This window comes from Micromonospora deserti (genome assembly GCF_003236335.1).
In the GTDB taxonomy this organism is placed as follows: domain Bacteria; phylum Actinomycetota; class Actinomycetes; order Mycobacteriales; family Micromonosporaceae; genus Micromonospora; species Micromonospora deserti.
Window position 1 is genome coordinate 1 of the sequence record NZ_POUB01000018.1, and the last position, 50,760, is coordinate 50,760.

41 protein-coding genes and 1 pseudogene are annotated in these 50,760 nt (G+C 70.3%); 22 read left to right on the top strand and 20 right to left on the bottom strand.

Annotation, left to right across the window (positions count from 1 at the left end; all coding sequences use genetic code 11):
• The 7 genes and pseudogenes from C1I99_RS33755 to C1I99_RS34510 form a co-directional block, all read right to left on the bottom strand.
• Positions 1 to 313 (bottom strand): annotated as a pseudogene (locus C1I99_RS33755) (hypothetical protein); the annotation flags it as partial.
• 134 nt (positions 314 to 447) lie between these two features.
• Positions 448 to 1,848 carry a family 43 glycosylhydrolase gene (locus C1I99_RS05000; protein WP_199561964.1) on the bottom strand — a complete coding sequence of 467 codons (1,401 nt, stop codon included), beginning with the start codon at positions 1,846 to 1,848 and terminating at the stop codon, positions 448 to 450.
• Positions 1,849 to 2,834: 986 nt separating this feature from the next.
• Positions 2,835 to 4,355 (bottom strand): aKG-HExxH-type peptide beta-hydroxylase, encoded by a 1,521-nt coding sequence (locus C1I99_RS05005; RefSeq protein ID WP_146603894.1) that lies wholly within the window; start codon positions 4,353 to 4,355, stop codon positions 2,835 to 2,837.
• Between the two features lie 71 nt (positions 4,356 to 4,426).
• Positions 4,427 to 4,567 (bottom strand): hypothetical protein, encoded by a 141-nt coding sequence (locus tag C1I99_RS32600; protein ID WP_158553972.1) that lies wholly within the window; start codon positions 4,565 to 4,567, stop codon positions 4,427 to 4,429.
• A 65-nt stretch (positions 4,568 to 4,632) separates the two neighbouring features.
• Entirely contained in the window at positions 4,633 to 7,617 is a 2,985-nt protein-coding gene (locus C1I99_RS05015; protein WP_158553973.1) for an AfsR/SARP family transcriptional regulator, read from the bottom strand.
• 84 nt (positions 7,618 to 7,701) lie between these two features.
• Entirely contained in the window at positions 7,702 to 8,103 is a 402-nt protein-coding gene (locus C1I99_RS34960; RefSeq protein ID WP_369122439.1) for a transposase, read from the bottom strand.
• Between the two features lie 25 nt (positions 8,104 to 8,128).
• Positions 8,129 to 8,263, bottom strand: a complete 135-nt coding sequence (locus C1I99_RS34510) for a transposase (RefSeq protein WP_267897472.1) — start codon at positions 8,261 to 8,263, stop codon at positions 8,129 to 8,131.
• Positions 8,264 to 8,538: 275 nt separating this feature from the next.
• On the opposite strand from C1I99_RS34510, the gene C1I99_RS05025 reads away from it, so the two are divergent.
• From C1I99_RS05025 to C1I99_RS05055, 7 genes are all read left to right on the top strand, one after another.
• Entirely contained in the window at positions 8,539 to 9,015 is a 477-nt protein-coding gene (locus C1I99_RS05025; protein WP_199561965.1) for a formate dehydrogenase subunit gamma, read from the top strand.
• Positions 9,012 to 10,553 (top strand): formate dehydrogenase beta subunit, encoded by a 1,542-nt coding sequence (locus tag C1I99_RS05030; protein ID WP_111132966.1) that lies wholly within the window; start codon positions 9,012 to 9,014, stop codon positions 10,551 to 10,553. The genes C1I99_RS05025 and C1I99_RS05030 overlap by 4 nt, the downstream gene beginning before the upstream one ends.
• A gap of 13 nt (positions 10,554 to 10,566) precedes the next feature.
• Positions 10,567 to 13,380 carry a formate dehydrogenase subunit alpha gene (gene fdhF / locus C1I99_RS05035; RefSeq protein ID WP_111132967.1) on the top strand — a complete coding sequence of 938 codons (2,814 nt, stop codon included), beginning with the start codon at positions 10,567 to 10,569 and terminating at the stop codon, positions 13,378 to 13,380.
• A gap of 1 nt (position 13,381) precedes the next feature.
• On the top strand, positions 13,382 to 13,585 hold the full coding sequence (locus C1I99_RS05040) for a formate dehydrogenase subunit delta (protein WP_111132968.1): 204 nt from the start codon (positions 13,382 to 13,384) through the stop codon (positions 13,583 to 13,585).
• A 180-nt stretch (positions 13,586 to 13,765) separates the two neighbouring features.
• A complete protein-coding gene (locus C1I99_RS05045) occupies positions 13,766 to 14,596 on the top strand; it encodes a hydroxypyruvate isomerase family protein (RefSeq protein ID WP_111132969.1) in 831 nt (276 codons plus the stop codon).
• Positions 14,597 to 14,617: 21 nt separating this feature from the next.
• A complete protein-coding gene (locus C1I99_RS05050; protein ID WP_111132993.1) occupies positions 14,618 to 15,502 on the top strand; it encodes a 2-hydroxy-3-oxopropionate reductase in 885 nt (294 codons plus the stop codon).
• Between the two features lie 21 nt (positions 15,503 to 15,523).
• A complete protein-coding gene (locus C1I99_RS05055; RefSeq protein WP_111132970.1) occupies positions 15,524 to 16,681 on the top strand; it encodes a glycerate kinase in 1,158 nt (385 codons plus the stop codon).
• Between the two features lie 121 nt (positions 16,682 to 16,802).
• On the opposite strand, the gene C1I99_RS05060 is transcribed toward C1I99_RS05055, so the two are convergent.
• Positions 16,803 to 18,065, bottom strand: a complete 1,263-nt coding sequence (locus C1I99_RS05060) for a molybdopterin molybdotransferase MoeA (protein WP_199561966.1) — start codon at positions 18,063 to 18,065, stop codon at positions 16,803 to 16,805.
• Positions 18,062 to 18,310, bottom strand: coding sequence for a DUF6457 domain-containing protein (locus C1I99_RS05065; protein ID WP_111132994.1), 249 nt, complete (start codon positions 18,308 to 18,310; stop codon positions 18,062 to 18,064). Before C1I99_RS05065 ends, C1I99_RS05060 begins: the two co-directional genes overlap by 4 nt.
• 215 nt (positions 18,311 to 18,525) lie before the next feature.
• Between C1I99_RS05065 and C1I99_RS05070 the strand changes: the two genes are divergently transcribed.
• Both C1I99_RS05070 and fdhD read left to right on the top strand, forming a co-directional pair.
• A complete protein-coding gene (locus C1I99_RS05070; RefSeq protein ID WP_111132971.1) occupies positions 18,526 to 19,899 on the top strand; it encodes an OFA family MFS transporter in 1,374 nt (457 codons plus the stop codon).
• A 56-nt stretch (positions 19,900 to 19,955) separates the two neighbouring features.
• Entirely contained in the window at positions 19,956 to 20,804 is an 849-nt protein-coding gene (gene fdhD / locus C1I99_RS05075; protein WP_111132972.1) for a formate dehydrogenase accessory sulfurtransferase FdhD, read from the top strand.
• Between the two features lie 205 nt (positions 20,805 to 21,009).
• On the opposite strand, the gene sucD is transcribed toward fdhD, so the two are convergent.
• Positions 21,010 to 21,885, bottom strand: coding sequence for a succinate--CoA ligase subunit alpha (sucD, locus tag C1I99_RS05080; protein WP_111132973.1), 876 nt, complete (start codon positions 21,883 to 21,885; stop codon positions 21,010 to 21,012).
• Positions 21,886 to 21,890: 5 nt separating this feature from the next.
• Positions 21,891 to 23,069: an ADP-forming succinate--CoA ligase subunit beta gene (gene sucC, locus C1I99_RS05085; RefSeq protein WP_111132974.1), complete on the bottom strand. Its 1,179-nt coding sequence runs from the start codon at positions 23,067 to 23,069 to the stop codon at positions 21,891 to 21,893.
• 384 nt (positions 23,070 to 23,453) lie between these two features.
• Here sucC and frc point away from each other — a divergent pair, with 384 nt between their 5' ends.
• From frc to C1I99_RS05110, 5 genes are all read left to right on the top strand, one after another.
• Complete coding sequence (gene frc / locus C1I99_RS05090) at positions 23,454 to 24,683, top strand: formyl-CoA transferase (protein ID WP_111132975.1); 1,230 nt, start codon at positions 23,454 to 23,456, stop codon at positions 24,681 to 24,683.
• An 88-nt stretch (positions 24,684 to 24,771) separates the two neighbouring features.
• A complete protein-coding gene (locus tag C1I99_RS05095; RefSeq protein ID WP_111132976.1) occupies positions 24,772 to 26,937 on the top strand; it encodes an acetate--CoA ligase family protein in 2,166 nt (721 codons plus the stop codon).
• A 152-nt stretch (positions 26,938 to 27,089) separates the two neighbouring features.
• Complete coding sequence (locus tag C1I99_RS05100) at positions 27,090 to 28,649, top strand: Nramp family divalent metal transporter (protein ID WP_199561967.1); 1,560 nt, start codon at positions 27,090 to 27,092, stop codon at positions 28,647 to 28,649.
• Between the two features lie 16 nt (positions 28,650 to 28,665).
• Positions 28,666 to 29,229: a hypothetical protein gene (locus tag C1I99_RS05105; protein WP_199561968.1), complete on the top strand. Its 564-nt coding sequence runs from the start codon at positions 28,666 to 28,668 to the stop codon at positions 29,227 to 29,229.
• Positions 29,226 to 30,242, top strand: a complete 1,017-nt coding sequence (locus C1I99_RS05110; protein ID WP_111132978.1) for a TerC family protein — start codon at positions 29,226 to 29,228, stop codon at positions 30,240 to 30,242. The genes C1I99_RS05105 and C1I99_RS05110 overlap by 4 nt, the downstream gene beginning before the upstream one ends.
• Before the next feature lie 109 nt (positions 30,243 to 30,351).
• Here C1I99_RS05110 and C1I99_RS05115 read toward each other — a convergent pair whose 3' ends face one another.
• Entirely contained in the window at positions 30,352 to 30,561 is a 210-nt protein-coding gene (locus C1I99_RS05115) for a hypothetical protein (protein ID WP_111132979.1), read from the bottom strand.
• An 873-nt stretch (positions 30,562 to 31,434) separates the two neighbouring features.
• Between C1I99_RS05115 and C1I99_RS05120 the strand changes: the two genes are divergently transcribed.
• Positions 31,435 to 33,162: a thiamine pyrophosphate-binding protein gene (locus tag C1I99_RS05120; protein WP_199561969.1), complete on the top strand. Its 1,728-nt coding sequence runs from the start codon at positions 31,435 to 31,437 to the stop codon at positions 33,160 to 33,162.
• Between the two features lie 279 nt (positions 33,163 to 33,441).
• Here C1I99_RS05120 and C1I99_RS05125 read toward each other — a convergent pair whose 3' ends face one another.
• The 5 genes from C1I99_RS05125 to C1I99_RS05150 all read right to left on the bottom strand — a co-directional run bounded on the left by C1I99_RS05125 (position 33,442) and on the right by C1I99_RS05150 (position 40,209).
• Complete coding sequence (locus C1I99_RS05125) at positions 33,442 to 34,200, bottom strand: GntR family transcriptional regulator (RefSeq protein WP_111132980.1); 759 nt, start codon at positions 34,198 to 34,200, stop codon at positions 33,442 to 33,444.
• 251 nt (positions 34,201 to 34,451) lie between these two features.
• Positions 34,452 to 36,176, bottom strand: coding sequence for a glyoxylate carboligase (gene gcl, locus C1I99_RS05130; RefSeq protein ID WP_111132981.1), 1,725 nt, complete (start codon positions 36,174 to 36,176; stop codon positions 34,452 to 34,454).
• A 3-nt stretch (positions 36,177 to 36,179) separates the two neighbouring features.
• Positions 36,180 to 37,721, bottom strand: a complete 1,542-nt coding sequence (locus C1I99_RS05135) for an aldehyde dehydrogenase family protein (RefSeq protein ID WP_111132982.1) — start codon at positions 37,719 to 37,721, stop codon at positions 36,180 to 36,182.
• 139 nt (positions 37,722 to 37,860) lie between these two features.
• Positions 37,861 to 38,856, bottom strand: a complete 996-nt coding sequence (locus tag C1I99_RS05140) for a 2-dehydropantoate 2-reductase (RefSeq protein ID WP_111132983.1) — start codon at positions 38,854 to 38,856, stop codon at positions 37,861 to 37,863.
• 972 nt (positions 38,857 to 39,828) lie between these two features.
• Entirely contained in the window at positions 39,829 to 40,209 is a 381-nt protein-coding gene (locus C1I99_RS05150; RefSeq protein ID WP_111132984.1) for a VOC family protein, read from the bottom strand.
• 75 nt (positions 40,210 to 40,284) lie between these two features.
• Here C1I99_RS05150 and C1I99_RS32605 point away from each other — a divergent pair, with 75 nt between their 5' ends.
• Positions 40,285 to 40,443: a hypothetical protein gene (locus tag C1I99_RS32605; RefSeq protein WP_158553974.1), complete on the top strand. Its 159-nt coding sequence runs from the start codon at positions 40,285 to 40,287 to the stop codon at positions 40,441 to 40,443.
• A 361-nt stretch (positions 40,444 to 40,804) separates the two neighbouring features.
• Here C1I99_RS32605 and C1I99_RS05160 read toward each other — a convergent pair whose 3' ends face one another.
• Positions 40,805 to 41,632, bottom strand: a complete 828-nt coding sequence (locus C1I99_RS05160) for a DJ-1/PfpI family protein (protein ID WP_233512335.1) — start codon at positions 41,630 to 41,632, stop codon at positions 40,805 to 40,807.
• Positions 41,633 to 42,022: 390 nt separating this feature from the next.
• Here C1I99_RS05160 and C1I99_RS05165 point away from each other — a divergent pair, with 390 nt between their 5' ends.
• The 6 genes from C1I99_RS05165 (at position 42,023) to C1I99_RS05185 (ending at position 48,648) form a co-directional block, all read left to right on the top strand.
• On the top strand, positions 42,023 to 43,354 hold the full coding sequence (locus C1I99_RS05165; protein ID WP_111132986.1) for a PepSY-associated TM helix domain-containing protein: 1,332 nt from the start codon (positions 42,023 to 42,025) through the stop codon (positions 43,352 to 43,354).
• A 211-nt stretch (positions 43,355 to 43,565) separates the two neighbouring features.
• A complete protein-coding gene (locus C1I99_RS05170; protein ID WP_146603895.1) occupies positions 43,566 to 44,234 on the top strand; it encodes a hypothetical protein in 669 nt (222 codons plus the stop codon).
• Entirely contained in the window at positions 44,231 to 44,353 is a 123-nt protein-coding gene (locus C1I99_RS34515) for a hypothetical protein (protein ID WP_267897473.1), read from the top strand. Before C1I99_RS05170 ends, C1I99_RS34515 begins: the two co-directional genes overlap by 4 nt.
• 463 nt (positions 44,354 to 44,816) lie before the next feature.
• Complete coding sequence (locus tag C1I99_RS05175; protein WP_111132988.1) at positions 44,817 to 46,478, top strand: radical SAM protein; 1,662 nt, start codon at positions 44,817 to 44,819, stop codon at positions 46,476 to 46,478.
• Complete coding sequence (locus C1I99_RS05180) at positions 46,475 to 47,281, top strand: SAM-dependent methyltransferase (RefSeq protein ID WP_111132989.1); 807 nt, start codon at positions 46,475 to 46,477, stop codon at positions 47,279 to 47,281. The genes C1I99_RS05175 and C1I99_RS05180 overlap by 4 nt, the downstream gene beginning before the upstream one ends.
• Positions 47,278 to 48,648, top strand: coding sequence for a dihydrolipoyl dehydrogenase family protein (locus tag C1I99_RS05185; protein ID WP_199561970.1), 1,371 nt, complete (start codon positions 47,278 to 47,280; stop codon positions 48,646 to 48,648). Before C1I99_RS05180 ends, C1I99_RS05185 begins: the two co-directional genes overlap by 4 nt.
• 37 nt (positions 48,649 to 48,685) lie before the next feature.
• Here C1I99_RS05185 and C1I99_RS05190 read toward each other — a convergent pair whose 3' ends face one another.
• Positions 48,686 to 50,263 (bottom strand): phytoene desaturase family protein, encoded by a 1,578-nt coding sequence (locus C1I99_RS05190; RefSeq protein ID WP_158553975.1) that lies wholly within the window; start codon positions 50,261 to 50,263, stop codon positions 48,686 to 48,688.
• Positions 50,260 to 50,760 (bottom strand): vitamin K epoxide reductase family protein (locus C1I99_RS05195; protein WP_111132991.1); only part of this gene is annotated, 501 nt, incomplete at its 5' end. The genes C1I99_RS05190 and C1I99_RS05195, both read right to left, overlap by 4 nt.

Sequence of the window (50,760 nt, forward strand, 5' to 3'; positions counted from 1 at the left end):
GGGCGGGCTGCTCGGGGCGGTGCCGGTCGCGGTCGACGAGGCTGGGGTAGGCTCCCACACCACCAGGGATTTGCTTCCCCGGTTGGCGGCGTCGCTCCACGACGTACCGCTGGCGATGTGCAGGTCCGTCGCGATGATCCAGTAGGTCACCGGCGGGCGAGCGCACGAGCGCCGGGTCACGGACTCCACGCGTGCCCACGGTCGAGACGAGGACAGGCGCCCCGTTGTTCAGATCGGTCCAATGCAGACCATCGCGGCTGTGGGCCAGGTAGATCTGCTCGCCGTTGGACGATTCCCCGGTGAAGTGGGCCATCAGATATCCGGCGAACGGGTCAAGCGCGGCCGCTTCCCCGGCGACACCACCGACCAGGACGCCAACAGCAGGCAGGCGGCGGTGAGGGAAGCACCGGCCCGAGTCAGAGCTCTCGACACGAGACTCCCCCCTCTTCAGAGCGTCGGCACGATCGGGCGGATGGTCCCGTCGGCGTTGAACTCCATGCGGTCGATGGTGGTTTCACGGTTGGTACCGTTGCCGGCCGGGACGGCGAAGCGGTGGTAGGCGACATACCAGGTGTCGGTGCCCGGCGCGCGCACCACCGAGTGGTGGCCGGTGCCTTTGATGCCGAGCTCGAGGCGCTTTTGCAGCACGATGCCCCGCTTGGTCCACGGCCCGTACGACGACGAACCGGTCGCGTAGGCGACGCGGTAGTCCTCGCTGCGCGTGTCGCCTTCGGACCACATGAAGTAGTAGACGCCGTTACGTTTGAACACGAACGGCGCCTCGTTGTACCCGGTTGGGGTGATGACCCGCACCTGAGCCGGATCGAACGAAACCATGTCGCTGTTGAGCCGCACGACCCGGGCAGCGCCCTGCCCCCAGTACAGGTAGGACTGTCCATCATCGTCGGTGAACACCATCGGGTCGATGGCCTGGCCGGAGTATTGCCCGCTGCGGATCAGCGGCCGCCCGAGTGCGTCGCGGAACGGACCGGTGGGTGAGTCGGACACCGCCACACCGAGTTGCTTGGCTGTGTTCCCGCTGGCGAGGCCGCCGCTGAAGTACAGGTAGTACTTGCCGTTCTTCGCCGTCACGGCGGGCGCCCAGGCGGAGTTGTCGGCCCACGACACATCCGGACCGTGGTCGAGAATCACCCCGTGGTCGGTCCAGTTAATCAGATCGCTGGAGGAGAAGGCCTTGTAGTACGTGCCGCTCCAGCCGGCGTATCCGTCGGTGGTGGGGTACAGGTAGTAGCGTCCGTTGAACGTAGTGATGTGCGGATCCGCGAACAGCCCGGGGATCACGGGACCCTTCGTCGTCTTCGGCGCCCACGGGGTGGTGAGGCGGAAGGAACTGTCCGCGCGGAAGAGCGCGGTGTCCTGGTACGTGTCGAGCCAGAGAGCGAAGTCGCGGTGCCGGATGCGACGGGACGGATAGTTGTACGACACGAACGACACTGAGCCCGCGGTGACCGAGCCGTCTACGGCGCAAAACGTGGCGTCGGCGCGGAACGTCGCGTCACCGGTGTTGGCGTCGACGCTAAGCCGATAATTGCTGTGCCGCAGGAACAGTCCGCTCTTGGTCTGCAGGGAGTAGCACGCGGGCGACGCCAGCCCGTTCACGACCGTAAAGGTCGCATCCTGTTTGGTCTGTGCCGTGCTGCTCGACGTGACGGTTTCGAGCTGGCCGAGCGAGTTGACGTGGCGGACGTACCGGCCGGGGAAGTTCACCGACTCCAGCGAGTGCGCCCCCGTCGGCAGTGTGGCGGCGGACATGGCCGCGGAAGGGCCGACGAGCGTCAGCCCTGTAGCGACCGCCAAAAGGATGAAGGCATTGAACAGGCGTCTCATGTCATCCCTCTCCTGACCCGCGTGGGGGCATGCGGAATTCGGCCACCCATCGATCAATGCGCCGATCATGGCGGCGTGTTCAGTACTGGCGCGGGTTTTTGGATGGCCAGCCCGCCCGTCGTGCTGAACGGACCGACGTGATGGTGGTTGCCCCGGCGAGCCCACCGCTCGTGGCCCGGTCCCAGGTGTAGCCCGTAGGTCCGCGATGACTGTGACGCTGCGTCGCGCACCTGTCCCGACATCGGCCTCCGCGCGCCGACCTGCCCTGAGCCGGCGCGCAGACAAACGAATGTGTCTGACAGTTTGCACCGAGGGCATCCAAGTGTCAATCGATCGCCTCAGATGTGTGCGAGCGACGCGTTCCATCGCTGGCCAGCGCACATCATTACGGTCAGCACCGCCTTGTCACCCGACCCGCGCCGGAGTCAGGCCGGGTCGCCTCAACGGCTCGCGGTGATTCAGCACGCAGCATGCTGCGCTGCAACGTCCAACGCTTGCGTGGGGTCGCGAATGGGGCGCGCCGTGTTGCCCCTGCTGCCAGACGCGTGGAACAAGCTGACGCGGATCGAGTGACAGTCACACGTCCTTAGGGCGCGCTATCTGTTATATGTGGTCTCGGGAGCCGAACAACGACCGCATAGTCTGCTGAGAGACCGACTTCCCTCGCTCCGGGCGCTTGGGATGTAATGGACACCTGCCGCCGCTTAACCTCGGGTCCGTGGCCACACCCAACACCCTCAATTCGGCTTTCGTCGTGGTCGCTACGTACCGGAGGCCAGGTAGGCGGCGAGGATGTGACGTGGCGGCTGGTTAGGGCGGCCAGCAGCGGAGCACCGGTGCGCTGATAGACCAGCACGGACAGGGCGAGCATGGTGTCTCGGCGCTCACTAGCAGTGCGTTTTCGGTGAACAGGATGCGGAAGCCAGCTACCGCGTACACGCCGCGGTAGCTGGCGTTCGAGCGAGGTGGCGCGGTCCGCGTGCCGGTCACCGACCGGCCGCGCCGTCAGCCTGGACCAGGCCGGCTTCGACCAGTTGGCGCAGCCCGGACTGGAATTGCCGGCCGGCCTCCTCGGGGCCGACCGCACCGGCCACCGCCTCGGTGTATCCGGCACGCAGCGTGGCGTAGTCCCGCCCGTCGCACAGCGCGAAGATCAGCCACGAGCTGAGGTTGAGCCAATGTACCCGCGGCGGCGACGCCGTACCCAGGACGAGCCGCCGCTGGTCCGCCAGGCTGAGCGCCCCGGTCGGTTCGACCGCGCGGTAACGCCCGGCGTCCGCCATGGCACCGGTAGCTGCTCTCGGCGCCGAGGAAGCGGACTCGTCAGCGGCCGACCACGCGGCGCGTACGCCGGGTGCTATCCGTTCCAGCGCGTCCACTAGCCACATGGTGAACTGCCGGCCATACGGGGTGAGCAGGTGCGCGAACCGCCGCTCCAGCTGCTCGCCCAGGTAACTCGCGCGGGCCAGCGGCGTCGCGTACCGCTGGGCCCCCTCCAGCCCGCGGGTGGGGATACTGACCGCGGCCCCGGGTGGCGGCTCGCCGTACTGGTCGCGTATCCATGGTTCAGCATTCCGGCTTGCGGCCTGGAACAGGACAGTATGGACGTAGACATGCAGGGCGAACAGCACCCGCATGACCGACCACCGGGCCACTCGCCAGGGTATCGGCACGACGTCGGCCTCGGGGTCGGTCCGTTCGAAGACGAGCGCGCCGCACCGGATGATCTCGAACAGGACAAGGTGCAGGCCCTCGTGCAGGATCGTGCCGGCCGCGTCCCACGGGTTGCGAAGTTGCTGTGGCGCGATGAATATCGTCGCCGGAAACCCGTCACCGCCGGCCTTGGAATACAGCGGTCCGTCCAGGGAGTCGTCACTGGCCAGGACCACCAGCCCAATCCGGGCCAGTACCTGGGACGCCACCTGTGGCATCAGGGCAGAAAGCAGTTCCGCCCCCTGCCGGAGTCCGGCCAGCGACTCCGGCGTCGGTGCGATCGGCGCGACCGCGGTCGGGCTGGGAAACGATCGGGCCAGCAGTTCCCACAGCCGGGCCCGGAATGGGTCGCTGTCGTTGGCGATGTCAGTCCACACCCAGGCCGGGCCGAGGCCAGGCCAGGCGTGCTGGACCGGGCCGGCGTGGCGCTGGCTGGGGCCGGTGCCGGCCGGGTGGGGATCGTCGGCCGGTGCGGGGTCGTCGGTGGGCAGGAACCGGGTCAGGTCCGGACCGGGGCCCAGAACCGCCCGGCACCCGTCCTCCTGCAGGGCGGCCTCAAAGGCGTTGCGGACCACCGGATCGCGCAACAGCGGCCGGAGGATGGCATTATCGGCGGCGGCCATCGCCGCCGCAGCCGGGGCCAGGTCGGGCCGGCATGCGCCGAGCGCCGTGAGACCGACCCTCAGCCGGGCCAGGTTGCGCCGCTCGATCGCGGCGCCGTCACCGAACTCGGGGTGCCTGGTCAGCAGCCGGTCGATCTCGGCCGGGGTATCGGATTCGTCGATCACAGTCATGATCACCTTACTCCTGGGCCAGCGTGCCGGGAACGGGGTACGGGGCCGTCTCGGCCCCGTACCCCCGTTGATCAACGGGCGGTGGGGGCCGGCCCGTTGTTCGGCGGCTGCCAGCCCCGCTCGGCCGCGTTGTCGTGGCTCACGGCCGGCGGCTCGATCTCGGCAAGCTGGCTAACCAGGTCGGTCGGAACTGGTACAGCGGAGGTCGGCATGTGGCGCTCCTTCCGTCGGGGCACGGACCGGTCGTCCGGCCGAACGCCACCATCGTGCGCGATGATCATCTGAACGAGATCTGATCCAGATCTGCGGGGTCCGGCGGGCCGTCCTCCTCTTGATCACCGTCGATCGGGGCCAGCAGCCGCTGGATCTCAGCCAGCTTCGGGTGGCGGCCCAGCCGCTGGTACAGCCGACGGGAGGCGGACAGCAGCCGCTTCGCCTCGTCGAGGTGCCCGACGTCGATCGCGAGCTCACCGAGGCTGAACAGGGCCAGCGCCTCCCCGCGTCGATCGCCGTTGGTGCGGAAGAATCGATGGGCGGCGCGCAGGTCGGTCTCCGCCAGGGTGAAGTCGCCCAGTGTGCGGTATACCCGACCCTGCTCGCAGCGCACCAACGCCAACCCACGCCCATCGGCGGTGGCGGCGAAGTCGTCGTGCGCCCGCCGGAGTTGCTCGGTCGCCAGGTGCAGGTCACCGGCGTCGCGGTGGACCTGTGCCAGCCAGTAGCGCGAGTAGGCCCCCCCGCGCTTGTCACCGGCCAGCTCAAAGCCGGCCAGCGAGTGAAGCAGTTCCGCCGCCGCCTCGCCGCTGCGCCCCTGCCGGAAACGCTGGATGCCGAGGTCGTGCTGGACATGCGCGGCCCCGCGTACGTCCCCGGTGGCGGTGAACAGCTCCAGCGCGTGGGCGAGGGACGACTCAGCCGCTACCAGATCTCCGGTCAGGCGGGCGATCACGCCGAGCAGATTCCAGGCGTAGCCGGCCAACCGGGACTCGCCTCGCTGGCCCAGCAGATGCGCGGCGCGGCGCAGGCAGTCACGCGCCTGCTCCAGCTCACTGAGGTGCACCAGCAACTCACCGAGGATCAGCAGCAGTCGAGATTCGGCATGCCGGTCACCAGCCTGCCGGGCGACGTGCAGGGCCCGCTCACACACCTGCCGCCAGGGTGCCCAGTCCGACCAGACAGTGATCAGCGGGTGCAGGTGGTACGGCAGCTCCCAGGCCGCGTCGAGCTGACTCGCGTCGACGGCCCAGCTGGCGGCGGCGAGCAGATCGTCCCGCTCAATGTCGTACCAAGTGGGCAGGGCGGCGGGCGCGAGCGGCGCCGCCTGGTCCGCCGGCCAGCGCGGGCCGTCGCCGGTCAGGACCGGGAAGAAGGCGTACGGCAACCGCGCGGCCCGGTCGGCCAGGCACAACCACCCGCCCAGCACGCGTATCAGCGCGGCCTCCCGCTCCTCGGCAGTCTCCTCAACAAACGCCCGCTCGGCGGCGTACGCGGCGACCAGATCGTGCATGCGGTAGTGCGGCTGGCCCAACGGCCCGGGCGCGGTGACGCTGAGCAGATGCGCCTCGATGGCCTGGTCGAGCGCCCGGTTCACCTCGGCGGGCACGCGGTCCAGCAGGGCCGCCGGCGCCCATCCCGGGACCCGCGCGGTGGCCAGCAGGCCCATCCGGCGCAGGACCCGCCGGGCAGTCGGGCCCAGCGGCTGGTAGGAGACGGCCAGGCTGGCCCGAACCGCGAGATCGCCGACGGCCAGTTCGTCCAGCCGGTCCTGGCTGCGGGCCATCCGCGCGACCAGGTCGCCGACCTGCCAGTCGGGCCGGGCCGCCAGCCGGGCACCGGCGGCGCGCAGGGCCAGCGGCAAGTACTCACAATGGGCGGCCAGCTCTTCGGCCCCGTCCCTTCCGGCTGCCACGACCCGGTTTCCAGCTACCCGGGTCAGCAGCTCCACCGCCTGCGCGGGGAGCAACGCGCCCACCGGTATCACCACCGCACCGGCCAGCCCGGCCAACCGGTGGCGGCTGGTAACGATGACCGCGCCGCCGCAACCGGACATCAGCGGCCGCACCTGTGCCTCGTCGGCGGCGTCGTCGAGCACGACCAGCAGTTCCCGGTCGGCCATCGCGGTGCGGTACAGGGCGGTACGCTCCTCGGCGTCGGAAGGCACCCCGTCCACGCCGAGGCCGCGCAAAAATCGTCGCTGGATCTCGGTGGGTGGTACCCGGTGCAGGCCGCCGCCGAGTTCGGCGAAGAACTGCCCCGCCGGGTACCGGTGGCGCAACGCGTGTGCCGCCTCGACGGCGAGGGTTGACTTGCCAGCGCCGGGCGGGCCGGTGATGACGACCAGAACGGGCGCGCGGCGTTCGTCCGACGCGGCCCGGCCATCGAAGGCGGACATGATGGCGGCGAACTCGTCCGGCCGGTCCACCAGATCGGCGCAGGCAGGCGGTAGTTGGCGCGGCACCCTCGGCGCTACCCATTCAGTGTCCGGCGCGGCCGTCCGAGCATGCGGGGAGGCTGTCCCGCGAAGGATTGCGCGCTCCAGGTCGCGCAGTGCTTCACCGGGTTCGATGCCCAACTCATCGGCGAAGATTCGATGTGCCTGGCGGTACGCGTCCAGCGCCGCGGCGACCCGCCCGCAGGCATGCAGCGCCGTCATCAACTGGTGCCAGAGCCTTTCTCGCAGCGGGTGCTCGGCGACGAGCTCCGTCAGCTCCGGTACCAGCTCCGCCGGCCGCCCGCAGCGCAGCTTGACGCTGATCCGCTCCTCCAGGGCGGCGACCCGGCGCTCCTCAAGGGCAAGAAGTTCCGCCGCCAACGCCGAGGAATCCAGGCCCGCCATCGGGCTGCCCCGCCAGAGCCCGATCGCCCGGTCCAGCAAGCTCGCGGCGACCTCGTCGCGCCCCTGCTCGGTCGCTGTCCGGGCCTGTGCGGTGAGCCGGTCGAACTCAGCGATGTCGACTACGGACGGCGGGACGGCGAGCAGGTATCCGCCGGTCCGAGTGACGATCAGAGCATCCGACGTCGCACCGCCGCGGGACAGTGCGGCCCGTAGCCGCCGTACCCGATCACGGATCTGACCTACGGCGGTGCGCGGCGGGTCGCCCTCCCACAGGGCGTCCACCAGGCGCTGAATGGTGACGACCTGGTTGGCGTTCAGCAGCAGCACCGCGAGGAGGAGCTGTTGACCCCGACCACTGACAGGGACCGGGCCGCCGCGATCCCACACCTCCAGCGGGCCCATCAGCCGGAAGCGCAAGTTCTCCATCCGTCCCCCGACTGCTCGGTGGTTACACGATACCCGCCCTCGATCCACTCGCATCTCGCTCCCGAACGGGGGGCTGTCGTGTCGTCAGGCGGGGTTAGTACTCCAGCCGTACGTGGTGTCGTCGAAACCTGCGCTGGTAGTGGCTGATCGGGGCCGTGGCACAGGTGGTAGGCCCAACGGCCCAGTCGTAGAGTCTTGGACCTTTGGCGCCATCGCCGCAGCTGCGGCGCTTCCACGCCAGGGCCGGTGCCGCCGCGGCGAGGGCGTCAGCGCGAGCGCTACCACCGTTCGTGGGGATCTACGACTGCGAGGGACCGCCAAGACGTAACCGACGCGCCGTTGTTGCAGCTCGATCCGAAACTTGCTGTCTTGACCGTAGGCCTCGTCGGCGGTGACCCAGCGGGCGGACACGCCCGCGTCGAGGGCACGAGCCAGCATCCGTAGCCCGAGGGCGGGCTTGGTGGCGAACCGGACCGCAGGACCCACGCCCGCCTCGGCGCGCCGCTCCGCGTCAGGGCACCCATTTCTGCGGCAAGCACAACTCCCGGTTCAGCAGCACCCGCCCGTCCAAGCTGGCATACGCGCAGAACACCCCGATCTGGCAGTTCTCTGTGCGCCCCGCTGTCCCGGAGTACTGGCGCTGCACCCCGGCGGACTTGACACCCTTCTCAGGAACCCGGTGTCATCAATGGTCAGCACCCCAGCCGGATGACCGAGATGGTTCACGACATACCCGCGCAGGTCATCCCGGACCGCGTCTGGATCTGGCCGGTACGCCTCAGCGCGGGACTCGGCGCCAGGCCCCGAGGGGCGTAGGGTCTCCAGATCGCCATCGACGGCTAAGGGTTCGGCATTGCATACCGTATCCAACGCGCCGTATCCTGGAGCCCAGCAGTCGTGGCGATCGGAGGTGCGGTGGCGATGGACAGTCCTGGCGCCTCGATGGCGGCTCGGGTCCGGGCGCTGGTTGCGGCGCATCGCGGCGATCGTGGTGCACTGCTGCCGATCCTGCACCGGATCCAGGCCGAGTTCGGTTATGTCGATCCGGACCTCGTGCCGCTGCTGGCGGTCGAGCTGAACCTCTCCCGGGCCGACGTGCACGGAGTGATCACCTTCTACACCGACTTCCGCTCCGGGCCTGCCGGCCGGGCGCTGGTGCGGCTCTGCCGCGCCGAGGCCTGCCAGTCGGTGGGTGCGGAGCAGCTCGTCGCCCACGCCGAGCAGGTGCTGGGGATCAAGGTCGGGCAGACCACTCCAGACGGTTCGGTGACCCTGGAGCAGGTCTTCTGTCTGGGCAACTGCGCGCTGGGGCCGGCTGGTCAGATCAACGAGCGGGTACAGGGACGGCTCACCCCGGCCCGGCTGGAGGCCCTCATGGTGGAAGCGGTGCACTCATGACGGCGCCGGTCACGGTGTACGTGCCGCGGGACTCCGCGGCGCTCTCGGTCGGCGCGGACCAGGTGGCAAAGGAGCTCGAGCGGGCGGCGGCGCGGGTTGGCCGGCCGATCCGGCTGATTCGCAACGGGTCGCGCGGCATGCTGTGGCTGGAACCGCTGGTCGAGGTGGTCACCGAGCGCGGGCGGGTCGGTTATGGTCCGGTCGAGTCATCGCGCGTCGGCGACCTCGTCGCGGCGGGGCTGTTCGACGGTGCCGACCATGATCTGTGCCAGGGCGTGGTGGACCAACTGCCGTGGCTGCGCGAACAGACCCGGCTCTGCTTCGCCCGGGTCGGCGTCACGGACCCGCTGTCGCCCGAGGACTATCTCGCGCACGGCGGGCTGCTCGGCCTGCGCCGCGCCCTGGAGCTGCCGGCCGCCGACGTGGTCGCCGAGGTGACCGAGTCGGGCCTGCGAGGCCGAGGCGGTGCCGGCTTCCCCGCCGGGATCAAGTGGAAGACTGTCGCGGACACCCCCGGCCCACTCAAGTTCGTCTGCTGCAACGCCGACGAGGGGGACAGCGGGACCTTCGCGGACCGGATGCTGATGGAGGGCGACCCCTTCACCCTCATCGAAGGCATGACCATCGCCGCCCGCGCTGTCGGGGCGCAGGAGGGATACATCTACATCCGCTCCGAATACCCCGACGCGGTGCGCACCATGCGGCGGGCGATCGACGTCGCCCGGGCCGAGGGCTGGCTCGGCGCGGACATCCTCGGCTCGGGGCTGCGGTTCGACCTGTTCGTCCGGGTCGGCGCCGGCGCGTACATCTGCGGCGAGGAAACCGCGATGCTGGAGAGCCTGGAGGGCAAGCGCGGCATGGTCCGCGCCAAGCCGCCGATCCCGGCCATCACCGGCCTGTTCGGCAAACCGACCGTGGTGAACAACGTGCTGACGCTCGCCTCGGTGCCGGCGATCCTCGCCGACGGCGCCGCGGCCTACCGGGACCTGGGCGTCGAGCGCTCGCGCGGCACCCAGGTGTTCCAGCTCGCCGGCAACATCGCCCGCGGCGGCATCTTCGAGACCGCGTTCGGCATGAATCTGCGCGAGCTGATCCATCGCTACGGCGGCGGCACGCTGTCCGGTCGGCCGGTCCGCGCCGTCCAGGTCGGCGGCCCGCTCGGGGCGTACCTGCCGGAGTCCGGCCTGGACCTGCCGCTGGAGTACGAGGCGTTCGTCGCGGCCGGCGCGATGCTCGGCCACGGCGGCATCGTCGTCTTCGACGACACCGTCGACATGGCGGCGATGGCGCGGTTCGCGATGGAGTTCTGTGCCGAGGAGTCCTGCGGGAAGTGCACCCCGTGTCGCGTCGGTGCGGTACGCGGGGTCGAGGTGATCGACCGCATCGTCGCCGGCCAGGACCCCGACGGCAACCTGGCGCTGCTGAACGATCTCTGTGAGCTGATGACCGAGGGATCGCTGTGCGCGATGGGTGGGCTCACGCCGATGCCCGTACGGAGTGCCCTGCTGCATTTCCCCGACGATTTCACCGCCCGTTAGAGGAGGCCTGACCATGAGCCTGCTGAAGGAACCCGACCTCGGCACACCGGCGAAGGCCGGTCCGGCGACGGTGACGGTCGAGGTGGACGGCCTGCCGGTGACCGTGCCCGAGGGCACGTCGGTGATGCGGGCCGCGGCGTTGAGCGGGATCGAGATCCCGAAGCTCTGCGCCACCGACAGCCTGGAGGCGTTTGGCTCGTGCCGGCTCTGCCTGGTGGAGATCGACGGCCGGCGGGGCACGCCGGCCTCGTGCACCACGCCGGTGAGCGACGGGATGAAGGTCCGCACCCAGTCGCCCAAGCTGGAAAAGCTCCGCCAGGGCGTAATGGAGCTTTACATCTCCGATCACCCGCTGGACTGCCTCACCTGCTCGGCCAACGGCGACTGCGAGTTGCAGGACATGTCCGGTGTGGTCGGCCTACGCCAGGTCCGGTACGGCTACGAGGGCGCCAACCACCTCGCCGAGAAGACGGACACCAGCAACCCGTACTTCAACTTCGAGGCGTCCAAGTGCATCGCCTGCTCGCGCTGCGTCCGCGCCTGCGGTGAGATCCAGGGCACCTTCGCGCTGACGATCGAGGCGCGCGGCTTCGCCTCCAAGGTCTCCGCCGGCGGCAAGGCGTTCATGGACTCCGAGTGTGTGTCCTGCGGCGCCTGCGTCCAGGCCTGCCCGACCGCCACGTTGCAGGAGAAGTCAGTGGTCCAGCTCGGCATGCCAACCCGCAGTGTGGTCACCACCTGCGCGTACTGCGGAGTGGGCTGCTCCTTTAAGGCAGAGCTGCGCGGCACCGAGCTGGTCCGGATGGTGCCCCACAAGGACGGTGGCGCCAACGAGGGACACTCCTGCGTCAAGGGCCGGTTCGCGTTCGGCTACGCCACCCACCCTGACCGGGTACTGACGCCGATGATCCGGGAGCGGATCACCGACGAGTGGCGCCCGGTCGACTGGGACACCGCGATCTCGTACACGGCCGCGAAGCTGCGCGACATCCAGTCCCGGCACGGGACCGGCGCGATCGGCGGCATCACCTCCTCACGCACCACAAACGAGGAGGTCTACGTGGTGCAGAAGATGATCCGGGCAGCCTTCGGCAACAACAACGTCGACACCTGCGCCCGGGTGTGCCACTCGCCGACCGGCTACGGCCTGAAGCAGACCTTCGGCACCTCCGCCGGCACCCAGGACTTCCGCTCGGTCGCCAAGGCCGACGTCATCATGGTAATCGGCGCGAACCCGACCGACGGGCATCCGGTCTTCGCCTCGCGGATGAAGCGCCGGATCCGCGAGGGCGCCAAGCTGATCGTGGTCGACCCGCGCCGGATCGACCTGGTCCGCTCGCCGCACATCGAGGCGACCCACCACCTCCAGCTCGCGCCCGGCACCAACGTCGCCGTAATCAACGCCATGGCGCACGTCGTGCTCACCGAGGGCCTCGTGGACCGCGGCTTCGTGGCCGATCGCTGCGAGGACTTCGACACCTGGGCCGAGTTCATCGCGCGCCCAGAGAACGGCCCGGAGGCGGTGGAGGAACTCACCGGGGTGCCGGCCGAGGAGCTGCGCGCCGCGGCCCGGCTCTACGCGACCGCCGGGAACGGCGCGATCTACTACGGCCTCGGCGTCACCGAGCACAGCCAGGGCTCGACCATGGTGATGGGGATGGCGAACCTCGCCATGTCCACCGGCAACATCGGGCGGGAGGGCGTCGGGGTCAACCCGTTGCGCGGCCAGAACAACGTCCAGGGCTCCTGCGACATGGGTTCGTTCCCGCACGAGCTGACCGGCTACCGACACGTCTCCGACGACGTCGTACGCGGGGTGTTCGAGGAAATGTGGGGTGCCAGCCTGTTGCCCGAGCCCGGACTGCGGATCCCGAACATGTTCGACGCCGCCATCGAGGGCAGCTTCCGGGCGATCTACGTGCAGGGCGAGGACATCGCGCAATCCGACCCCAATACCAAGCACGTCACCGCCGCGCTGACGGCGATGGAACTGGTGGTGGTCCAGGACCTCTTCCTCAACGAGACGGCGAAGTTCGCCCACGTGTTCCTACCCGGGACCTCCTTCCTTGAGAAGGACGGCACCTTCACCAACGCCGAGCGCCGGATCAACCGGGTCCGGCCGGTGATGCCCCCCAGTACCGGTAAGCACGAGTGGGAAATCGTCGCCGAGATCGCGCAGGCGATGGGTTATCCCATGCACTACGACCACCCGAGCGAGATCATGGACGAGATCGCCGCCCTCACGCCGACCTTCGCCGGCGTCTCGTTCGAGAAGCTCGACAAGATCGGTAGCGTGCAGTGGCCCTGCAACGAGAACGCCCCGGAGGGCACACCGATCATGCACATGGACGGGTTCGTCCGGGGTAAGGGCCGGTTCGTGCCGACCCCGTACGTGCCGACCCGGGAACGCAGCACCCGGAAGTTCCCGCTCATCCTCACCACCGGGCGGATCCTGAGCCAGTACAACGTGGGGGCACAAACGCGGCGTACCGGCAACGTGGCGTGGCACCCGGAGGACGTACTGGAGATCCACCCGCACGACGCGGAGGTGCGCGGCATCCGCGACGGTGACGAGGTTGTCCTGGCCAGCCGGGTCGGTGCCACCTCGCTGCGTGCGGTCCTCTCCGACCGGATGCCGGTCGGCGTGGTGTACACGACCTTCCACCATCCGGTGACCGGTGCGAACGTGGTCACCACAGAGAACTCCGACTGGGCGACGAACTGCCCGGAGTACAAGGTGACCGCCGTCCAGGTCGGCCTGCGGCATGCCGCGGCGCCGGCCGACGCGGCCCGCGACGAGACCGTGCTACCGGAGATGGCGGAGTGACATGTCCCCACAGGTACGGCTCGCCAACGAGATCGCCGTGCAGTTCCGCCACCAGCCGCCCGACGCCGCCGCCGCGGCGATCGCCGCGCACATCCGGACGTTCTGGGAGCCCCGGATGCGCGCTGAGCTGATGCGGTGGGTCGAGATCGAGCCGGAATCCCTGGACCCGCTCGCGCGGGAAGCGGCCCGGCTGTTGCGGGGGTGACCCTCCCGATCAGTGAGCGGCGGCGGCGGTCCGGCGGCATCTGCCACGCTGCAGTCGAGACCGTCCTGCCGGGCGCGGCCTGACTCCTGACCGGGGCATCCATGCCTTGACTGACCTCCATACTGCATACAGAATACGGCAAGGGGCGGATCGCGTCCCGCAAACCGACCGGGAGGGCCAGTGCCCACACACCGCCTCCGCTTCGACGTCAACTGCTCGATCCTCTTCACCGAGCTGCCCCTGTTGGAACGGCCGGCCGCGGCGAAGGCGGCCGGGTTCGACGCGGTCGAATTCTGGTGGCCCTTCGCCGAGGCGGCGCCATCGGCGTCGGAGGTGGACGCGTTCGTCGCCGCGATCCGCGACGCCGGCGTCCATTTGGTGGGCCTCAACTTCTTCGCCGGGGACATGCCCGGCGGCGACCGTGGCCTGGTCTCGTGGCCGGGCCGGTCCGCCGAGTTCCGCGAAAGTGCCGCCGTGCTCACGTGGATCGGCGCCGCCACCGGTTGCCGCTCCTTCAACGCCCTGTACGGCAACCGGCTCCCGGACGCCGACCCGCGGGAGCAGGATGAGTTGGCCATCGAGAACCTGGCCGTGGTCGCTGCCGCGGTTGCTCCGATCGACGGCACCGTCCTCGTCGAGGCGGTGAGTGGGCCGCAGCCGTACCCGCTGCGCACCGCCGCCGACGCCGTCGCCGTGCTCGACGTCCTGCGGGACGAGCGCGGGGTGGCGAATGTCGCCTTCCTGGCCGACCTCTACCACCTCACGGTCAACGGTGAGGACCTGTCGAAGGTGGTCGCCGAGTACGCCGACCGGATCGGGCACGTCCAGATCGCCGACGCCCCTGGTCGGCACGAGCCGGGCACCGGCGAGATCGACCTCGACGGCCACCTCGCCAAGCTCGAACAGGCCGGCTACCGCGGCTGGGTCGGGCTGGAGTACCTGCCGAGTGGGCTGAGCGAGTCCAGTTTCGAGTGGTTGCCCCGAGACCGCCGGGCGGCCCGAGCCGACTGACCCATGAAGGAGATCGTCGACATGTCCACCATCGGTTTCATCGGCCTCGGCATCATGGGACGCCCGATGGCCACCAACCTGATCATGGCTGGGTACGACGTCATCGGCTACGACCACAGCCCCGCCCGTTACGAGGCGTTGCGGCAGGTCGGCGGCCAGATCGCCGACGGGGTCGTCGAGTTGGTCCAGAAGTCGGAGATCGTCATCAGCATGGTGCGCGACTCGGCCGACGTCGAGGCGGTCGCCCTGGGTGAGCAGGGCGTGCTGGCCAATGCCCGACCTGGCCAGCTCTACATCGACATGAGCAGCATCTCGCCGCAGACCGCCCGGCAGGTCGCCGAGGCGGGAAAGACCTTCGGGGTACGGGTGCTGGACGCGCCGGTCAGCGGCGGCGAGGCCGCCGCGGTGGAGGGCGATCTCTCCATCATGGTCGGTGGCGAGGCCGACGACTTCGCGGCGGCCCGGCCGGTGTTCGACGTGGTCGGCCGTACGATCGTGCACGTGGGACCGCACGGTGCCGGCCAGACGGTCAAGGCGGCGAACCAGCTCATCGTTGCGGGCACGATCGAGCTCGTCGCCGAGGCGATCGTGTTCCTCGAGGCGTACGGGGTGGACACCGAGGCGGCGGTCAAGGTGCTCGCCGGTGGCCTCGCCGGCAACCGGGTCCTCGACCGTAAGGCGGCCGGGATGCTGGCCCGCCAGTTCCAGCCGGGCTTCCGGATCGACCTGCACCACAAGGACATGGGGATCCTGACCTCGGCAGCGCGGGAGGCGGGCGTGGTCATCCCGCTCGGCTCCGCGGTCGCGCAGCTGATCGCCGCGCTCAAGGCGCAGGGTGACGGCGGTCTCGACCACAGTGCGCTGCTGAAACTCGTGGAACAGCTCTCCGGCCGCTCCGCCCGCTGAATCCCGAGGGCCGATCCGCCGATGGACCACGTCCTGCTGGCACCCGACAAGTTCAAGGGCTCACTGACCGCTGCCCAGGTCGTCCGCCACCTGGCCGCCGGGTTGCGCCGGGCCCGCCCGCGTGTCGAGATACGCGGCTTCCCGATCGCGGACGGCGGGGACGGCACCCTCGACGCGGCGGTCTCCGCGGGATTCCGCCGGGTCCCGGTGGTGGCGACCGGTCCGACCGGGGCCCCGGTGCTGACCGCCTACGCCGAGCGGGACGGTGTGGCGGTGGTCGAGCTGGCCGACGCGTGCGGGCAGCGCCGGCTCCCGGGCGGGGTGGCCAGACCGCTCGATGCCAGCAGCTGGGGCGTCGGCGAGGTGATCCGGGCGGCGCTCGACCACGGTTGCCGGGAGATCGTCCTCGGCCTGGGCGGCAGCGCCAGCACCGACGGGGGCGCCGGGCTGCTCGGCGCGCTGGGCGTACGTCTGCTCGATGAGCGGGGAGCCGTGCTGCCACCGGGCGGCGCGGCGCTGCGTCGGCTGCGCCGGATCGATCTGGCCGACCTGCATCCAGCGGTGGAGCGGGCCCGGTTCGTGGTCGCCGGCGACGTGGACAACCCACTGCTCGGGCCGGCCGGCGCCGCCGCCGTCTACGGCCCGCAGAAGGGGGCGAGCGGAGCCCACATCGCGATCCTCGAGGCGGGACTGATTCGCTGGTCCGAGACCGTCGCGGTCGAGCTGGGGGAGTGGGGCGTCGTGGAAGAGCCCGGCGCCGGTGCCGCCGGTGGCGTCGGTTTCGCCGCGCTCGCCTTCCTCGGGGCGGAGTTCCGGCCCGGCATCGAACTCCTGCTCGATCTGCTCGCCTTCGCGGACCAGCTGGAGGGAGCCGGCCTGGTGGTGACGGGGGAGGGCTCACTGGACGCGCAGAGCCTGCACGGCAAGGCGCCGATCGGGGTGGCGACGGCGGCCGGGAGGGCCGGCGTTCCGGCGGTGGCGGTGGCGGGCCAGGTCGGCATCGGGCCGGACGAGCTGCGGGACGCCGGCATCCACGCCGCATATCCACTCACCGACCTCGAGCCGAGCGTGGAGACCTGCCGCCTCCGGGCGCCGCGTCTGGTGGAGGAGATCGCCGAACTGCTCGCCGCCGACTGGCTGGACCCGGCCGGACGACCCCACGCGTACCAGCACGGCTGAACGGAAGGCGCACCCGGCCCGCACGGCCGCCCACCGGTCCTGCCGTCCACCGCCGGGGCCCTGCCGGCGTCATCCCGCGGGCGCTCGCGGGCGTGGCCGGTCGGTGGGCCGTCTCGCCCGCTCAGACGAGCGGTGGGCCGAGGCTGCTCGGGACCGCCCCGTCCGAGTGTTCCCCCAACCGAGGCCGGATCCCGACGCCGGCGGTCGGAAGCGGGTCCTCTGGCGCGGCAGGGACGGCGGCGGGCAGCGCGAGCAGTTCGACCTCGCCTCCATTCCAGGCCGACGGTACGACGGCGAGCGCGTCCGCGCTGGCCGCCCCCCACAGCGAGCCGGGCCGGTCGTGGCCGACGGGGACCACCATGTAGCCGACCCGGGTCACCGGAACCAGCCGGGTGTCCCGGTGGTGCGGGCTCACCGATCCGGCCAACGGGGCGAACAGCGTCGGCGGCTCGGCGCGTCCGGCCAGCCGGCCGAGTAGGGGGGCCAGCAGGGTCAGCGTGGCGACCAGCGCCGCGTACGGGTTGCCGGGCAGGCCGACGACGAAGCGGCCGTCCGGTAGCTCGGCAAGCAGTTGCGGGTGCCCGGGCCGGCAGGCGACACCGCGCACCAGCATCCGGGTGGCCAGGGTGTCGAGCGCGCCGCGGAGATGGTCGGCGGCTCCCGCCGAGGTGGCCCCGCAGACCACCAGCACGTCGGCGTCGGGGCGCCGCAGCGCGGCTTCCAGCAGGCCGGTGTCGTCGGTCACCCGCGTGCCCCAGGCCACGTCGGCCCCGGCCGTGCGGACCAGGCCCGGCAGCATCGGCCCGATGGCGTCCCGGACCTGACCCGGCGCGGGCAGGCCGGTGGTGCGCAGTTCCGCGCCAGTGATCACCACGCCGACCCGGGGACGCCGATGCACGGTCACCGAGTCGTGCCCGAGGCTCGCCGCCAGGCCGAGCACCACGGAGTTGACGACGCTGCCCGCGGGCAGCACCTCGCGGCCGGCCGGGCAGTCCTCGCCCCGACGCCGTATGTGACGGCCGGGTTCGATCACGCCGCTCACGGTACGACCCAGCAGGGTGGCCCGCTCGTACGGCAGCACCGCGTCGGCGCCGGCGGGCACCACGGCTCCGGTGGCGATCTCCATGGCGTAGCCGGGCCGCAGCGTCGCCGGAGGGGCCGCCTCGCCGGCCAGCACCCGCCCGGCGAGCCGCCACGGGCCGCTGCCCGCCACGGCGTACCCGTCCATCGCGGCGGCGTCGTAGGCGGGAAGGGGAGAGAGCGCGACGAGTGGCGTCGCGAGGGCGGAGCCGACCGCCGCGGCGAGGGGCATCTCGACCGGACCGAGCGGCGATCCGGCCGTGCGGGCCAGCCGTCGGGCCTCATGCCAGCCGATCGCGGTCACCGCCCGGAACCCCTGTTCCGCCACTCCTCGGCGAGCTTGGCCAGCTGGGCCGCCGCCTCGGGCAGGGGCGCGCCGCGGCCCACCATCACGCCGAGCAGGAACGTCCCGAGCGGCGCCGCCGGGCGGGTCACCCCGTGCGCGACCTCCCGCGCGACGTCCAGCACCAGCCGCTGGTCCAGCACCGCCGGGTCGAGGTCGAGCTCGTCGACCACCTGCCGGGTCCAGTCGTCCAGAACACCACCCATGTCCGCTCCTCGCCCGTGGTCGGTGTCGGGTCCCGCCGGCGACACCTGCCGCCTGCGGTCGTTCTCCCGGGAGACGTCCTGCCACCGCACCGCCGTCCGATTGGGGACGTGGTGCCGCCCCGTCCGGCCGTGCCATCGATCTGGACAGTTACGCCTCGGTGAGGAAGAATAGTGCACGCAGCATACGGTATACAATCCCGGCTTGGGGGTGCCAGATGACGGACTCCAGCAACGACCGGGCCGTCCGCGAGATCAGCGACTTCTACGGCCGTCGCTACCGGGTCGGCGAGAGCGACCGGGCCCTGTTGGGACGTTCCCGGGCGTGGATGACAGGGCTGCCGTGGGCCGCCATGGTGGCGATCAGCATCTTCCAGTACGGCTACGGCGCGGCACTGCCCACGCTCACCGAGGCGAACGGCTGGAGCCTGTGGCAGGCCTTCGCCGTACTCGCTCTCTGGGTGCTCTGCCAGGCGGCCAGCGCACCACTTGCCGGGTGGCTGTACCAGCAGCTGCGGGCGCGGCTCGCCCTGCCGATGCTGGTCGGGGCGGCGTTCAGCCTGACCGCGCTGGTCACCCTGGCACACAGCGACGACCTGCTCACCGTGCTGCTGGGATACTCCGTGCTGGGCGGCGTCGGTGCCGGCCTGGTCTACATGACCTGCATCGCCACCGTCACCGATTGGTTCCCCGAGCGGGTCGCCGGCCGGGTGGCTGCGGTGAGTGCCGCGTTCGGCTACGGCGCGATCCCGTTCGTCGTCGCGGCCGGCTACGCCATGGCACCGGCGAACCGGTCGACCGTGCTGGACGCCGCCGGCGTGGTCGTCTTCCTGGTGGTGGCGGCCAGCGGCCTGCTGATGCGCAAGCCACCCAGGAACTGGTGGCCGGCCAACATCGATCCACAGCGGTGGGCGGTGGACCGGCGGCTCAACCGCAGCATCCCGCACAACCGTCCCGCCGTCCGGCCCTACCCGCCGAGGGCGGCGGTCCGCAGCGGCGTGCTTCCGATGATGTTCGTGGTCGTGGTGCTCACCGCCGCGATGGCGCTGTTTGACATCGCCTACCTCGCCGGCTCCGCGCACACCGGGCGCATCTCCGTGCTGACCCTGGTCGCCGCGATGGCGGTCCTGGCCGCGTCGACCGGCATCGGTCGGGCGGTGACCAGTGTCCTGGCCGACCGGATCGGCCGGCGGGGGACGCTCGGCCTCTCGTTGCTGGTCGGCGGGGTCGCCCAGTTCGGCCTGCTCGCCGCAGCGGCGAACGACAACCACCCGTCCATCGTGGGAGTCTTCGCCGGGCTGGCCGGTGCCGGAACCGGGGCGGGCTACTCGCTGCTGGTCAGCCTGGTACGCGACTGGTTCGGTGACGACGCGACCGTGCCGAACTACGGGATCGTCTACACCGGAAAGGCGCTCGGCGGCGTAATCGGGATCCTGCTCGCGGGACTCGTCGTGACGACGCCGGACTCCGCCGTACCGTTCCTGATCGCCGGCTGTCTCGGCCTGCTCGGCGCCGTGCTGACCCGCTGGATGCGTCAGCCCGGGCTGGCCATGGTGGGACTGCCGTCCCCGCTCGGCGTCGACCGGCGGTAGCGGCGGGCAGCGGTGACGTCAGCAGGCCGCGGGGCATCGAGGATCGGTGGTGGCGGATGGGACGGGTGACGCGTCGACGCCGGGTGGTCCGGGTCGTCGACGGCGTAATGAGCGAGCGGGCGGACACCCTGGTGGCCGAGGAGCCGCTGGAGATCCGGGTCAACGGGCGTTCGCTCGTGGTGACGATGCGGACCCCGGGCGACGACTTCGACCTCGCGGCCGGGTTCCTGGTGAGCGAGGGCGTGGTCCGCGCCGGGGCCGAGATCGCCGGCATCCGGTACTGCGCGGGCGCCACGGCGGACGGGGTCAACACCTACAACGTGGTCGACGTCGTGCTGGCGCGCGGGGTGGCCCCGCCGGACCCGTCGCTGGCGCGCAACTTCTACACCACCTCGTCATGCGGGCTCTGCGGCAAGGCGAGTCTGGAGGCGGTGCGCACCGTCGCGACCTGGTCGGTGCGGGACGACCCGGTGCGGATCGACAGCGCCGTCATCAGCACTCTGCCCGACACGCTGCGCGCCGCGCAGCGGGTCTTCGACCGCACCGGCGGGCTGCACGCCGCCGGACTCTTCTCCGCCGACGGGCGGCTAATGTGCCTCCGGGAGGATGTGGGCCGGCACAACGCGGTCGACAAGGTGGTCGGCTGGGCGCTGCGAGGCGGTCAGGTGCCGCTGTGCGGCTCGATCCTGCTGGTCAGCGGGCGCGCCTCGTTCGAGCTGGTGCAGAAGGCGGTGATGGCCGGCATCCCGGCCCTCGCCGCCGTCTCCGCGCCCTCCTCGCTCGCCGCCGAACTGGCGGAGGACGCGGGACTCACCCTGATCGGCTTCCTCCGCGGCGCGTCGATGAACGTGTACGCCGGCGCGCAACGGCTGGCCCGGCGGGAGCGAACCGGACTCCCAACCTAGCGGAGGCGCCCGTCCGTCCCGGCCTGCCGCCGGGGCGGCGTACCGTCGTATGCCCGCCGCAGGCGTCGCCCTGCCGGCTACGGGCCGGCGCCGCCGGATCCGGGCGGAGGTGTCGGACTCCGCCCGGACCGGCGCTGACCGTCGGTACGGCGGGCGCCGGCTGCGCGGTGGCGATCGGGTGCGCAGCCGGCGGTTCCGCCTGCGGTCAGCGCGCGAGCATGGTCTCGCGCATCAGGGCGGCGGCCTCCGACGGGGTCCGGCCGACCCGTACCCCGGCCGCCTCCAGGGCTTCCCGCTTGGCCGTTGCCGTGCCGGACGACCCGGAGACGATCGCACCGGCGTGGCCCATCGTCTTGCCCTCGGGGGCGGTGAAGCCTGCGACGTAACCGACGACCGGCTTGCTGATGTTGGCCTTGATGTACTCGGCGGCCCGCTCCTCGGCGTCGCCCCCGATTTCCCCGATCATCACCATCGCGTCGGTCTCGGAGTCGTCCTCGAACGCTTGCAGGCAGTCGATGTGGGTCGTGCCGACGATCGGGTCACCGCCGATGCCGACGCAGGTAGAGAAGCCGAAGTCGCGCAGCTCGTACATCATCTGATAGGTCAGGGTGCCGCTCTTGCTGACCAGGCCGATCCGGCCGCGCTTGGTGATGTCGGCCGGGATGATCCCGGCGTTGGACTGCCCCGGGCTGATCAAGCCGGGGCAGTTCGGCCCGATGATCCGGGTGGTGTCGCCGGCGGCTTGGGCGTACGCCCAGAACCTCGCGGTGTCGTGCACCGGGATCCCCTCGCTGATCACCACGGCGAGGCTGAGCCCGGCGTCGATCGCCTCGACCACGGCCGCCTCGGCGAACCGGGGCGGTACGAAGAGCACCGACACGTCGGCACCGGTCTCCCGGACCGCGTCGTCGACGGTGTTGAAGACCGGGACGCCGTCGACGTCCTGGCCGCTCTTGCCGGGCGTGACCCCGGCGACGATGTTCGTACCGGCGGCGATCATGCGCCGGGTGTGCCGGGAGCCCTCGGTGCCGGTGATGCCCTGGACCAGCACCCTGCTCTTCTCGTTGAGGAAGATCGCCATCGCTGTCATGCCCCCTTGCCGGCCAGTTCGGCGGCGAGCTGCGCCGCACCGTCCATCGTGTCCGCGGTCCGTACGCCGACCAGGGCGGCCTCGGCGAGGATTCGCCGCCCTTCCTTGGCGTTGTTGCCGTCCAAGCGGACGACCAGTGGCTTGGTGATGGCCTCACTGCGGCTGCTGAGCAGGCCGAGCGCCTGGACGATGCCGTTGGCGACCGCGTCGCACGCGGTGATCCCCCCGAAGACGTTGACGAAGACGCTCCGCACGTCGGGGTCGCCGAGGATGATCTCCAGGCCGTTCGCCATCACCTCGGCCGAGGCGCCGCCGCCGATGTCGAGGAAGTTGGCCGGCCTGACGCCGCCGTACCGCTCGCCGGCGTAGGCCACCACGTCGAGGGTGCTCATGACCAGTCCGGCGCCGTTGCCGATGACGCCGACCGCACCGTTTAGCTTGACGTAGTTGAGATGTCGCTCGGCGGCCTTGAGCTCCAGCGGGTCGGTGGCGCTCACGTCGACGAACTGGCCGTGGCCGGGCTGCCGGAACCGGGCGCTGTCGTCCAGGGTCACCTTGCCGTCCAGCGCCCGGACCGTGCCGTCGGCAAGCTTGGCGAGCGGGTTGATCTCGACCAGGGTGGCGTCCTCCTTGCGGAACACGTCCCAGAGCCGGACCAGGATGCTGGCCACGTCGCCGCACACGTCGGCCGGCAGGCCCGCGTCGGCGACCAGGCGCAGCGCGGTGACCTGGTCGAGTCCGTGTGCCGGGTCCACCTGGAGCCGGGCGAGGGCCTCCGGCTTCTCGGCGGCCACCTGTTCGATCTCGACCCCGCCCTCGCCGGAGACCATGGCCAGAAAGGAACGGTCGCCCCGATCGAGCAGGAGCGAGACGTAGTACTCGTCGACGATGTCGCTGGCCTCCGTGACCAGCACCTTGTGCACGGTGTGGCCCTTGATGTCCATGCCCAGGATCGCGCTCGCCACCTCGCGGGCCGCGTCCGGCCCGTCGGACAGCTTGACCCCGCCGGCCTTGCCTCGCCCGCCGGTCTTCACCTGGGCCTTGACCACGACGCGTCCGCCGATCTCGGCGGCGGCCGCGTATGCCTCGTCGGGGGTGCTGGCGACCCGGTTCCGGCTGACCGGCACGCCGTGTTTGTCGAACAGTTCCTGTGCCTGGTGCTCGAGCAGATCCACCGGGCCCTCCCTTCGCTTCGACCTACGGTGGGTAGCTCCACTCGGGGAGTGGAGCAGATCGGGGTGGAGTCAAGGACCGGGTGCGGGACCGGGGTTGCATCCGGCGACCGGGAACGGTTCCGGATGCCATGCGGCGGGATCCGTCGGGTCAGCGGCGGAAGCTGAGCCGGTCCTTCGCTCCGCCCGAGGCTTGCGCGGAAACGTCCCGCAACCCCCTAGACACTGCGGTGTTACATGCGCCACGATATTGCCTACCACATACCGTATGCAATCCCGAAGGCCGATCGAGGGGTTGGGCCGCCGGTCCCCGATCGGCGGCGACGGAGCGGGATCTCCGCTCCACATCAGCAGGGCACCACGTGTGGCGCGACAGGAGGTTGGCTCATGGGTAAGGCACTGGAGGGCATTCGGGTCCTCGACATGACGCATGTGCAGTCCGGTCCTTCGTCCACGCAGATCCTGGCGTGGCTGGGTGCGGACGTCATCAAGCTGGAGGCACCCGGACAGGGCGACATCACCCGCGGCCAGCTCCGGGACATTCCCGACGTCGACAGCCTCTACTTCACGATGCTGAACGCCAACAAGCGCAGCATCACCCTCAACATGAAGCACGAGCGCGGCAAGGAGATCTTCACCAAGCTGGTGTCAGAGGTGGACATTCTCGTCGAGAACTTCGGCCCCGGCGTGGTCGAGCGCTTCGGGTTCCCCTGGGAGCGGCTGCAGGAAATCAACTCTGGTCTCATCTACGCCTCCATCAAGGGCTTCGGGCCCGGTCGTTACGCAAACTTCAAGGCGTACGAGGTGATCGCCCAGGCGATGGGTGGCTCGATGAGCACCACCGGTTTCGAGGACGGGCCCCCGACCGCCACCGGCGCCCAGATCGGTGACTCGGGGAGCGGGATCCATCTGGTGGCCGGGATCCTCGCGGCGCTCTACCAGCGCAGCCGGACGGGACGGGGGCAGCGGGTGCAGGTCGCGATGCAGGACGCGGTGCTCAACCTGTGCCGGGTGAAGTTGCGGGACCAGCAGCGGCTGGAGCACGGCCCGCTCGGGGAGTACCCGAACGAGAGCTTCGGCGACTCGGTGCCCCGCTCCGGCAACGCCTCCGGGGGCGGGCAGCCCGGTTGGGCCGTGCGCTGTGCCCCGGGCGGCCCGAACGACTACATCTACGTGATTATCCAGCCGCCGGGCTGGAAGCCGATCACCGAGCTGATCGGTCGACCGGAGCTGGCCGACGATCCGGCCTGGAACACCCCGCAGGTGCGGCTCTCGAAGCTCGACAAGGCGTTCGCGTTGATCGAGGAGTGGACCGAGAAGCACACCAAGTGGGAGGTGATGGAGAAGCTCAACGCGCACAACATCCCGTGCGGGCCGATCCTGTCGACCAGAGAGCTCATCGAGGACGAGACCCTCGCGGCGCTGGGGTCGGTGGTCGAGGTCGACCACCCGGAGCGCGGTCGGTACAAGACCGTCGGGAACCCGCTCAAGCTCTCCGACTCGCACGTCGATGTCGGGCGCTCGCCGCTGCTCGGCGAGCACACCCAGGACGTGCTCGGTGAGTTCGGCTACACCAGCGAGCAGGTCGACGAGCTGCGGGCCGCCGGCGCCATCTGACGATCGCTCGCGGCCCTGGTCCGACCCGTCCGCGACCTCCAGGTCCGCCGGAACCGGCGGAGCATGGCGTTCTCAAGGAGACGACGAAATGGTAGTAAAGGACAGAAGCTACGACCGCGAAGCCGTGCGGCGCGTGCTCGATCGGGCCGGCGCCGACGGGCGGAGTTCGCTCACCGCGCCCGAAGGTCGGCTGGTGGTTGAGGCGTACGGCATTGCCACCCCGGGCGAGGGCCTGGCCACGAGCGCCGACGAGGCGGTGGCCCTGGCCGAACAGATCGGCCTGCCGGTGGTGCTGAAGATCGTCTCGCCGGACATCCTGCACAAGACCGAGGCCGGCGGTGTGCTGGTCGGCCTGAGGACCGGTGCGGAGGTGGCCGCCGGGTTCGACACCATCATCGCGAACGCGACGGCGTACAAGGCCGACGCCAAGATCATCGGGGTGCAGGTGCAGCAGCAGTTGGACGTCGGCCACGAGGTGATCGTCGGCACGGTCACCGACCGCACCTTCGGCAAGGTGGTCGCCTTCGGCCTCGGCGGCGTGCTGGTCGAGGTGCTCAAGGACGTCACCTTCCGGCTCGCCCCAACCGACACCAAGACCGCGCTGTCGATGATCGACGGCATCGCCTCCGCCGAGATCCTGCGGGGCGTACGGGGCGCCGAGCCGGCCAACCAGGAGGCCCTGGCCGACCTCATCGTGCGCCTGTCCGACCTGGTCACCGACTTCCCCGAGCTGGCCGAGGTGGACCTCAACCCGGTGCTGGCCACGTCGACCGGGGCGACCGCCGTCGACGTGCGGATCCTGGTCGACCCGGCGGCCGCCCAGCAGCCGGAGCAGTTCACCACCGAGGAGATCCTGGCCAGCATGAGCCGGATCATGCGGCCGGCCTCGATCGCGGTGATCGGAGCGTCGGCCGAGGCCGGAAAGATCGGCAACTCCGTGATGAAGAACCTGGTGAACGGGGGATACCAGGGCGAGATCTATCCGATCAACCCCAAGGCTACCGAGATCCTGGACCGCAAGGCGTTCCGCAGCATCGCCGACGTGCCCGGCCCGGTGGACGTCGCCGTCTTCGCCATCCCGGCCAAGTTCGTACCGGCCGCGCTCGAGGAGGTCGGTGTCAAGGGAGTGGCCGGTGCCATCCTGATCCCCTCCGGGTTCGGCGAGACCGGCAACCACGAGTTGCAGGAGGAGGTCGTCGCGATCGCCCGCCGGCACGGAGTACGGATCCTCGGACCGAACATCTACGGCTACTACTACACGCCGGAGAACCTGTCGGCGACATTCTGCACGCCGTACGACGTCAAGGGTGGGGTTGCGCTCTCCTCGCAGAGCGGGGGCATCGGCATGGCCATCCTCGGCTTCAGCCGGTCCGCCCGGATGGGCGTCTCCTCCATCGTCGGGGTCGGCAACAAGGCCGACATCGACGAGGACGACCTGCTGACCTTCTTTGAGAGCGACCCGAACACCCAGCTCATCGCCATGCACCTGGAGGATCTGAAGGACGGTCGGTCGTTCGCCCGAACCGCCAAGCGGGTGTCGGCGAAGAAGCCGGTGATTGTCCTCAAGGCCGGCCGCACCGACCAGGGTGCCAAGGCGGCCAGCTCGCACACCGGCGCGCTCGCCGGCAACGACAAGGTCTACGACGACATTCTGCGACAGAGCGGTGTGATCCGCGCGCCCGGCCTGAACGACCTGCTGGAGTACGCCCGCGGCATCCCGCTGCTGCCGACTCCGCAGGGCGAGAACGTCGTTATCATCACCGGCGCCGGCGGCTCCGGAGTGCTCCTCTCGGACGCCTGCGTGGACAACAAGCTGAGCCTCATGGAGATCCCGCCGGACCTCGACGAGGCCTTCCGTGCGTTCATCCCGCCGTTCGGCGCGGCCGGCAACCCGGTGGACATCACCGGTGGCGAGCCTCCGTCGACGTACCGCAACACCATCGCGCTCGGCCTGTCCGATCCGCGCATCCACTCGCTGATTCTCGGCTACTGGCACACCATCGTCACTCCGCCGATGGTTTTCGCGGAACTCGTCGTCGACGTGGTCGCCGAGTTCCGGGCCAAGGGCATCCACAAGCCGGTCGTCGCCTCGCTCGCGGGTGACGTGGAGGTCGAGCAGGCCAGCGAACACCTGTACCGGCATGGCATCGTCGCCTATCCGTACACCACCGAGAAGCCGGTAGCGGTGCTCGGTGCCAAGTACCGCTGGGCTCGGGCAGCCGGCCTGCTCGGCGGTGCCCAGCCGAGCCGCTAGACAAGCGCATGCGATCCGCCAGAAGGCAGTTGGAGGGGCCACTAGAGACACGGTGACCGCTCTACGGCCAGGGGTTCAACGACATCAGCGTCGGATCCGGATCCGTCCCCCCACCCCCGGGATCCGACTCGTCACAGCCCAGGAGGACGACCGTGGACGCCGCGAACACACCAGCCGCCAGTCAACCGTCAACCAGCAGCACCCACCCCTCGACCGGCACCACCGAAATTCCCCCGCAACGCGATGCCGCCGCTTCGCCCGGCGCCACCGACTCGCGGGTGTGGCGGGCCGGCCGGCTCGAACCGATGCCGATCCGGGAGCTGCCCGACCCACCCCCGTCCATCCATCTCCTCGGTCCCACCGTGTTCCTCGTCGCGCTCGGCGTCGGCATGGGTGAGGCATACATGTGGCCCCGCCTCGTCCTGGTCTTCGGGCCCGAGATCCGGTGGCTCTTCCTCATCGGCGTAACGCTGCAGGCGTTCGTCATGCTGGAGATGGCCCGGTACGCCATGGCCACCGGAGAGAGCATCTTCTTCGGTGCCGCACGGGTCTTCAAACCACTGATGTGGTTCTTCTTCGCGGTGGCGATCCTGGTCTACATCTGGCCAGGTCACCTGTCCACCGGCGCGGCCGCCTTCGAACAGGTGACCGGCATACCCTGGGTCGTCACCGCCTGTGTCGGCCTGATCCTGGTCGGCATCCTGTTCAGCCTGGCATCGGTGATCTACCCGCTGCTGGAGAGCCTGCTGGGCATCCTCATCGGCGTACTCGTGATCGGCACAGCGGTGGCCGCCTCGCTGGTCGGCCGCTGGAGTGATCTCACCGCCACCCTCGCGGGCATGTTCCAGTTCGGGTACTTCCCGGAGCAGGCGATGTCCGCGGCCTGGTTCCCGGTCCTGGTCGGGGCGATCGCGTTCGCGGGGCCGTCCGGCATGCAGCAGATGTGGTACACGCTGCACCTGCGGGACTCCGGCGCCGGCATGGGCGCACACATCCCGAAGATCCGCGGGTTGCGGTCCGCCGGCAACGAGGAGGCCATGCCCTCTCGAGGGTTCATGTTCGACACCGACAACCAGCAGGAGATGCGGAAATGGAAGGGCTGGCGGCGCTGGGTGACCTTCGACGCGGTGCTGCTCTTCTGGGGCGTGACGATGCTGGTCACCGTCTCGTTCACCGTGCTGGCCCAGACCGCCGCGCGGCAGAGCCCGGACGTCACCGCACTGATCCTCGAAGGCGATCGGGAGGCCTCGCTGACCGCTATGGCGGACGCCTTCGCCTCGGCCGGCGCGCCGATCCTGCGCGGCGTCTTCCTGGGCTTCATCGCGTTGATCGGGCTCAACGCCACGCTGGGTCTGTTCGACTCGTTCTCCCGAGGCCAGGCGGACATGAGCTACCACTTCATCCCGGGGATGAAGCGGTTCGGCATGTCGAAGCTGTACGCCGGCTTCCTCTGGGGCGTGATCACGTTCGGCATCCTGATCCTGCTCTTCGGCCCCGCCGACGGCCCGGGCGCGATCCTCGACGTGCTCGCGTTCCTGTCCACCCTCGCGATGGGCGCCTACTGCGTCGTCCTGCTGCTGGTGAACAACCGGATGCTGCCCAAGCCGATCCGGCCGGGCTTCGTACCGAACCTGGTGATCGGCTTCGGTGCGGTGTTCTACCTGGGCATGCTGCTCTACAGCCTGTTCCGGTTCGGCGTGGTCGTCGGTTGAGATGAGGGCGACGCGGATGAAGAACCACGGGGAACTCGCCCTGCCGGGCGCCGTGATCGGAGCATCGGCCGGCGTGGTGGCCGGCGGGCTAGCGCTGCTCGTCGGCCAACCCGCCGGCTGGGCGGCAGCCACCGCGGTGGGGCTCGGCCTGCCGATGGCGCTCGCCGGCGGCGCGTTCGGGCTCCTGCTCGGCGCGGGCATCGTACGGCCCGGTGTGTTCGCTCCGGTCGGGCTGTACTGGCTCGTCGCGTTCCCGGTCGCTCGACTGCTGCACGAAGTGCTGGCCGGCCTGCTCATCGCAGGCCGGCCGGCCCTGCCGGCGGACCCCCTCGGCTTCCTCGCCTATCAGGCGATGGCCAGTCTCGGGTTCGCCATCGGGTTCAGTTGGCTGCACGAGCGGATCGCGCCGGGCTGGCTGGGCCGGATCCGTGAAAGGAACCCGCGGGCCGAACGCCTCTACGGCTTCTACCTGCGGCACGCCGAGGCGCAGTGGAAGGCCAGGGAAGGCCGGCGGCGGGCGCGTGCGGCCGGACGGGGGGCAGGTCCCGCGACCGTGCTTCGCAACAAGGGAGAGTCATGAATCTACCGACCTGGGTGTGGACTGTAACGATCATCGGCTTCGCCGTGATGATCGCCTTCGACTTCTACCTGGTCGCCCGAGACCCACGCGAGCCGTCCTTTCGGGAATGTGCCGGGTGGGTGAGCTTCTACGTGCTCGCCGCCGTCGTCTTCGGGCTCGTCGTCACGTCGACCGCCGGCGGCACGTACGGTGGCCAGTTCTTCGCCGGCTGGCTCACCGAGTACTCCCTCAGTGTCGACAACCTGTTCGTCTTCGTGATCATCATGAGCCGGTTCGCGGTGCCCGTGCAGTACCGGCAGAAGGTCCTGCTGATCGGTATCATCCTGGCGCTGCTCATGCGCGCCGTCTTCATCGCGGCCGGCGCCCAGGCGATATCCCGGTTCGACTGGCTCTTCTACATCTTCGGTGCGTTCCTGATCTACACCGCCGTCAAGTTGGTCGGGCCGCAGCAGGAAGACGAGTTCTCCGAGAACATCGCGCTGCGTACGGCGAAGCGGATCCTGCCGACCACCGACTCGTACCGGGGCGCGTCGGTGCTGACCCGGATCGACGGCCGGCTGATGGTGACCCCGATGCTGATCGTGATGGTCGCGATCGGCACCACGGACCTGTTGTTCGCGCTCGACTCGATTCCGGCGATCTTCGGTCTGACCCAGGAACCGTACCTGGTCTTCACCGCGAACACGTTCGCCCTGATGGGGCTGCGGCAGCTCTACTTTCTGATCGGCGGGCTGCTGGACCGGCTGGTGTACCTCAGCAAGGGCCTGGCACTCATCCTGGCCTTCATCGGGGCCAAGCTGGTGCTGGAGGCGATGCACCACGACGGGATCGACTGGGCGCCGGAGGTGCCGATCGCCGTCTCGCTCGGGGTCATCATCGGCACGCTGGTGGTCACCACCGTGGCGAGTCTGCTGAAATCGCGCCGGGACCGGAACCGGGACGCTGAGGCCGCCCCGGTCGGGGCGGCCTCCGCTGCTCCAGACGCCGTGGTCGTGGACCAGGACCCGGTCTGAGGTCCCCGGTGTCGTGTCCGTCGACGTCGTGCCGGCTCTCCCCGCAGGGACTGGTATCCCGGGGGAGAGCGGCGGGTTTTTCGCCCGCTCTTTCCTGGCAAGCCGGGGATCAGACCTTGGCCAGATCACCCTGGCCGGAGGCGCCTCGAAGGAACCGTTCGATCTCCTCGTCGCTCGGCCGGTCGGCGCGGCGCTGGGCCTCCAGCGCGGTCGCGAGGCCGAGCCCGACGGAGCGCCCGTCCGCGGGGACGCCGGTGGGCAGGTTCAGCCGGTCCGTGAGCCGGGCCAGGGAACGCTCGAACTTTCGCCAGGTCGACATGACATCACTCCTGATTGTTGGGGCTTCCCGGGAGACGACCCTCCCGGGCGGTGCGCACCGGACCCGCGTACGGCCCCGGTGGTCCCGGCAGGACGCCCGGATGTGCCCGGTGGGGTCGGGCACATCCGGGGTGGCCGGATCGGCGACCGAGGCCCCTCGGTTGGGCCGCGGCCGGGTCGGTCGAGGAACGGCAGCTGGGGCCGCCCGCGGCGGCGGTTCGACGACTGCGGCGTCGCCTCCCGCCGGTGCGTCGCTGTGAACCAATAGTCCACTATGGCTATCTACCCAGCGTATGCGCACCACAAACCTGCTTTGTGCTCGGGCCGTTCCCGCTACTCCAGCGAATCCCAGGATACCGCGTTCGGTATACAAAAAACCGCACTAGTGACCAAGGCCACCGTCCACTGTCGTCCCCCACGCCCGGTCCGGGATGCCGGGCCGGGCGGGTGTGCGGGGTGGTCCGTCCGGTCCGGGTCACCAGCTCCGCTGCGGCCCTCGCCGCCAGCGGGGCGGTATGCGCCCAGGTCATGGCGCTCTGTCGGCCACGTGCCGGCGTGCGTCCGACCCCTGGTCGAGCCCGTGCGGGAAAACGTCCCGCTGCCTCTAGACACCCTGCTGTCACATGGTTCAGGATTATGCCTACCACATACGGTATGCAATCCGGGGTTGGGGAGGTGCTCATGAGTCGACGGTCGGGTCGTACCGCGGGCCCACCCGGCCGGGCAGCCGGCTGTGCGGGCGCGGCGAAGCCCGAGCAACTGCTGCGCCATGCCCACCCGTCCGTGCATCCCGGAGCAGTCCCAGTCCACATCGCCGGCCCCGTCACAGCGGAGCACGCCGGTCGCCGGCGGCCACTAGAGGGAGTTGAGAGCAATGGTGCAGACCGCGACTGAAGCCGTCGTGGACCCGATCTTGCAGGAACCGAGCCGTGACCCGGAGCGAATCTCCGGGGGGCACCTGGTGGCCAAGGCGCTCAAGGCCGAGGGCGTGGACGTCATCTTCACGCTCTGCGGTGGGCACATCATCGACATCTACGACGGCTGCGTGGACGAGGGCATCGCCGTGGTCGACGTACGGCACGAGCAGGTCGCGGCGCACGCCGCCGACGGGTACGCGCGGGTCACCGGCAAGCCCGGCTGCGCCGTCGTCACCGCCGGCCCCGGCACCACCGACGCGGTGACCGGCGTGGCGAACGCCTTCCGGGCCGAGAGCCCGATGCTGCTGATCGGCGGGCAGGGCGCGCTCAACCAGCACAAGATGGGCTCACTACAGGACCTGCCGCACGTCGACATGATGACGCCGATTACGAAGTTCGCCGCGACCGTGCCGCACACCGCCAGGGTCGCCGACATGGTGTCGATGGCGTTCCGGGAGTGCTACCAGGGGGCCCCGGGCCCGTCCTTCCTCGAGATCCCGCGCGACATCCTCGACGCCGAGGTCGACACCGCCACCGTGACGATCCCCGAGTCGGGCCGCTACCGAGCCTCCACCAAGAGCATCGGTGACCCGGCCGCGATCGAACGGCTGGCCGACATCCTGGTCCGGGCCGAGAAGCCCGCGGTCCTGCTCGGCACGCAGGTCTGGACGGGCCGCGGCTCCGCGGCGGCGATCGACTTCGTCCGGTCACTGAACATCCCGGCGTTCATGAACGGGTCGGCGCGCGGCACCCTGCCGCCCGGCGACCCGCACCACTTCCACCTGTCCCGCCGCTACGCGTTCAACAACGCCGACGTGATCCTCATCGTCGGTACCCCGTTCGACTTCCGGATGGGGTACGGCCGCCGGCTGCCGAAGAACGCGACGGTGGTCCAGATCGACATGGATTACCGTACGGTCGGCAAGAACCGGGACATCGACCTCGGGCTCGTGGGTGACCCGGGTGCGATCCTGGCGGCGGTGACCCAGGCGGCCTCCGGCCGGGTCGACAATGGTGCCGGACGGCGCAAGGCGTGGTTCGCCGAGCTGCGGGCCGAGGAGACCGCGGCCTACGAGAAGCGGCTGCCCCGCCAGCTCTCCGACGCCAGCCCGATCCACCCGCTGCGCCTGGCCCACGAGATCAACGAGTTCCTGACGGAGGACTCAATCTACATCGGGGACGGCGGCGACGTGGTGACCTTCTCCGGCGGCGTGGTGCAGCCGAAGGCGCCGGGGCACTGGATGGACCCGGGTCCGCTCGGCACCCTCGGCGTGGGCGTGCCGTTCGCGCTCGCAGCGAAGTACGCCCGGCCCGACAAGGAGGTCGTCTGCCTCTTCGGTGACGGCGCCTTCAGCCTCACCGGCTGGGACTTCGAGACGATGGTCCGGTTCGATCTGCCCTTCGTCGGCGTGGTCGGCAACAACTCGTCGATGAACCAGATCCGGTACGGCCAGGCGGCCAAGTACGGTGACGCCCGGGCCCGGGTCGGGAACACCCTCGGCGACGTGCACTACGACCAGTTCGCCAAGATGCTGGGCGGGTACGGCGAGGAGGTGCGCGACCCGCGGGACATCGGCCCGGCGCTGCGCCGGGCCCGCGAGTCGGGCCTGCCGTCCCTGATCAACGTCTGGATCGATCCGGACGCGTACGCGCCCGGCACGATGAACCAGACCATGTACAAGTAGGCGGGACCTAGCCGGCCGCCGTGCGTCGGCCGGCCACCGCGTCGGCCGGTGATGGCCGTACCGAGAAGTGTCCGTCCCGGGAGGAGGCGCCGGTCGCATCCGGCGCACGTGTCACCCGGGGCGGGCACTCTCGTGCGTCCGATCGGTGCCGGCCTGGCCGCCTGAGGCCGCGCGAGTGGCTCGCGCCCGCGGCGATGCGGCGCCGGACGCGGACGGCAACTCGGGAACGGGTGCGCCAGCGTCGTGAGCGCCGCTAGTTGTACGCTACTGCGCTACCCGTCAGCCCAGGGCTTCCCGTTCGGCTGCCTCCTTGCGCCGCTGGTGGTAGCTCTCCCGAGTGCGTTCGGTGTGTCGGCGCATCAGGTCGCCGGCCCGCCGGCTGTTACGGCTCGCGATCATCTCGATCAGCTCGGCGTGCTCGTTCCACGCCTCACGACCACGGGAGCGTGCGATGGGCGCGTAGTACCAGCGCACCCGGCGGTCCACCAGCGCGATCAGCTCGGCGAGCACCTTGTTGCCGGACATGCTGACCACGTGCGCGTGCAGGGCGGCGTTGGCGGCGACGAGCGCGGCCTGGTCGTCGTCGCTGAGCGCCTTCTCGCCAGCGCGCTGCAGCTCCCGCAGCCGTTCGACCTGTTCGGGTGTGGAGTTTCGGGCGGCCAGCCGCGCGGACTCCGATTCGAGGAGGGTGCGGGTCGCGAGGAGTTGGTCCGCCTCCTCCTCGGTGGGGACGTGCACGAAGGCGCCGAGGGCCGGACGCAGGTCGACCCAGCCCTCGCTCTGCAGCCGCTGAAGGGCCTCCCGGACGGGTTGCCGGCTGACGCCGAGCTGAGCCGCGAGTTCGTTCTCGACGAGGTGCTCGCCCGGCCGTAGCTCCCGGTTGATGATCATCTCGGCGATGGCGTCGTAGACGGCCTGGCGCAGTGGCGCGGGACGCTCCAGCGGCTGTCGCGCGGCCCGCGTCTCGTCACGGTCGGCGGGGAGACGCCGTCGCCTCCCGCCAGTGGCCGGTGCAACCGAGCCTGCCCATTCGGTCATCGACTACCCTCCGGTTGCCATAGGTCGCGGACGTCGTCGCGTCCGAAGCTGGTTTATAGCATACAGTCGGCGAGATGCAATCGACGCCGAGCAGGAGTCCGTGTCGCGCGATCTATATGGATAGACATCGAAGTGACTACCGATTCGGAACGGGCAGTCGGGGCGGGCGGCGATGGCCGCCCGCCCCGACGTGAATCCGATGGCGCGAGATCCGCTATACGCGATGTCCGCCCCTCCGCCCAGCCAGCGGGTCAGCCGGAGAGGGCATCCGGATACTCGGTTTCCGGCACCGGTTCGTACTCGTTGACTTTCGCGACGGAGAGCCCGTGCGCCGTGTTCGCCTCGCGCTCGATCATCACCTCCACCAGCACCGGACGGCTGGTCCGCTTCGCCTCCTTGCTCGCCCAGGACAGCGCGTCCGCGAGGTCGCCGGGCTGGGTCACGCGGCGCCCGGAACAGCCGTACGCCTCCATGACCTTCACGTTGTCCGTGCCGTACTCGTCATAGTGGATGTCCACCTGGTAGTTCATGCCGTAGCCGATCTCCGCCTGGCGGATCAACCCGAGATACTCGTTGTTCAACATGATCAGCACGAACGGGATGTTGTACTGCGCGGCGACGGCGAGCTCCTCGACCAGGAACTGGAAGGAGTAGTCGCCGACCACGCCGACCACCTCGGCGTCAGGATTGGCGGACTTGACCCCGATCGCCGCGGGGATTTCCCAACCCAGCGGCCCGGCCTGCCCGCAGACCTGGTAATGGCGGGGCTTGAAGACTTTCTGGAACTGCCCGGACCAGATCTGATAAAGGCCGATGGCGGTGACGAAGTAGGTGTCCGGGCCGAAGAACTCGTTGATCTCTTTGAACACCCGGGGCGCCTTGATCGGAACCGAATCGAAGTCGTCCCGCCGGCCCAGCGTCTCGCGCAGCGCGCGGACCCGGGATATCCACTCTCCACGGTCGCGGTGCGCGTTCCGCCGCTTGATCGCGTCGATCAGGGCCGCGAGGAACAGCTTCGTGTCCGACACCACGCCGAGGTCCGGACCGAAGACCTTGCCGATCTGGGTCGGCTCGATGTCGACGTGGATGAACGCGCGGTTGCCGCGGTAGGTCTCCAGGTCGCCGGTGTGCCGGTCACCGAACCGGGCGCCGAGCGCGAGCACCAGGTCGGACTCCAGAAAGGAGGCGTTGCCCCAGCGCTGGGTGGTCTGGATACCGGTCATGCCGGCGAAGAGGTCGTGATCCTCCGGTATCGCGCCCTTGCCCATCAGCGTGACCTGGACCGGGACGTTCAGCGTCTCCGCAGCCTCCCGCAGCAGGTCGCTCGCCTCGCCGAGGATGACGCCGCCGCCCGCCAGGATCAGCGGCCGCTCGGCGGCCAGCAGCATGTCCAGCGCCCGCTCCACCCGGGGCAGGTGTGGTTCGACCCGGGCGACGGGGAGCGGGGCATCGATCGAGGGGTCCCACTCGATCTCCTGGCGCTGCACGTCGAGCGGTAGGTCGATCAGGACCGGTCCGGGTCGGCCCGAGCGGGCGATCCGGAACGCCTCCCGGAAGATCCAGGGCGCCTGGGCGGCTTCCTTCACCTGCACCGCCCACTTCGTCACCGGCTTGGCGATCTCGACGATGTCGACCGCCTGGAACGCCTCCTGGTGCAGCTTGCTGGTCGGAGCCTGGCCGGTGACGCAGATCATCGGGATCGAGTCCGCCTGCGCGGTGTAGAGCCCGGTGATCATGTTGGTGCCGGCCGGTCCGGAGGTGCCGATGGCCACGCCGACGCGGCCGTTGGTCCGGGCCCAGCCGTCCGCCATGTGGGTGGCACCCTCCTCGTGTCGGACGATCAGGTGCCGGATGTCGCTCTTCTCCAGCGCGGCGTACAGGGGCAGGATGGCCGCGCCGGGACAGCCGAACGCGATGTCCACGCCCTCCGACGCGAGCACCGAGACGACCGCGTCCATGCAGGGGATCTTGGCCATGGTTCAGACCTCCGGGTAGTGGGCGTGGGTCGGGAAGTTGCCGTAGAGCCGCTCACCGGCCGGTCCCTCGGTCACCGCGTGCACCAGCAGCGCGCCACCGACGAACGCGCCCCGCCAGGACGCCCCCCGGCCGCCGAAAACCTCCTGGCGGTCGCCGCGGGACCGGGGCCGGTTGACGCCGACCTTGAACGCCCGCAACTCGCCGCTGAGCCGTTGCGCGGTCGCCTCGTCGTCGCAGGCCAGCGAGGCGACCAACGCGCCGTTGCTGGCGTTCATCGCGGCCAGCAGCTCAGCCTCGGTGTCGACCAGCACGACCGTGTCGACTGGGCCGAAGGGCTCGGCGTGGAACAGCGGTGAGGAGGGCGGTGGCGACAGGATCGCCACCGGCGCGAGGTACGCCGAGCGGTCCTGGTCGGGCAGGAAGCTGCCGTCGTCCAGCGAACCGCGGTACAGCGGCACCCCGCCCTTGGCGACCGCCGCCTCGATCGCGTCGTTCAGCTCCTTGACCTTGGTGTCCTTGATCAGGGGACCGAAGTCGAGATCCGGGTACCCGTCCTGCCCCGGCTCGACTGCCAGCGGGTGGCCGAACCGGACGGCGCGGACCGCCGGCAAGTACGCGGCGAGGAACTGGTCGAAGAGCGATCGTTGCACGACGTACCGCGGATAGGCGGTGCACCGCTGCTTGCCGTACTCGAAGGACCTGCGGACGTTGTCGGCGAGCAGCTCCCAGTTGCTGAACTCCCAGACGCCCCAGCAGTTGAGGCCCTCCTGCTCCAGCACGTGGCGCTTGTCGGAGTCGACCAGCCGGGCGGCCACCTGACTGCCCGCACTCCGGCCGCCGACGAAGAAGACGCAGCTGATCTCGGGTGCGGTGACCAGGACCGACGAGAGTTCCGCGCCGCTGCCGCTGACCAGCGTCAGTGGCAGGTCGTGCCAGGCTGCGAGTGCACAGGCGAGGGTCAGGCAGCTTACCCCGCCGTCGGTAGGCGCCTTTGCGATCACCGCATTGCCGGCGAGCGCCTGCACCAGCATCGAGTGCATGATGACGCTCATCGGGTAGTTCCAGCTGGAGATGTTGCTGACCGGACCGGGGAGCGGGGAGCGGCCGGCCACCATGGAGTCGACTTCGTCGACGTACCACCGCACCCCGTCGATGCAGCGGTCGACGTCGGCGGTGGCCAACCGCCAGGGCTTGCCGATCTCCCACACCAGCAGTAGCGCGAGCAGGTCGCGGTGTTCCCGGAGGGCGTCCAGCGTGGCGCTGACCCGGGCCTTGCGCTCGGCGAGCGGAACGAGCGCCCAGTGTCGGTGGGCGTCGGCGGCTGCCCGCACGGCGGAGTACGCGGTCGCGGCGGTCAACCGGGGCGGACCGGCGATTGCTGTGCCGTCGACCGGCGAGGTCGCGGGAGCAGGTTCCCCGTCCCGGCGCCACCGATCGCCCCAGTAGTTGAGTAGGCGGTCATCGTGGAAAGCCTCGGGCGCGACTTCGCGGCAACGGGCGTAGACGTCGGCCCACGCGGTACCGGGCTTGCGGATAAGGGGCACGGTGGCCTCCAGGGCGTCGGGTGTCCTGTGGATGGGTTGGCTCGCCGGGCCGGACGAGGAACGTCTGTCGGCCGACGCCGTCCCCGTCGTAGCCGCCCGGCGCCGGCTCCCGGCACTAACGGGGGCGGGGGAGGCGAAGTCAGGCCGCCCGCATCGTCGCGGGCTGCCGAGGTATGGTCCGGGCCAGGAGATCGGTCGCGGCGTGGATGTTTCGTAACGTCGGCGCCGGGGCACCGGTGATGTTGGCCATCTCCACCACCGCCCCCACGACGGCGTCGAGCTCCAGCTCCTTACCAGCCTCGAGATCCTGTAGCATCGAGGTCTTGTGGTGGCCGACCCGCTGGGCGCCGTCGATCCGCTTCTTGATGGAGATTTCCGGCGTACTGCCGACCCGGGCCGCGATGTCGAGCGTCTCCTCCATCATCTGCTCGACCACCCGCCGGGTGCCGCGATGCTCACAGATCTCCGCCATCGTGGCCCGGGTCAGGGCGCTGATCGGATTGAACGCGGCGTTGCCCATGAGTTTGATCCAGATGTCGTCGCGCAGCCGTGGCTCGACCGGGCACTTCAGGCCGCCCGCGATCATCGCCTCGCTGAAGGTCAGACACCGCTCGGAAATGCTTCCATCCGGCTCGCCGATGGAGAACCGGGTCCCCTCCAGATGCCGGATCACCCCCGGCGACTCGATGACCGTCGCCGGGTAGACGACGCAGCCGATCGCCCGTTCCGGCGTCATCACCGCGGACGTCGCCCCGTCGGGATCCACCGCCTCGATGCGGTGATTCTCATACGGTCCCGGCAGCTTGTGGAAATACCACCAGGGGATGCCGTTCTGTCCGGCCACAAGCGCCGTCTCCGGACCGAGCAGCGGGGTGAGCAGTGGCCCGGCCGTAGCGTAGGAGTGCGCCTTGAGGCCGAGAAACACGTAGTCCACCGGGCCGATGTCCACCGGATCGTCAGTGGCGTGCGGGTGCGCGGAGAAATCACCCCGTGGACTGAGGACCCGAACTCCGTTGGCCCGCAGTGCGGCCAGGTGTGCCCCGCGGGCGACCAGGTGAACGTCCACTCCGGCCCGGCACAGGGCCGCGCCGACGTACGCGCCGATGGCGCCAGCTCCGAGCACTGCAACTCGCACGGGCAGCTCCCTTCCTGCGCGACATTGTATGCGTTATGCGGAGTACAGTATGCGAGACAGTCAGGTGGCTGACAAGACCGCCCCGGCGTGGCCGCTTCGGAAGACCTGGCGATGCCCCTGCTGGATTTCAGTGACAGTGGTGGCGCGGCCGCCTACGAGCGGGCGCCTCCACATTGCAGGTCGCAGCGCGGGCCAAGTGACGGCAATCGACCCATTGCCGCACCGGAGCCGGGCTGATTTAGGTCGGCTCCAGAGCCGACCGGACGAGGACCTGGAGCAGGAGACTCTATGGTCGCGGTTCGCGAGCTGCTAGCCGCCGTGCTGCCCCTCAGGAACCGGACGATGAGCTGCTGGCCGCGGTGGACGCGATGACGCCCTCGCTGGTCCAGCTCGAGCGCTGGCCGGAGCTGGCGGAGGGTGTCGGCAACCCGTTCCTGGTGGAGCTGCTGCCAGTAGTGGGCAGTGAGCGGCCTATCGGCACGTATTACGGCTGGTTCTACGGGGTCTCGGCGGCGGCCGGGACCGGTGCGCTGGTCGGAGGGCTACTCGACCTGACCGCGCCGGCGGACGGCCCGCTAAATCCGGGCGTCCAGCGGCAGCTCGAAGTGGATCGTCTCGAAGCGGGGGTCCTGCTCGTTGCCGTCACCCCGGGCGTCGTACACCTCCACCACTGGCAAGGATCGCCAGAACGCCTCGGCCCCCGGCACGCGCGTTGGTGTGCAGGTAGACGGTGCGGTAACCGTCGTCCCGGCGGGCGAAGTCCAGGCAGGCGGCGACGAGCGAGGCGCGGCTGTCCGCCCCAGGGCTGTTCGGCAAGAACTGGGGGCCGGTTACCCAGATGGGGCTCATGGACGGTCTGGGTGACTGGGCCGTGCCATGGGCCAAGCGTTGAGCTTCGCTCCCTGGCCGCTCCGCCACCAGCTCCTGCACCGGCACCGGTGACTGCGCCTGAGCGGATGGCGACTGCGGGCATTACCCTTCGCGGGGCTGGCTCACGGCGAGGATGTTGCCTTCGCTGTCCTTGAACCAGGCGCCGCGCAGCGTCGCAAGCTCTGCGACGCCGTTGACCGTCTTGAGACCAGGGAGGTCGTACTCTTCGAACGTCACGCCGCGCCCCTGGAGGTCCGCCATTTCGGCGTCGAGGTCGGCGACTATCCAGGCCGCCAGCGTGTGGGGGGCCTGCCCGGCGTTAGAGGTGGGATAGATGAAGAACTGCGTTCCCCCGGACTCGAAATGAACGGCGTCCCCGGACTCTCGCGAGATGGTCAGGCCCAGGGTGTCGCGATAGAAGCGCTTGGCCCGTTCGATGTCGCTCGCTGGAATGGCCGCCTGCGCCGGCGCGTCTGTCAACATGATGGCTCACCTCCTTCGGCAGCGTAACCAGCACTAGGCCGGCACGCTTCCGTTTTGTCGCACTTTGGCATCGCCGTGACCGCTCTGGAACTCGCCGCGTGCGTGTCCGAGGAGCCCTACCACGCTCACCACCGGGCGATCGTGGATGTGTTCTTGCAGGCTGCGGTGGCCGATCAGTCGCGGCTGCGGGTGGATGAGGTGCTGGCGACGCTTCGGGAGAACGGCTGGACGTGATCCGCTGTCGGAGTCTGATCTCGAGGAGCGGCTGACCTACCTGTTCGAGCACGGCGACCTCACGCGCGACCACGACTACGACGACGCGCCGAACCTCCAGTTCCTCCGCCAGCCCGAGCAGCGCCGCTGCCTGCAGCCACGCGGATCTGCGGAGCCGCATCTGGCGGGCGCCGACGCCAACTGACGGCTCAGGTAAGCCCCACGCCGCCGGCCGTCCGGATGGGAGGACCGGCGGCCTGCCCGGCCGACGCAAACGCCACCGAACCCCCGGGCCACGCCGGTCGGATCGAGCTATCTAGTTCGGTTCGGGTGGCGGAATGGTTCCCTCAAGCGGTGGCCCAGCTCAGGAGATTACCGACGGTTATCGGGCGGCGTCTTCGAGCAGCTGCAGCGCGAGCTGCTGCAGCTCCGGTCCGGCCTTCTCCGGGCTACCAGTGTCGAACGGCGGCTGGGGGTCGTACTCCACCGCCAGTTGCAGAGCCTGGGCCACCCGGTCACCAGACAGCTTCGATGCCAGATGCAGCGCCATGTCGATGCCCGCCGACACCCCGGCCGCCGTGATGATCTTGCCGGACTCAACAAACCGGCCCGGCGTGTACACCGCCCCGAACGTGGTCTCCATGTAGGAGCGCGACGCCCAGTACGTGGTGGCCGGCACCCCACGCAGCAAGCCAGCGGCACCGAGAATCAACGCGCCGGTGCACACCGACGTCGTCCACCTCGTACCCTCGTGTAGCCGACGCACCCAGTCCACGGTTTCCTCGTCCTGCATGGCCGCGATGACGCCTCGATTCCCGGCGCCCGGTACCAGCAGCACGTCCGCCTCCCGTACCTGGTGCAGCGCGCGGTCGGCGACCAACCCGAGCACACCGGTGTCGGTGCGCACCGGCCCCACGCGCTTGGCCACCGTCACCACCGACGCGTCCGGAACCCTGCACAACACCTCGTACGGACCCACCGCATCCAGCGCGGTAAACCCGTCGTACAGCAGGATCGCAACACGCGGACCACGCCGCCCAGAGCCGGCACCGGCCGGGACCGCCAGACTGGCCGAGGCCAACCCCACGCCAACCCCGCCGGCCGTTGCGGCCCGCAGAACCGCCCGCCGCCCAACATCCACACTCATCACACCCGGCTCCTCCCGAAGGCTGTCGACAGGTAGTCGATCCGGCAGGTCAGCCAGTTCCATGGTGATCACGGAATACCGCAGCCCTCGGATAGCCGCACTCCACCAGCTGCCACGGGGGTGAAGCGGGCCGCGCCAGTCGTGTGCCAGAGCACGCCGGTGTTCCCACGCCGACGACCTAATCACCTGCGGCTTGGTGCGTCAGAGGGCGGGCAGTGCGAGTACGCAGGCCGGCGCGGCCAGACGGGTCACAGCTTTACTCGATTGCCCTCCTCGGGAACCAGCGGCGGCAATCCGGCGACTCCCTAACCGACACCATTCGCGCCGGGACCCGAGGAGCCTGCCCTGACTAGCGACGGCGACACCACGATCGAGAAGGCCGCTGCCACTGCCACGCAACAGCAGCCTCCACGTCCAGGCCCTTGGGCGCTGTTGCGGCCACTGGTGCTGCGCATGCACTTCTACGCGGGCATCCTGATCGGCCCGGTTCTCCTGGTCGCGGCGCTCAGCGGCGGCCTCTACGCGCTCAGCCCGCAACTGGAGAAGGCCCTCTACGCCGACCTGCTCACCCCGGCAGCCGCCTCTACTACTCGTGTTCCGCTCGCCCAGCAGGTCGCCGTCGCCGAGCAGGCGAGCACCGTCGAGAACCTGGTCGCCGTCCGGCCCGCGCCCGAGGGCGGCACAACCCGGGTGATCTTCAACGACGGCTCGTTCGCCGAGTCGTACCGGCACGCGGTCTTCGTCGACCCCAGCACGGGAAAGGTGCTGGGCCAGGAAACCGTCTACGGCACCACCGGAGCGATGCCCGTACGGTCGTGGATCGACGAGCTGCACCGGTCACTGCATCTGGGCGACACGGGCCGCTACTACAGCGAGCTGGCCGCTTCCTGGCTGTGGGTGGTCGTCCTAGGCGGGTTGGCTCTGTGGGTGGCCCGGGCGCGAACCCGCCGCTCGATGCGAGCCGCGTTCCTGCCAGAGAAGAGCGTACGAGGCAGGGCTCGTACCCGCTCCTGGCATGCAGCAGTCGGTATCTGGATGGCCAGCGGGTTCCTTGCGTTGTCCGCGACCGGGCTGACCTGGTCACAACTGGCCGGCGAGAACGTCGCCGAGTTGCGGGCGCAACTGGGCTGGTCCACCCCATCGGTCAACACGACAACCACGGCCCCGACGGTCGTCGGCGGCGAGCACTCCGAGCACGGCGGAGGTATGGCCACGGCGACCGGCGCAGTGGACGTCACCACCATCGACAAGGTATGGGCCGTCGCCCGCGCAGCCGAGGTCGACTCCGACCAGGTGGAGATCGCGCTACCCAAGGGCGAGGGCAGGACCTGGACGGTGACCGAGGTGCACCGCGCCTACCCCACCTCCGTGGACGTGGCGGCGGTCGACCCCGCCACCCTGCAGGTCACCGACGTGGTCCGTTTCGCCGATTACCCGCTCATGGCCAAGCTCGCCCGCTGGGGGGTGGACATCCACATGGGCACTCTGTTCGGGCTGGCCAACCAGATTGTCCTCGCCATCCTCGCGCTGGGCCTGGCCGTGATGATTGTGCTCGGTTACCGCATGTGGTGGCAGCGCCGCCCCACTCGCGCCACCGGATGGCCGCTCAGAACGGCGTACCCGTCCGGCGGGCTACGGACGCTGCCCTGGCCCGCACTGGGGGCCGTGGTCATCGTGGCGGTCGCGTTCGGGATCTTCCTGCCCCTGCTAGGGCTCAGCCTGCTCGCGTTCCTGATCGTCGACCTGACGCTTGCCGCCCGCCGGCGGTTGACCGCGCGGAGCTGACCACTGGGAAGACCTGTCGCCGCGATCATTCCGAGCTCACCTTAAGACATGGAATGGGCGCCCTGCCGATCTCGTGGGCTCCTGTTTGCCGCGGTCAATAAGCGGGTGATCGTGGACGAGTACTGCCCGAGCCTGCAGCCGATCGGGACGGTCGATGCGGCCGCCTGCTGCCGTCTCGATGGGCGCGCGCCGCGCGGGTACGGTGTACCGGATGATCACTCCCGCGCAGACGACGTACCGGCTGAACAAGGACATCGGTGCCGTCGTGCGGCCGCTGGGCTTCTACGGCACTCGCGGCACCTGGTCGGTCGTCACGACCGACGGCGTCGCACAGGTCAATGTCACGCGGCGTGTGATGCGCAGCGTCGGCGGCGGCACGATCTTCGTGGCCGTGGGCATCAGTGTGGTGCCGGTTGCGTGGTGGGAGTACCTGAACTGGCGCGCCGCCCGCTGGGGCCAGCCTGCGATCCCGTTGGACAAGAACGCTACGTCCTACAGGATCGGGTTCGTCGAGACCCGCCAATGCCCGGAGGACAGTTACTACCACCTGCGCCTGGACCCTGACAGGTACCCGGCGACCGTGACGACGACCGAGGAGCTCGACCACGCCGCGGCGCTGCTGGTCGGTGCGGCCGACAAGCTCGCCCACACCGCCCTCGACCTGCTCCGGCCCGGCCGTTACCTTCAGGCGCTGCGCGGCATACCCGACCTAGGCGGTGCGATGTGGGAGCCGCTGGTGGTGCTGCTCGCCGAGGGCGGCCCGTCGGCCGAGCTCGACGCCGCGATCGAGGACATGCGTGCCGACTACGCCAACTACGGCTTCGGCCCACCCGACATGGAGGTCGAGTACGCCCGCATGCGGGCCGCCGCGGCGGCGTGAGCGGCAAAGTGTGCGATGGGATCATCCAGGAAGAGTTGCGCCGGATCGGCGGCGAGGCGATCAAGGATGATCGGCCGGTGCGGGACATCATGGCGGGGCATGCACACCGGGAAAAGTAGCGGCTGGTCACCTTCGCCGTCCTCGTCCAAGCCTTCTGCACCCTGCTACGCCGTAAACACTGCTCACGGGTACGCCGTGCCCCTACTGTCGTGGTCGTGTGGCTACGGATGGCCCTCGGCGCGGTGTACACCGCGATGGCCGCCGAACAGCGGGCCTCCTGGTCGCGGACGCCGGACCCCTCGACGCCTACCAGGTGCTGCCGCGAGCGGCAGCCGCCGCCACGTCGGTCGAGCGTCGCGAGACGACGCGCTGCGGCTGGCGCGCGCGGTCGGCATGGTCGACTGGTCGCCGCCGTGTGTCGAGGTGCGGCGCCGGGCCGCGGCGGCCGATGATGAACCCACGCCCCAGTGGGCCAGAGCATGTGGCCAGGGTCCGGATCGGGGTGTGTAAGCGCGATCACGGAACGAGTACGGCTTTCCGGGCAGGTTGGCACCGCAGATCTGCCATCACGCGAGGAGTCTCATGACCGCTGTCGAACCCGTCCCCACCGCTGTTCGTGAGCCGGTGGTGGCGCCGCCGGTCAAGCGGGACCGGGACGAGATCTTCGTCGAGTACACCAAGTCGATCTGCCCGGTGTGCAAGGTCGTCGTCGACGGCCAGGTCAACATCCGCGACGACAAGGTGTACCTGCGTAAGCGCTGCCGCGAGCATGGGCAGTTCGAGGCGCTGGTGTACGGCGACGCGCAGATGTACCTGGACTCGGCCCGCTTCAACAAGCCCGGCACCATTCCGTTGACCTTCCAGACCGAGGTCGTCGACGGCTGCCCCAGCGATTGCGGGCTGTGCCCAGAGCACAAGCAGCACGCGTGCCTGGGCATCATCGAGGTCAACACCGGCTGCAACCTGGACTGCCCGATCTGTTTCGCCGATTCCGGCCACCAGCCCGACGGCTACTCGATCACACTGGAGCAGTGCGAGCGGATGCTCGACACCTTCGTCGCCTCGGAAGGGGAGGCCGAGGTGGTGATGTTCTCCGGCGGCGAGCCCACCATCCACCGGCAGATCCTGGAGTTCATCGACGCGGCGCAGGCCCGCCCGATCAAGGCGGTCAACGTCAACACCAACGGCATCCGCCTCGCCTCCGACAAGCGGTTCGTCACCGCGCTGGGGGAGCGCAACCGCCCCGGCCGGGCGGTCAACGTCTACCTGCAGTTCGACGGCTTCGACGAGCGCACCCACCGCCAGATCCGCGGCCGGGACCTGCGCCAGATCAAGCAGAAGGCGCTGGACAACTGCGCCGAGGCCGGGCTGACCGTCACCCTGGTCGCCGCGGTCGAGCGTGGGCTCAACGACCACGAACTCGGCGCGATCATCGAGTATGGGCTGGCGCACCCCGCGGTGCGCAGCGTGTCGTTCCAGCCGGTCACCCACTCCGGCCGGCACGTGGAGTTCGACCCGCTCACGAGGTTGACCAACTCCGACATCATCCACGGCATCGCCGCCCAGCGACCCGACTGGTTCACCGCGTCGGACTTCTTCCCGGTGCCGTGCTGCTTCCCGACCTGCCGGTCGATCACCTACCTGCTCACCGAGGGCACCCCTGGGGAGCCCGGCTTCGGGCTGGTGCCGATTCCCCGGCTGCTCAACGTCGCCGACCACCTCGACTACGTCTCCAACCGGGTGGTGCCCGACCATGCCGTGCGTGAGGCCCTGGAGAAGCTGTGGTCGGCGTCGGCGTTTATGGGCACCGACACCACCCAGGAGAAGCTGGCCGCGGCTGCGGCGGCGTTGGACTGCGCTGACGCGTGCGGGGTCAATCTGCCTGAGGCGATCGCCGACCTCACCGACCGCGCCTTCATGATCGTCATCCAGGACTTCCAGGACCCCTACACGCTCAACGTCAAACAGCTGATGAAGTGCTGCGTCGAGGAGATCACCCCCGACGGCCGGATGATCCCATTCTGCGCCTACAACTCTGTCGGCTACCGCGAGCAGGTCCGCGAGCAGATGTCCGGCGTGCCGGTCGCCGACGTCGTGCCCAACGCCGCGCCGCTGCAGCCGGTGCTGATCGATTCGCCGTACGGCTCGAAGATCGTCCATGGTACGGACACCTGTCGCGACAACGGCGGCGGCGCGGGCCGGATCGCCCCGGACTCCACCAACGTGGGCCGGCGGCTGCGATGAACCCGCCGACTCCCGCGGTGCCTGCGGCCGAGGCGAAGGCGTGCTGCGCCGCCGTCTACGGTTCCGACGTCGTCGCGCTGCTGCTTGGGGACTCCTACCATCCCGGCGGTCTGGCGTTGACCCGGTGGCTGGCTGGCCGGCTCGGCCTGCGCTCCGGCGGGGCTGTGCTGGATGTGGCCAGTGGACGGGGCGCCACGGCCCTGCTGCTGGCCGGCGAGTACGGCGCCGACGTCACCGGGGTTGACCTGTCGGAGGCCAACGTCGCCGCCGCCACCGACGCGGCCCGGCGTGCCGGCCTCGCCGCGACGGCACGGTTCCGGCTCGGGGACGCCGAACGTATGCCGGTGCCCGACGCGGCGTTCGACGTGGTGGTGTGCGAGTGTGCGTTCTGCACCTTCCTCGACAAGCCGACGGCCGCCGCCGAACTCGCCCGCGCCCTGCGTCCGGGTGGGCGGCTGGGCCTCACCGACGTCACCGTCGAGGCCGACCGGCTGCCTGCGGAGCTGTCGGGGCTCGGCGGGTGGATCGCCTGCGTCGCCGACGCCCGCCCGCTCGACGAGTACGTCGGCATCCTGACCGCCGCCGGGCTGCGGGTGATCGCGACCGAACGCCACGACGCCGCGGTCGCCACCATGCTCGACCAGATAGAGGCCCGGCTGGCCCTGGTGCGGATGACCGCCCGCGACCGGGCTGAGGCCGCCGGCCTGGACTTGGGCCGGGCCCCGGCGGTGCTCTCCGCCGCCCGCGCCGCGATCGCCGACGGCGTCATCGGCTACGCCCTACTGGTGGCGGTCAAACCGTGACCGGCGGCTACGACCTGATCGTGATCGGTGGCGGTGCGGCTGGGCTCGGCGCCGCGCGCGCCGCCGCCGTTGCCGGCGCCCGGGTGCTGATGGTCACCGATGACCCGCCCGGCGGCGATTGCACGTTCACCGGCTGTGTGCCGTCGAAGACGCTGATCGAGGCTGCCGCCCGCGGGCTGCCGTTCCCCGACGCGGCGCGGCGGGTGCGTGACGCGATCGCCGCGATCGCCGCCACCGAGGACGCCGACGCCCTGCGCGCCGAGGGCATCGAGGTCCGCCGCAGCCGGGCCCGGTTTACCGCCCCCGGTCGGATCGCCGTCGACGGCACCGTCCTGCCAGCCCGCCGGGTGGTGGTCGCCACCGGCGCCGCCCCGACTGTTCCGCCGGTGGACGGGCTCACCGGCGTGCCGTACCTGACCAGCGAGACGGTCTTCGACCTCACCGAACTGCCCCGCTCGCTGGTGGTGCTCGGCGGCGGCGCGACCGGCTGCGAACTGGCCCAGGCGTTCGCCCGGCTCGGTAGCCGCGTCACCATCGTCGAGGCCGCCCATCGGCTGCTGCCCGCCGAGGAACCGGCCGCGTCGCGGGTCATCGCCGAGGTGTTCACCCGTGAAGGCATCCAGCTGCGGCTCGGTGCCCGCGCGCTCAAGGTCGGCACCGGAGCCACCGGCGGCGTCCGGCTGTTGCTGGACGGCGGCGCGGACATCACCGCCGACCGGCTGCTCGTGACGGTCGGCCGCCGGCCGGTCACCGCAGACCTGGACCTGGACACAGCCGGTGTGGCGGTCGATGATCGCGGGCACGTGGTCACCGACGAATACCTGACCACCACCGCGCCCGGCGTGTACGCCGCCGGTGACGTCACCGGTCGCATGCCGTTCACCCACGCCGCGTTCGCCCAGGGGCGCCTGGCCGCCGGCAACGCCCTGTCCCGCCGCCGGCGCCGCTACGACGCTTCGCCCACCCCATGGGTGACCTTCACCGACCCCGAGGTCGCCCGCGTCGGCCTCACCGAAGCCGACGCCGCCGCCCACGGTGGCCGGGTTGCCTACCTGCCGATGGTTGAGATGGATCGGGCTGTCACCGCCGACGCCACCGACGGATTCATCACCCTCATCGCGGGACCACGCCGGCTGCTGCGCCAGCTGGGCGGCGGGCGGATCCTCGGCGCGACCATCGTCGCCGCCCGCGCCGGGGAGATGATCCACGAACCGGCCCTGGCGATGGCCACGAACATGTTCGCCGGCCGCCTCGCCCAGATCACCCACGCCTACCCCACCTGGTCCTACGGTGTTCAGCTCGCCGCCGCCCAGTTCTTCACCACCATCGGCGGCCGCCGCGCCCGCCCCGCCACAACGGGCTACTGACGGCTGCCCGCCGGCTGGCGTCGGCCCGGCTCGCCGGTCAGCGGCCCATGGCCCTGATCAGCGCGCGGGCGGCGGCCCGGCCCGGGGTGCCGGCGACCCCGCCGACCGGCGCGGTGCCCGCTCCGGAGATGACCAGGCCACGCACTGGTGTGAGGTGCCCGGCCAGTGCCGCGGTCGGCCGCAACAGGGCCAGCTGGTCGAGACTGATGTCCAGGTACATCGGATGCGCGCCGGGCCAGCGCAACTGCCGCGCCATGTCCGGCGGCGTGTGCACCACCCGGTCGATGATCGTGCTGGTGAAGCCGGGTGCTCGGGCCTCGACGGTGGCGATCATCCGGTCGGCGAACTCGTCCTTCGCCGCGTCCCAGCCGCCGCGCAGCCGGTACGGGGCGCACGGGCAGGCCAGGTACACGGTGTGCTGCCCGGGCGGGGCCAGGGTGTCGTCCAGGGCGGTGGGTGTGAAGGCGTAGGTCGGCACCGGGTCGTCCGGCAGATGGCCAGCGTGAGCCTGGGCGAAGCCGTCGGCCAGCGAGGCGAGGCTGTCGACGTAGGACTGCAGGCCGTTCCAGTCACCCGGCCGGCCCTGCCGGTAGGCGGGCAGGGCGGTGGTGGCCAGCAGCACCAGCATCTGCACCGCGTTGCCCCGCCCGGCCGCCCGCAACTGGTCGGCCTGCGGCCCGTCAAGGGGCGGGTCGAGCAGGCCGAGTAGGGCGATCTGCGGGTCCACTGCGGCGAGCACCGCGTCGGCGGCGATGTGCTCGCCGGATTCGAGCTCCACGCCGGTTACCCGGTCGGTGGGCGCCGTGCTGCGCAGGATCCGGGCCACGGGCGCCTCCGTGCGCCACCGCCCGCCGGACGAGGTCAGCCGGGCGGCGAGGGCGTCGGCCAGGGACTGTGACCCGCCCACCGGGTGCCACTGGCCGACCTGGTGGTAGAAGGCCTGCCACAGCGCGAACGTCGCCCCACCCACGTCATCGGGAGAGGCAGAGGCGTGCGCGGCGAACGCCGCCACCGGCGCCCTTACCAACTCGGTGGCGAACCGCTCACGCAGGATGCGCCCGTACGGGGCCAGCAGCGTGCGGCCGAGTCCGACCGGACCGCCGTTGCGGGCCACCGCCTGCCCGGCGGCGCCCAGCAGGCCGGGCAGTTGCCGGAGCCGGCGGTGGCGGCCGGCGCCGGAGTCCATGGCGGCCCGCATCGCGGTGACGACGGGCATCGCCTGGCGCATCCACGCCGCGTAGCGGCGGGCCTCGCCGCGGTCGGCCCGCGCGATCGACTCGACGGTGGCGGCGACGCTGCGGTGGAACCGCACGACCATCCCGTCGGTGAAGACCGCGGTCGAGAACGGGTCCATCTCCCGGTAGGCCAGCCCCACCTCGGCCAGCCGCAGGTCGTCGACGATGTCCGTGGCGTTGATGATGTTGTGCGCCGCGGAGTGGGTGTTGAACCGGTAACCCGGCAGCAGCTCGTCGGTGCGCGACCCGCCGCCCAGCTTGCCGGCCTGTTCCAGGACGAGGACCTGCCAGCCGGCGCGGGCCAGATAACACCCGGCGACCAAGCCGTTGTGGCCACCCCCGACGATGACAACGCTGGGTGTGCGTCGGCGGCTGCTCACGACCCGTCGCGGCGGCGCAGCGTCCGCCACGCCTGCATCGCCTCGCCGAGGGTGAACGGTACCGTCGCGGCGGTGGCGGCCGCGGCCACCGTGCACCAGCCGCATAGCCGACGGTGCTTGGTGACCTGTTCGGCGAACAGCCAGGCACCGGCGGCGGCGTCACCGGCGGCCTTGCCGGCGGCCAGCAGCGGGATCCACGGCTGCCGGCGGGCCCGGTCGGCGGCGCCCATGCCGACCAGCGCGAGGGTTCCCGCCGCGCTGGCCAGGGCGAGCGCGGTGTCGGGGGTGTGCCCGAGCACGTACGCCTCGCCGCTGGCGTCGACCCGGTCGGCGTCCAGCACGCGCACCGGCGGCTCCGGCAGATGCCGCACCAGGCCGAACTGGTACGCCGCGACCACCGCGTACGCGCCGGTGGCCACCAGTGTCAACCCAGCCGCCCACCGGCGCCGGCGCATCACCGGCGAATCATCCAACCGCAGGTCGTCGCTGACCCGCTC

Excerpts from the sequence above, each read along its gene's own strand:
- C1I99_RS05000 (WP_199561964.1), bottom strand. The coding sequence starts at position 1,848 with ATGAGACGCCTGTTCAATGCCTTCATCCTTTTGGCGGTCGCTACAGGG.
- C1I99_RS05005 (WP_146603894.1), bottom strand. The coding sequence starts at position 4,355 with ATGACTGTGATCGACGAATCCGATACCCCGGCCGAGATCGACCGGCTG.
- C1I99_RS32600 (WP_158553972.1), bottom strand. The coding sequence starts at position 4,567 with ATGCCGACCTCCGCTGTACCAGTTCCGACCGACCTGGTTAGCCAGCTT.
- C1I99_RS05015 (WP_158553973.1), bottom strand. The coding sequence starts at position 7,617 with ATGGAGAACTTGCGCTTCCGGCTGATGGGCCCGCTGGAGGTGTGGGAT.
- C1I99_RS05025 (WP_199561965.1), top strand. The coding sequence starts at position 8,539 with ATGGACAGTCCTGGCGCCTCGATGGCGGCTCGGGTCCGGGCGCTGGTT.
- C1I99_RS05030 (WP_111132966.1), top strand. The coding sequence starts at position 9,012 with ATGACGGCGCCGGTCACGGTGTACGTGCCGCGGGACTCCGCGGCGCTC.
- fdhF (WP_111132967.1), top strand. The coding sequence starts at position 10,567 with ATGAGCCTGCTGAAGGAACCCGACCTCGGCACACCGGCGAAGGCCGGT.
- C1I99_RS05040 (WP_111132968.1), top strand. The coding sequence starts at position 13,382 with ATGTCCCCACAGGTACGGCTCGCCAACGAGATCGCCGTGCAGTTCCGC.
- C1I99_RS05050 (WP_111132993.1), top strand. The coding sequence starts at position 14,618 with ATGTCCACCATCGGTTTCATCGGCCTCGGCATCATGGGACGCCCGATG.
- C1I99_RS05055 (WP_111132970.1), top strand. The coding sequence starts at position 15,524 with ATGGACCACGTCCTGCTGGCACCCGACAAGTTCAAGGGCTCACTGACC.
- C1I99_RS05065 (WP_111132994.1), bottom strand. The coding sequence starts at position 18,310 with ATGGGTGGTGTTCTGGACGACTGGACCCGGCAGGTGGTCGACGAGCTC.
- C1I99_RS05070 (WP_111132971.1), top strand. The coding sequence starts at position 18,526 with ATGACGGACTCCAGCAACGACCGGGCCGTCCGCGAGATCAGCGACTTC.
- fdhD (WP_111132972.1), top strand. The coding sequence starts at position 19,956 with ATGGGACGGGTGACGCGTCGACGCCGGGTGGTCCGGGTCGTCGACGGC.
- sucD (WP_111132973.1), bottom strand. The coding sequence starts at position 21,885 with ATGGCGATCTTCCTCAACGAGAAGAGCAGGGTGCTGGTCCAGGGCATC.
- frc (WP_111132975.1), top strand. The coding sequence starts at position 23,454 with ATGGGTAAGGCACTGGAGGGCATTCGGGTCCTCGACATGACGCATGTG.
- C1I99_RS05095 (WP_111132976.1), top strand. The coding sequence starts at position 24,772 with ATGGTAGTAAAGGACAGAAGCTACGACCGCGAAGCCGTGCGGCGCGTG.
- C1I99_RS05105 (WP_199561968.1), top strand. The coding sequence starts at position 28,666 with ATGAAGAACCACGGGGAACTCGCCCTGCCGGGCGCCGTGATCGGAGCA.
- C1I99_RS05110 (WP_111132978.1), top strand. The coding sequence starts at position 29,226 with ATGAATCTACCGACCTGGGTGTGGACTGTAACGATCATCGGCTTCGCC.
- C1I99_RS05115 (WP_111132979.1), bottom strand. The coding sequence starts at position 30,561 with ATGTCGACCTGGCGAAAGTTCGAGCGTTCCCTGGCCCGGCTCACGGAC.
- C1I99_RS05120 (WP_199561969.1), top strand. The coding sequence starts at position 31,435 with ATGGTGCAGACCGCGACTGAAGCCGTCGTGGACCCGATCTTGCAGGAA.
- C1I99_RS05125 (WP_111132980.1), bottom strand. The coding sequence starts at position 34,200 with ATGACCGAATGGGCAGGCTCGGTTGCACCGGCCACTGGCGGGAGGCGA.
- gcl (WP_111132981.1), bottom strand. The coding sequence starts at position 36,176 with ATGGCCAAGATCCCCTGCATGGACGCGGTCGTCTCGGTGCTCGCGTCG.
- C1I99_RS05150 (WP_111132984.1), bottom strand. The coding sequence starts at position 40,209 with ATGTTGACAGACGCGCCGGCGCAGGCGGCCATTCCAGCGAGCGACATC.
- C1I99_RS05160 (WP_233512335.1), bottom strand. The coding sequence starts at position 41,632 with ATGGAACTGGCTGACCTGCCGGATCGACTACCTGTCGACAGCCTTCGG.
- C1I99_RS05165 (WP_111132986.1), top strand. The coding sequence starts at position 42,023 with ATGCACTTCTACGCGGGCATCCTGATCGGCCCGGTTCTCCTGGTCGCG.
- C1I99_RS05170 (WP_146603895.1), top strand. The coding sequence starts at position 43,566 with ATGATCACTCCCGCGCAGACGACGTACCGGCTGAACAAGGACATCGGT.
- C1I99_RS05175 (WP_111132988.1), top strand. The coding sequence starts at position 44,817 with ATGACCGCTGTCGAACCCGTCCCCACCGCTGTTCGTGAGCCGGTGGTG.
- C1I99_RS05180 (WP_111132989.1), top strand. The coding sequence starts at position 46,475 with ATGAACCCGCCGACTCCCGCGGTGCCTGCGGCCGAGGCGAAGGCGTGC.